The sequence below is a fragment of the Sorangium sp. So ce1504 genome, assembly GCF_051521635.1.
GTDB lineage: Bacteria > Myxococcota_A > Polyangia > Polyangiales > Polyangiaceae > Sorangium > Sorangium cellulosum_B.
The window spans coordinates 9,582,814-9,640,484 of the sequence record NZ_CP150365.1 but is presented as its reverse complement, the minus strand read 5'-3'; the positions used below and the strand labels follow the sequence as shown (position 1 = coordinate 9,640,484).

Annotated in this window: 40 protein-coding genes (2 of these 40 only partly in view); 19 read left to right on the top strand and 21 right to left on the bottom strand. The window is 70.8% G+C overall.

All coding sequences use genetic code 11. From position 1 onward, the window contains the following. The 7 genes in view from WMF39_RS36295 to WMF39_RS36265 are tightly spaced (each overlapping or abutting the next) and all read right to left on the bottom strand, a layout consistent with a single transcriptional unit that may run on beyond the window. On the bottom strand, nt 1–360 hold the start of the coding sequence (locus WMF39_RS36295) for a CgeB family protein (RefSeq protein ID WP_437741053.1). Its footprint begins 804 nt before the window's first position; the window shows 360 of its 1,164 coding nt (coding positions 1–360); it begins with the start codon at nt 358–360; the stop codon falls past the left edge of the window. After that, complete coding sequence (locus WMF39_RS36290) at nt 357–1,496, bottom strand: CgeB family protein (protein ID WP_437741052.1); 1,140 nt, start codon at nt 1,494–1,496, stop codon at nt 357–359. The genes WMF39_RS36295 and WMF39_RS36290 overlap by 4 nt, the downstream gene beginning before the upstream one ends. Continuing rightward, nucleotides 1,493–2,638, bottom strand: a complete 1,146-nt coding sequence (locus WMF39_RS36285; protein ID WP_437741051.1) for a CgeB family protein — start codon at nt 2,636–2,638, stop codon at nt 1,493–1,495. Before WMF39_RS36285 ends, WMF39_RS36290 begins: the two co-directional genes overlap by 4 nt. Then, nucleotides 2,629–3,894: a glycosyltransferase family 4 protein gene (locus WMF39_RS36280; RefSeq protein WP_437741050.1), complete on the bottom strand. Its 1,266-nt coding sequence runs from the start codon at nt 3,892–3,894 to the stop codon at nt 2,629–2,631. The genes WMF39_RS36285 and WMF39_RS36280 overlap by 10 nt, the downstream gene beginning before the upstream one ends. After that, complete coding sequence (locus WMF39_RS36275; RefSeq protein WP_437741049.1) at nt 3,887–5,188, bottom strand: TIGR04295 family B12-binding domain-containing radical SAM protein; 1,302 nt, start codon at nt 5,186–5,188, stop codon at nt 3,887–3,889. Before WMF39_RS36275 ends, WMF39_RS36280 begins: the two co-directional genes overlap by 8 nt. Next, entirely contained in the window at nt 5,185–6,318 is a 1,134-nt protein-coding gene (locus WMF39_RS36270) for an SDR family NAD(P)-dependent oxidoreductase (protein WP_437741048.1), read from the bottom strand. Before WMF39_RS36270 ends, WMF39_RS36275 begins: the two co-directional genes overlap by 4 nt. Continuing rightward, nucleotides 6,315–7,433 (bottom strand): NAD-dependent epimerase/dehydratase family protein, encoded by a 1,119-nt coding sequence (locus WMF39_RS36265; protein ID WP_437741047.1) that lies wholly within the window; start codon nt 7,431–7,433, stop codon nt 6,315–6,317. Before WMF39_RS36265 ends, WMF39_RS36270 begins: the two co-directional genes overlap by 4 nt. Nucleotides 7,434–8,045: 612 nt before the next feature. On the opposite strand from WMF39_RS36265, the gene WMF39_RS36260 reads away from it, so the two are divergent. The 4 genes from WMF39_RS36260 (at nt 8,046) to pssA (ending at nt 11,668) form a co-directional block, all read left to right on the top strand. Continuing rightward, nucleotides 8,046–8,402, top strand: coding sequence for an antibiotic biosynthesis monooxygenase family protein (locus tag WMF39_RS36260; protein ID WP_437710456.1), 357 nt, complete (start codon nt 8,046–8,048; stop codon nt 8,400–8,402). Between the two features lie 75 nt (nt 8,403–8,477). After that, complete coding sequence (locus WMF39_RS36255) at nt 8,478–9,881, top strand: selenium-binding protein SBP56-related protein (RefSeq protein WP_437741046.1); 1,404 nt, start codon at nt 8,478–8,480, stop codon at nt 9,879–9,881. A 6-nt stretch (nt 9,882–9,887) separates the two neighbouring features. Then, on the top strand, nt 9,888–10,526 hold the full coding sequence (locus WMF39_RS36250) for a hypothetical protein (RefSeq protein ID WP_437741045.1): 639 nt from the start codon (nt 9,888–9,890) through the stop codon (nt 10,524–10,526). A gap of 215 nt (nt 10,527–10,741) precedes the next feature. Then, complete coding sequence (gene pssA, locus WMF39_RS36245) at nt 10,742–11,668, top strand: CDP-diacylglycerol--serine O-phosphatidyltransferase (RefSeq protein ID WP_437741044.1); 927 nt, start codon at nt 10,742–10,744, stop codon at nt 11,666–11,668. Nucleotides 11,669–11,681: 13 nt separating this feature from the next. Here pssA and WMF39_RS36240 read toward each other — a convergent pair whose 3' ends face one another. The 3 genes from WMF39_RS36240 to WMF39_RS36230 form a co-directional block, all read right to left on the bottom strand. Further along, entirely contained in the window at nt 11,682–12,011 is a 330-nt protein-coding gene (locus WMF39_RS36240) for a hypothetical protein (protein ID WP_437741043.1), read from the bottom strand. Nucleotides 12,012–12,447: 436 nt separating this feature from the next. Next, complete coding sequence (locus WMF39_RS36235; RefSeq protein ID WP_437741042.1) at nt 12,448–13,962, bottom strand: lamin tail domain-containing protein; 1,515 nt, start codon at nt 13,960–13,962, stop codon at nt 12,448–12,450. Nucleotides 13,963–14,258: 296 nt separating this feature from the next. Further along, a complete protein-coding gene (locus WMF39_RS36230; protein ID WP_437741041.1) occupies nt 14,259–15,596 on the bottom strand; it encodes an STAS domain-containing protein in 1,338 nt (445 codons plus the stop codon). Between the two features lie 453 nt (nt 15,597–16,049). Between WMF39_RS36230 and WMF39_RS36225 the strand changes: the two genes are divergently transcribed. Then, nucleotides 16,050–16,877: a tetratricopeptide repeat protein gene (locus tag WMF39_RS36225; RefSeq protein ID WP_437741040.1), complete on the top strand. Its 828-nt coding sequence runs from the start codon at nt 16,050–16,052 to the stop codon at nt 16,875–16,877. After that, nucleotides 16,877–17,839: a glycoside hydrolase family 75 protein gene (locus tag WMF39_RS36220; RefSeq protein ID WP_437741039.1), complete on the top strand. Its 963-nt coding sequence runs from the start codon at nt 16,877–16,879 to the stop codon at nt 17,837–17,839. Before WMF39_RS36225 ends, WMF39_RS36220 begins: the two co-directional genes overlap by 1 nt. Before the next feature lie 73 nt (nt 17,840–17,912). On the opposite strand, the gene WMF39_RS36215 is transcribed toward WMF39_RS36220, so the two are convergent. Further along, the gene (locus tag WMF39_RS36215) at nt 17,913–19,163 is read right to left on the bottom strand and encodes a hypothetical protein (protein ID WP_437741038.1); all 1,251 of its coding nucleotides are present in this window, start codon (nt 19,161–19,163) and stop codon (nt 17,913–17,915) included. A gap of 1,160 nt (nt 19,164–20,323) precedes the next feature. Between WMF39_RS36215 and WMF39_RS36210 the strand changes: the two genes are divergently transcribed. Both WMF39_RS36210 and WMF39_RS36205 read left to right on the top strand, forming a co-directional pair. After that, complete coding sequence (locus tag WMF39_RS36210) at nt 20,324–21,781, top strand: formylglycine-generating enzyme family protein (protein ID WP_437741037.1); 1,458 nt, start codon at nt 20,324–20,326, stop codon at nt 21,779–21,781. 29 nt (nt 21,782–21,810) lie between these two features. Continuing rightward, complete coding sequence (locus WMF39_RS36205; RefSeq protein ID WP_437741036.1) at nt 21,811–24,786, top strand: glycosyltransferase; 2,976 nt, start codon at nt 21,811–21,813, stop codon at nt 24,784–24,786. A gap of 83 nt (nt 24,787–24,869) precedes the next feature. Here the strand turns inward: WMF39_RS36205 and WMF39_RS36200 are convergent, their stop codons facing one another. The 7 genes from WMF39_RS36200 to WMF39_RS36170 form a co-directional block, all read right to left on the bottom strand. Beyond that, on the bottom strand, nt 24,870–27,608 hold the full coding sequence (locus WMF39_RS36200) for a Kelch repeat-containing protein (protein ID WP_437741035.1): 2,739 nt from the start codon (nt 27,606–27,608) through the stop codon (nt 24,870–24,872). Between the two features lie 682 nt (nt 27,609–28,290). Continuing rightward, nucleotides 28,291–29,064, bottom strand: a complete 774-nt coding sequence (locus WMF39_RS36195; protein ID WP_437741034.1) for a DUF6748 domain-containing protein — start codon at nt 29,062–29,064, stop codon at nt 28,291–28,293. Nucleotides 29,065–29,572: 508 nt separating this feature from the next. Then, nucleotides 29,573–30,202 (bottom strand): class I SAM-dependent methyltransferase, encoded by a 630-nt coding sequence (locus WMF39_RS36190; protein ID WP_437741033.1) that lies wholly within the window; start codon nt 30,200–30,202, stop codon nt 29,573–29,575. 14 nt (nt 30,203–30,216) lie between these two features. After that, nucleotides 30,217–31,170, bottom strand: a complete 954-nt coding sequence (locus tag WMF39_RS36185) for a LysR family transcriptional regulator (RefSeq protein ID WP_437741032.1) — start codon at nt 31,168–31,170, stop codon at nt 30,217–30,219. A 109-nt stretch (nt 31,171–31,279) separates the two neighbouring features. After that, nucleotides 31,280–37,219: an AAA family ATPase gene (locus tag WMF39_RS36180; protein ID WP_437741031.1), complete on the bottom strand. Its 5,940-nt coding sequence runs from the start codon at nt 37,217–37,219 to the stop codon at nt 31,280–31,282. 639 nt (nt 37,220–37,858) lie between these two features. After that, nucleotides 37,859–39,079 carry a glycosyl hydrolase 53 family protein gene (locus WMF39_RS36175; protein ID WP_437741030.1) on the bottom strand — a complete coding sequence of 407 codons (1,221 nt, stop codon included), beginning with the start codon at nt 39,077–39,079 and terminating at the stop codon, nt 37,859–37,861. A 233-nt stretch (nt 39,080–39,312) separates the two neighbouring features. Then, nucleotides 39,313–42,597 (bottom strand): glycosyl hydrolase 115 family protein, encoded by a 3,285-nt coding sequence (locus WMF39_RS36170; RefSeq protein ID WP_437741029.1) that lies wholly within the window; start codon nt 42,595–42,597, stop codon nt 39,313–39,315. Nucleotides 42,598–43,861: 1,264 nt separating this feature from the next. Here WMF39_RS36170 and WMF39_RS36165 point away from each other — a divergent pair. Next, on the top strand, nt 43,862–44,506 hold the full coding sequence (locus WMF39_RS36165) for a hypothetical protein (RefSeq protein ID WP_437741028.1): 645 nt from the start codon (nt 43,862–43,864) through the stop codon (nt 44,504–44,506). A 41-nt stretch (nt 44,507–44,547) separates the two neighbouring features. Here WMF39_RS36165 and WMF39_RS36160 read toward each other — a convergent pair whose 3' ends face one another. Further along, nucleotides 44,548–45,531: a phosphotransferase family protein gene (locus WMF39_RS36160; RefSeq protein WP_437741027.1), complete on the bottom strand. Its 984-nt coding sequence runs from the start codon at nt 45,529–45,531 to the stop codon at nt 44,548–44,550. 47 nt (nt 45,532–45,578) lie between these two features. On the opposite strand from WMF39_RS36160, the gene WMF39_RS36155 reads away from it, so the two are divergent. The 6 genes from WMF39_RS36155 (at nt 45,579) to WMF39_RS36130 (ending at nt 50,591) form a co-directional block, all read left to right on the top strand. Further along, nucleotides 45,579–45,812, top strand: a complete 234-nt coding sequence (locus WMF39_RS36155; protein WP_437741026.1) for a hypothetical protein — start codon at nt 45,579–45,581, stop codon at nt 45,810–45,812. Nucleotides 45,813–45,962: 150 nt separating this feature from the next. Continuing rightward, nucleotides 45,963–46,961 carry an ABC transporter ATP-binding protein gene (locus WMF39_RS36150; protein ID WP_437741025.1) on the top strand — a complete coding sequence of 333 codons (999 nt, stop codon included), beginning with the start codon at nt 45,963–45,965 and terminating at the stop codon, nt 46,959–46,961. Then, on the top strand, nt 46,958–47,794 hold the full coding sequence (locus tag WMF39_RS36145) for an ABC transporter permease (RefSeq protein ID WP_437741024.1): 837 nt from the start codon (nt 46,958–46,960) through the stop codon (nt 47,792–47,794). The genes WMF39_RS36150 and WMF39_RS36145 overlap by 4 nt, the downstream gene beginning before the upstream one ends. 38 nt (nt 47,795–47,832) lie before the next feature. Further along, nucleotides 47,833–48,639, top strand: coding sequence for an ABC transporter permease (locus tag WMF39_RS36140; RefSeq protein ID WP_437741023.1), 807 nt, complete (start codon nt 47,833–47,835; stop codon nt 48,637–48,639). Between the two features lie 105 nt (nt 48,640–48,744). Beyond that, complete coding sequence (locus WMF39_RS36135; protein ID WP_437748074.1) at nt 48,745–49,704, top strand: pseudouridine-5'-phosphate glycosidase; 960 nt, start codon at nt 48,745–48,747, stop codon at nt 49,702–49,704. Continuing rightward, nucleotides 49,701–50,591 (top strand): carbohydrate kinase family protein, encoded by an 891-nt coding sequence (locus WMF39_RS36130; protein ID WP_437741022.1) that lies wholly within the window; start codon nt 49,701–49,703, stop codon nt 50,589–50,591. The genes WMF39_RS36135 and WMF39_RS36130 overlap by 4 nt, the downstream gene beginning before the upstream one ends. A 19-nt stretch (nt 50,592–50,610) precedes the next feature. On the opposite strand, the gene WMF39_RS36125 is transcribed toward WMF39_RS36130, so the two are convergent. After that, nucleotides 50,611–51,285: a glutathione S-transferase family protein gene (locus tag WMF39_RS36125; protein WP_437741021.1), complete on the bottom strand. Its 675-nt coding sequence runs from the start codon at nt 51,283–51,285 to the stop codon at nt 50,611–50,613. Nucleotides 51,286–51,356: 71 nt separating this feature from the next. Here WMF39_RS36125 and WMF39_RS36120 point away from each other — a divergent pair, with 71 nt between their 5' ends. Together WMF39_RS36120 and WMF39_RS36115 are read left to right on the top strand one after the other, a co-directional pair. Continuing rightward, nucleotides 51,357–52,202: an AraC family transcriptional regulator gene (locus WMF39_RS36120; RefSeq protein WP_437741020.1), complete on the top strand. Its 846-nt coding sequence runs from the start codon at nt 51,357–51,359 to the stop codon at nt 52,200–52,202. Between the two features lie 177 nt (nt 52,203–52,379). Further along, nucleotides 52,380–53,750, top strand: coding sequence for an extracellular catalytic domain type 1 short-chain-length polyhydroxyalkanoate depolymerase (locus WMF39_RS36115; protein WP_437741019.1), 1,371 nt, complete (start codon nt 52,380–52,382; stop codon nt 53,748–53,750). Nucleotides 53,751–53,899: 149 nt separating this feature from the next. On the opposite strand, the gene WMF39_RS36110 is transcribed toward WMF39_RS36115, so the two are convergent. Then, nucleotides 53,900–55,366: a protein kinase domain-containing protein gene (locus WMF39_RS36110; RefSeq protein ID WP_437741018.1), complete on the bottom strand. Its 1,467-nt coding sequence runs from the start codon at nt 55,364–55,366 to the stop codon at nt 53,900–53,902. Between the two features lie 503 nt (nt 55,367–55,869). Here WMF39_RS36110 and WMF39_RS36105 point away from each other — a divergent pair. Continuing rightward, nucleotides 55,870–56,871 (top strand): hypothetical protein, encoded by a 1,002-nt coding sequence (locus tag WMF39_RS36105; RefSeq protein WP_437741017.1) that lies wholly within the window; start codon nt 55,870–55,872, stop codon nt 56,869–56,871. A 228-nt stretch (nt 56,872–57,099) separates the two neighbouring features. Then, nucleotides 57,100–57,671, top strand: partial view of a hypothetical protein gene (locus WMF39_RS36100; protein WP_437741016.1) — the 5' portion only. Its footprint extends 364 nt past the window's final position; only the first 572 of its 936 coding nucleotides appear in the window; its start codon is at nt 57,100–57,102; its stop codon lies beyond the right edge, outside the window.

The window sequence follows — 57,671 nt, the reverse complement described above, 5'->3', positions numbered from 1 at the left end:
CGTCACCGGCGTGTCGATGTCGTAGAACGCGGTCTTCCCGCGCGCCGTCTCCGTCACCCAGGCGCCGACCTCGGCGCCGTCGGGCACGTAGGACCCGACGACCACCAGGTCCGCGTCGCGCACCGCGCCCCCGAAGCGCGCGCGGAGATCGTCGAGATCCCGGTAGAGCTCGGTCCGGCCGTAGGGCGGGCTCGGGAGATCGCGGTTCTCGGCGTAAAACGAGAGGTCCCGCTCCAGGAACAGCACGCTGTGCCCCCGCTGGGCCAGCCGCCTGAGCAGCCCGCGGTACGTCGTCGCGTGGCCGTTGCCCCACGACGAGGTGATCGACAGGCCCAGGAAGACGAAGGAGATGGGCTTCACGGCGGCGCGATCGCGGTGAGGGTTGCGCCGTCGGGGCGGGCCAGCAGGGCCTCGACCTGCCTCGCGCGCTCGGCGTAGGTGTGCCCCGCGAGCACGCGCTGCTTCGCCGCCCTGCCGATGGCGCGGGCCCGCTCGTGCGTGAGCGCCCGGAGGATCTCCACGACGTCGTCGCCGCTCCTGGCGACCAGCACCTCGCGCCCGGGCTCGAGGAAGAGCTCGATCCCCTCCCACGCGTCCGTGACGAGGCACGCGGCCGCGCCCGCGGCCTCGAAGACCCGGGTCGCCGGGGAGAAGCCGACCGACGCCATGCTGTCGCGGGCCACGTTCAGCACCGCGCGGGCGCTGGCGTTGAAGGCGTTGTGATCCGCCGTGTAGACGTGCCCGACGTACCGGACGTTCGGGGGCATCCCCTTGTCCTGCCAGCCGCTGCCGCCAAGGAGGAACCGGAGCCCGGGGAGCGCGGCCGCGGGCCGCAGGAAGAACTCCTCCACGCGCCGCTCCCGGTCCGGCAGGCGGTTGGCGAGCAGCGCAAAATCGCAATGAAATCGAGGGTCTGGCGCGACCTCGAAGTGGGTCTCGGGGTCGAGCGCGTTGTAGATCGGCGCGCAGCGCCGCGCGCCGAGCGCCTCGTAGCCGCGCACCACCGGGTCGCCGCCGCCGTAGGTGAAGACCAGGTTGTAGCGCGGGATCTGCGCGCGGAAGGGATCCGACGGCGCGGCGCGGACCCGCTCCAGCGTGGCCGGGGCGTCGACGTCCCAGAAGATCGTGGTGAGGCCCGGCCGATCGAGCGCGGCGACCTCGGCCTCGAGCAGCTCGTCGAAGACGCCGACGCCGCTGGCCTTGACGACCACGTCGGCGCTCCGGGCCTGCTCGACGAGCCGCCTGGGCTCCGCGGGGTCGGCGCCGGAATAGACGACGACGCGGGCCCACGGCGGGTCCTCGATGTCGCGGTGCTTCTGGCGATCGTAGGCGTCCGGCTCGTGGAAGGTGATGCGGTGCCCTCGCGCCGCGAGGGCGCGGAGGATGCCGCGGTAGTAGGTGGCGGCTCCGTTCCAGTAGGCGGAGACGAGGCTCGATCCGAAGAAGGCGATGTCGAGCGATCGGCTCGCGGTCGGGCGTGGGTTGCGTCGGTTCATGACGTGGCTCGCTGGGGTGTGGCGGCGGGCGCGGGGCGGTCGACCTCGACGCCGAGCTCGGCGGCGATGGCGAGGAGCTCGTCGACCCGGTGGGCGCACGTGTGGCGCGCGAGGATCGTCGCGCGCCCCCGCTCCGCCAGCTCGGCGGCCAGGGCGGGCTCGGCGAGGAGGGCCGCGAGGTGCTGCTTCATCTCGTCGCCGTCCCGGGCGACGAGGTAGTCGCGGCCGGGCGAGAACAGCCCCTCCGCGTCGCTCCACGGCGAGCAGACGAGCGGGATGGCGCAGGCCATGGCCTCGAACGGCCGGATGGTCGGGATCCCCGGGAGCGAGGCGACGTAGGGCCTCCTCGGGACGTGGACTGTCACCCTTGCCCGCGCGAACGCCTCGGGAGCGCGGTAGTTGGGGAGCCAGCCCCGGTGCTCGATCCCGGCCGCGTCGAGCGCGGCGCGGGCGTGGTCGGGGTAACGCACCCCGTGCACGCGGGCGGAGAGGCCGAGATCGCGCGCCGGGCCGATCAGGAACGCGTCGAGCTCGCGGGTGCGCTCCTCGTCGCCCCAGTTGCCGATCCACACGAGATCGCGCTCCGGCCGGGCCCCGCGGCGCGGGCGGAACACGCGGACGTCCGCTGCCTCGTGCCAGACGAAGGCCCGGCGGGCCCAGCGGCGCGCGAGGTAGAGGTCGCGGATCACCCGGCCGAAGGCGAGGACGCCGTCGTAGCGGGTGAGGTCGTAGCGGGCCATGGCCCCGGGATCCGTGACCGACCGGTGGTGTGTGTCGTGGAAGAGCAGCCGGTACGACGCGCGTGCCGCGCGTGTCCGATGCGCGCCGACGCGGGCGACCAGCTCGGGCTCGCTCCACTCGTGGACGATGACGAGCGAGGTGCCCTCGAGCGCCTCGTCCAGGTCGAGCGAGGCAAGGTCGTACCGGATCGGATCGACGCGCGGGTAGACCTCCCTCACCTCGCGCAGGGGCGCCTCGCCGTGATCGGCGACGAGGTTCTGGAGGCTCCAGGCGTCCCTCGGCTCGAAGGCGCGGACCTCGTGCCCGCGCTCGGCGAGCTCGGTGACCACGCCGCGGAGGAAGTGCGCGTTCCCGTGGTTCCAGTCGGAGAGCAGGGAGTGGCAGAACAGGGCTATGCGCATGGCGCGCTCGCCTTCTTCACGGGGGGCGCGGCCGCCATGCCCGAGGTCCCGCGCAGCTCGAGCCTCTCGGCCGCCCCGCGCGCCGGCGCGTGCTCCCCCCTCGACGGCGGGCGCTCTTCGCTGGGCCCGCGACCGAGGAGCTCGCCGTAGAGGCGCAGGTAGCCCCGGGCCATCCGCCGCGGCGAGAAGCCGAGGGCGCGGGCGCGGGCGCGCGTGGCCATCTCGCGCCGCGCGCCGGGCGCGTCGATGAGCGCCCGGAGCGCGCGCCGGAGGGCCTCCGTGTCGCCGGGATCCACGTAGAGGGCCGCGTCCTCCCAGACCTCGCGCAGGCTGGGGATGTCGCCCAGGACGAGGGCGCACCCGGAGAGCGCCGCCTCCAGGACCGACAGGCCGAACGGCTCGTAGCGGGCCGGGTGAGCGTAGATCGACGCGCGGCCGAGCGCGGCGGCGACGGCGGACGGCGAGAGCACGCCGAGGTGTCCGAGCGAGGGGAGGGGCGAGGGGAGGGGCGAGGGGAGGGGTGTCGCGCCCGCGCCCCCGCCGGGGCGGACGTCGCTCCCGGCCACCTGGATCGGCCAGGGCAGGTGAGGGGCCACCTCGCCGAGCGCCTCGATGTTCTTGGCCTGGTCCCAGAGCCGCCCCACGGCGAGGACGAGCTCCTCCTTGGGGCGCGGGGCGAACCGCGCGGGGTCGGCGGCGTTGGGGATCACCTCCGCCCGCGCGCCCCCGGGGAGCGGGCCGTGGTGGCGCAGGAGGGCGTCGAGCATCGCCCGGGTCGGGGCCACCACAGCCGACGCGGCGGCGAGCCCCCGGGCCACCTCGCGCCGGTAGCGATCGTACCGCGGCGGCGCCTCCCCGCCGAGGACCGCGGCCCACCAGGAGAGGACGCACGAGTGGGCCACAACGAGCTTCGGGGCGCGGAAGCCGAGGGCGCCGTGCGCATAGCCGTTGAGGTGGATGAGCGCCGGGCGGACGCGCTCCTCGAGCTCGAGGAGCCAGTCCCCGGCGCGCGCGACGTCGTCCCAGGGGTCCTCCATCCACTCGAGCCGGAAGGAGCTCTCGAAGACGGCGAGCCCGGGCACGCGGCCCGCGGCCTCGCGCTGGGGCGCGGAGAGCGGCCCCCCCAGGGTGGCGAGCGACGTCCGGATCCCGCGCGCCGCGAGCGCGCGCGCGAGCTCGATCGCGTAGGAGAAGACGCCCCCCACCGTGTCGGCGGTCATCAGGACGGAGCCGGGGGCGCGCGCGGCGTCAGCCATGGCCGGGGGGCGCGATCTCCAGCGCGGAGAGCGGGAGAGGGCGGCTGTCCTGGAGGTCGCTGAAGCGATCGAACCGATCGAGGTAGTGCGCGACCGAGCGCTCCCATGCCTCGTCGTCGGGGGTGCCCCAGCGCATCGTGTACTCGGGCGAGCCCGGGTAAGGGAACATCGGCACCGGCTCGTTCGCCCACACGCCGTGCTGCTGGAGCCGCTCCCGGAAGGCGGCGACGTCCGCGGGATCGTCGGTCGGCGACTGGATCAGGTTCGCCTGGACGAAGGGGACGCTCTTCTTGGCGTGGATCAGGAGATCGCCGAGCTGCTCGGTCGAGAGCCTGCAGCGCTTGGCCAGGAGGCTCCTTCCCTCCCGGGTGATGCTCTCCACCCCTGCCTCGATCGAGACGCACCCCGCTCTCCCGAGCAGATCGAGCATCTCCCGGCTCCAGTTGTCGACGCGCATCTGGACGCCGAACGACACCGGGCGATCGACGAGCGCCTCGAGCAGCGGGCGATCCGGCAGGAAGATCTCGTCGATGAAATAGACGTAACGAACCCCCTGGGCGACGAGCCCGTCGATCTCGTCGAGGAGCACCTCGAGGGGGCGCTTGCGGTAGCCGTCGCGGAAGTTGTCCTTCGCGCAGAAGGTGCAGTGGTAGGGGCACCCTCTCGACGCCTCGACCTCGGCGCCGGGGCCGATCGGCGTGGTGTCGAAGCGGTGGTGGTGGTGGGCGTGGCGCGCCACCGTGGCCTCGTCCCAGCGGAGGGCCGGCAGCCGGGCCATGTCCGACGCGCGCGGGCCGCCCTGCACGCGCGCCTCGTCGCCTTCCAGCCAGGCGATCGCGTCGATCTCGCCCCAGCGCGATCGCGGGCGATCGGCGAGCTCCACCAGCACGTCCTCGCACTCGCCCATCACCACGGCGTCGACCCCGAGCTTGCGCAGGGTGGCGCGGGGGGTGGTGGAGGCGTGGGGGCCCACCGCGAGCCGGAGCCCTGGCAGCCCGTGGAGCGCGTGGAGCGCCTGCTGCGGGACGCGGAGCTCGGGCGGGGCGCAGCGCCAGAAGAGGTAGCTCGGCGCGGTGGTCACCACGATCGCGTCGGCGCGGAGCGCGGCCACCTCGTCGCGGAGGGCGCCGTCGGCGAGGCCCCGGGCCTGGGCGTCGACGAGGGTCGCCTCGTGCCCCGCGGCCTCGAGCAGCGCCCTGGCGTAACCGTATTCGAGGGGCAGGTGAGGCTCGCGGCAGCCGAAATAGATGCTCCCCTCGAAGCTCCAGGCCGGGTTGACGAGCGCGAACCTCACCGGACGCCCCCCGCGCACGGCTCCTTCGCGGGCTGGCCGACGCCGGCGGCCTTCGCGGCGCCGGTCGCCTCCGTCATCTCCCGCAGCCAGCCGTGCAGCCTGCGCACCCCCTCGCGGACCCGGACGCGCGGCCACCACCCCGTGGCCGCGGAGAGCCGGCGGCAGTCGGAGACGTAGTACCGCTGATCGCCCGGCCGCCACCCCTCGAAGCCGATCAGGGGGCGCTTGCCGTCGAGCTCCTCGATGAGATCGAGCAGCTCGAGCAGGCTGAGGGTGTTCTCCGGGCCCCCGCCGACGTTGAACGCCGACGCCGAGATCTGCCGGATGTCCCTGCGGGCGAGGAGGAGCGCGTCGACGAGGTCGTCGATGAAGAGCACGTCCCGGACCTGCATCCCGTCGCCATAAAGGGTGATCGGCTCCCGCCGGAGCGCCTGGAGGAGGAAATGCGCGACCCACCCCTGGTCCTCGGTCCCGAACTGGCGAGGACCGTAGATACAGCTCATCCGGAACACCGCCGCGGGGAGCCCGAAGGTGCGGGCATAATCGATGACGTACTGGTCCGCCGCGCCCTTGGAGCAGCCGTAGGGGCTGTGGAAATCGAGCGGGCGGGCCTCGGAGACGCCGGAGGCCCGGAGCTCCGGATCCGCGGGCTCGTAGCGCCGGCCGCTGCACGAGAGCGGGACGTCGGGGAGGCCGCCGTACACCTTGTTGGTGGACGTGAGCAGGAGCGGCGGCGGGGCGCTCTCGGCGCGGATCGCCTCGAGCACATTGAGCGTCCCGCGGGCGTTGATCTCGAAGTCTTCCACCGGCTGGACGAGGCTCGTCGTCACGGCCACCTGGGCGGCGAAGTGGAAGACGCTGGAGGCGCGCCGGACGGCGGCCGCGACAGCGCGGGCGTCCCTCACGTCGCCGGTGATCAGCGTGACGCGGTCGCCGTGGGTGCGCCTCAACCACTCGACGTTGCGCGCCACCGAGGGGCGGGAGAGGTTGTCGAAGAGGATCACCGTCTCTCCCGCCTGGAGCAGGCGGTGGGCCAGGTTGGCCCCGATGAAGCCGGCGCCGCCGGTGATCAGCGCCGGGCGCCCCGGCGCTGCGGTCGCGCCGCCCGGGCCATCCGCCGCGGCGCTCATACCGTCAGCCCCCTGGATTCCAGCTCGGCGCGGGCCTGGGCGACAGCGTCCTTCGCCACCTGCCCCTCGAGCCAGTCGGCGAGATCGCGGAGCCCCTCCTCGAGCGAGACCCGGGGCGCATACCCGATCTTCTGCTGCGCCGCGCCGATGTCGGCGAAGCAGTGCCGGACGTCGCCCAGCCGGGATTTCCCGACGATCTCGGGCTCGATACCGCTCTTCCCCATCACCTCGCGGACGCGCTCGGCGACCTCGCGCACGGTGTACGACCGCCCGCTGCCGATGTTGAGCACCTGGCCCACCGCGGCGTCGGCGCCGAGGGCCCGGACGCAGGCGCGGGCGACGTCGGTGACGCTCACGAGATCGCGCCGCTGCAGCCCGTCCTCGAAGATCACGGGCGGACGGTCGTTGAGGAGCCTCGCGGCGAAGATGGCGAGGACGCCGGTGTACGGGTTGGAGAGGGCCTGGCGGCGGCCGTAGACGTTGAAGAAGCGGAGGGCGACGGTCGGGATCTGGTACGCGCGCCCGATCATCAGGCAGAGCCGCTCCTGGTCGTACTTGGAGAGCGCATAGACCGACTCGAGCGACGGGGGCTTGGACTCGGGCGTCGGGATGGGCACGAGCGCCTCGCCCGCCTCGCTCCGGACCTCCCAGTCGCCGCGCTTGAGCTGCTCGAGCGGCCGGCTCGCGCCGGGGACCACCGCGCCGGAGGCCGCCCGGTACAGCCCCTCGCCATACACGCTCATGCTGGAGGCGACGAGCAGCCTCGAGACCGGCTTCGCGGCGAGCTCCTCGAGGAGCACGGCGGTGCCGACGTTGTTGATCGAGGTGTACTCCGCGATCTTGTACATGCTCTGTCCGACACCGACCGCGGACGCGAAGTGGACAACCGCGTCCACGCCGCGGAGCGCCGATTTCACCGCGTCCCGGTCGCGGACATCGCCGACGATGAGCTCGACCTCCGGGTCGAGGTAGGCCGGGCGGCCGCGGTCGGGGCCGTGCACCTGAGGGACCAGGCTGTCGAGCGCCCGGACGCGGACCCCCTGGCGCAGGAGCTCGTCGGCCACGTGAGATCCGATGAACCCCGCTCCACCGGTGATGAGGACGTGACTCGTCATATCCCTCTGGTTCGATGATCAGCGCGCGGCGGAGGCGCCGCGAGCCCGGGCGGAACAGGCGAAGCGAGCGAAGCCAGATGAGGCCGGAGGACGAGGTTCCCTTGTGATGACATCGTGCTCCGGCGGATCGCTGCGCGTCGTGTTCGGCTCCGTTCGTTGCAAACAGGGCATGATCGTTGCCCCGGACGCCATCCGAGTACCATGCGACTCACGATCACGCAACACGGTTTGTGAGGTATTCAACAAGGGCCCGCTCCGTGCGATTCTCCGTGCTCCGCTGAGGAATGCTCGAGTCTGGCGAGCCCATAAGGGCTTTCCCGTCTGTCTTCCGGGCCAGTCTGTACCGTTCGAGTGCGAGAGATCCGCTGACGTCGGAGCGGTTAGGGTGAATCCGTAGCGATGGTTCTGATCGGTTGCGTGTCGCCAGCGGCATTGCGTTGAGCTCCGAGGGATTCTCAGGCATTCTGCCGGCGTGCGAGCGGCGCCAGCGCGGGAGCGCGCGAGCGGCGCCAGCGCCGCGCGGCCCCGGCCGGGCACAGGCGCTGCCAAGCTTGCCGCCGCCCGCAGGCCTCCCGTACGATCGAGAAGCAAGAAGCAAGAAGGAGAGGAGCGATGATCGTCGTTACCAACCGCATCCCCGTCGCCGAGGGCCACGAGGCCGATTTCGAGGATCGCTTCAAGAACAGGGTCCACCTGGTCGATCAGGCGCCCGGCTTCATCCGGAACGAGGTCCACAGGCCGAAGCCGATGAAGCTGGACCACGCGACCGGCGCGTGGAGCCCGGACCCGGACGCGCAGGGGTTCTACGAGGTGAAGACCTGGTGGCGGTCCATGGACGATTTCATCGCCTGGACGAGGAGCCCCGCGTTCGCGGAGGCGCACCGGAACCGCGCGCCGAAGGAGATGTTCGCGGGCCCGAGCAAGCTCGATATCCACGAGGTGTTCCTCAGCACCGATCTGCCGGGGTAGGCTCGGAGCGCGCCGGTCCTCGCCGGCGGCGCCTGGAACAACACGCGAACGCCCAGAACCAAGGAGACGCAGCGCATGCGGTTTCGTCCGGATCCCACCTTTTACCCGTCGCCGCGCCTGGCGATGGAGGCGCCGCCCGAGCGGCTGGCCTACGTGACCGCGCTCGACGCGGGCGCCGCGCTGAAGCGCCCGGGCGAGCTGCGCCATGACGCGCTCACGGTCGTCGATCTCGATCCGAGGTCGCCGGCGTATGGCACCCTGGTCTCGGTCAACGAGCTGCCGACCTACGGCGACGAGCTGCACCATTCCGGCTGGAACGCGTGCAGCGCCGCCCTGTGCCCCTACGCGCCGCACCCCCACGTCGAGCGCCGCTTCCTCCTGCTGCCGGCGCTCCGCTCATCGAACATCTTCGTCTTCGACGTCAAGCCGGACCCGCGCCGCCCCGAGCTCGTCCACACGGTGCGCGCCGAGGAGATCGCGAAGCGGGCCGGCTACTCTCGCCCGCACACGCTGCACTGCGGCCCCGACGGCATCTACGTGAGCGCGCTCGGCGGCCCTGACGGCGACGGGCCCGGGGGCATCTTCGTGCTCGACTGCGAGAGCTTCGATGTGCTCGGCCGATGGGAGATCGATCGCGGGCCGCAGTTCCTCCACTACGACTTCTGGTGGCACCTCGGCCACGACACCCTCCTCACGAGCGAGTGGGGGACGCCGAAGATGATCGAGGACGGCGTGAATCCGGAGCTCCTGCTCGGCAAGAAGTACGGTCACCGCGTTCATGTATGGGACCTGCGGAAACGCAAGCACCTCCAGGCGCTGGATCTGGGCGATGAGCACCAGATGGCGCTGGAGCTCCGCCCCGCCCACGACCCGACCAAGGCCTATGGCTTCGTCGGCGTCGTCGTGAGCGTCAAGGATCTCTCCGCCTCGATCTGGCTCTGGCATCGCGACGGCGACCGGTGGGCGATCCGCAAGGTGATCGAGGTGCCGGCCGAGCCCGCGGATCCCGACCTCTTGCCGCCGCTGCTCAAGGGCTTCAAGGCGGTGCCGCCGCTGATCACCGACATCAACCTCTCCCTCGACGACCGGTTCCTCTACGTGTCGTGCTGGGGCACGGGCGAGCTCCGCCAGTACGATGTATCGGATCCGTTCCACCCGAAGCTGGTTGGCTCGGTGCACCTCGGCGGCATCGTGCGACGGGCGGCGCATCCCCGCTCCGGGCCGCTGCGGGGCGCGCCGCAGATGGTCGAGGTGAGCCGCGACGGCCGGCGCGTCTACTTCACCAACTCGCTTTATGCGTCGTGGGACGAGCAGTTCTATCCCGAGGGAGTCGGCGGCTGGATGGCCAAGGTCGATGTGGCGGCGGGCGGGGGCATCTCGGTCGATCCCGAGTTCTTCGTCGATTTTGGCTCGCTGCGCCCTCACCAGGTGCGGCTCGAGGGGGGCGACGCGTCGTCCGACTCGTTCTGCTATCCCTAGCCGGCCATGATGCCCTGGCTCACGCTGGCGCTCCTCGGCGCCTATCACGGCATCAACCCTGGCATGGGCTGGCTGTTCGCGGTCGCCCTGGGCCTGCAGGAGAAGAGCAGCGGCGCGGTGCGGCGGGCGCTCGTCCCGATCGCGCTCGGCCACGCGGCGTCGATCGGCCTCACGGTCGCGCTGCTCGGGGTCGGGCTCGCGAGTGTCCCCGCCGCGGCGCTGCGGTGGCTCACGGCGGCCGCGCTTGTCGCGTTCGGCGTGCTCAAGCTGGTGAGGCCGCGCCACCCGAGGTGGGTCGGGATGCGCGTCGGCTTCCTCGACCTGACCTGGTGGTCCTTCCTGATGGCCACCGCGCACGGCGCGGGGCTCATGCTGCTCCCGGTCTTCCTGCTCGGCGCCGAAAGCCCCGCTCCGTGCCACGGCGGTGGGTGCCACAACGCGGCTGGCCTGTCGCTCGCGAGCCCGCTGGGCTACCTCGCCGCGGTCCTCGTCCACACGGCCGCCATGATGGGGGCGGCGGCCGCGGTCGCGCTCGTTGTCTATCACAAGCTCGGCGTCGCCATCCTTCGCACCGCCTGGTTCAACCTCGATCGGGCCTGGGCCGTCGCGCTCATCGGGGCCGGCGTCATCGCCGTGCTGCTCTGACGTCCAGGCCGTTGTGACGGGCGGCGGCCTGGCTGCCGAGCTCGCCCGCACCTCGACACCCCCAAGGGTCGACGGCGGCCCGCCTGCGCACCGCTGCGCCGCCGAGCGGCCTGCCGCTTGAACGCGAGCCGCCTCGTGTACTACGAGGCCGGCCGGGCGCGCTCATCGGTCAGCGGCCTTCAGCCGCGGCGCCCCTATCCCGCGGGATCGCCACCATGTCAGAACATCCTCCAGCAGCGTGGGACACCGGCGTCGGGCCGTGGTGTCCCGCGGGCCCGGGGCAGGCGACGAGCGCGCGCCCCGAGCGCCCTCGCGGCGAGGTGGCGCTGGAGCGGCCGCGGCCCGCGCCAAGGCGGGCCCTGTACCTCCTTCCCAACCTGATCACGCTGTCCTCGGTCTTCTGCGGCTTCGACGCGATACGGCTCTCGGCCTCCGCGCGGTCCGACGGCGACCTCCGGCGCGCCGCGCTCCTCATCCTCGTCGCGATGCTCGCCGACACGCTCGACGGCCGCGTCGCGCGGATGACCCGGACCGAGAGCGCGTTCGGGGTCCAGCTCGACTCGCTGGCCGATCTCGTCTCCTTCGGCGTGGCCCCGGCGCTGCTCGTGTATCAGGGGTCGCTCCACCGCCTCGGTCTCGCCGGCGTGCTCGGCGGGTCCGTGTTCGCCGCGTGCGGCGCGATCCGGCTCGCCCGCTTCAACGTCCTCTCCATGGGCGAGGCGGGCGGGCCGCCGTCGCCCGCGAGGTACATCGTGGGCCTCCCTGTCACGGGCGCCGCGGGGATCCTGATAGCCATCGTCATGACCCGCCACGGCGCGGGCGGGCAACTGGGAGGCGCCGGCGTCGCGCCGGCGGTCCTCGCGACGACGCTGCTCCTCTCGATGCTGATGGTGTCGACCCTCCGGTTCCGCTCGTTCAAGGATCTCCGGCCGGGCCCCCGCACGCTGCTGGCCATCGCGCTCGCGCTCGGATCGAGCGCGCTCCTCTCCGTCCGCTGGGGGCCCGCGCTCGTCCTCGCCGGGGGGCTCGGCGTCTATGTCCTGCTCGGCGTCGTCGAGTCGCTCTGGCGGCTCCCGGCGCTGCGGCGCGGCGCTCCGGCTGCGCTCGAGGCGCGCGCCGGGGGAGGCGAGGAGCGGCCGTAGCGCGGCCCGCCGATCACGGCCTCCCCGACTGCCAGTACCCGTTCCCCTGCTGCTTCCACCACTTCACCTCGGCGCTCGGGGACCCCGGCCACGCGCGATAGGTGTAGATCCCGTCGTCCAGGAGACAGATCGGGTCCTGGTGCTCGTGGCTCAAGCAGACCTTCCCGGGCCCTCTGTCGTACTCGAGGTAGTAATCCACCTGTTCGGGGTCCTGTAGCCCATCATTCCAGATATTTTTCGTTCGTGCCTCCCATCTGCCCATCGACACATAGGTGAACGTTCGATGGGTGGTCCCGGTGACCCCTCCGGCCCTGGTGGTCGGCCCGGAATACGCATAGATCATCATCTGCGCATAGGCGGCCGCCGACGTGAGCGACACGACGGCCAGGGTAGCGAGACCGCGGCGTAGCCTGCTCATGGATCACCCCTCCTGCCATTGAGAGAACGATGCTCGTCTCGAACGATCGGCTGTACGTCAGGCCTCTCTCCGGCCTTGACGCGGTTCACCCTCTAGAGCCCTGGCGCTGACCGTCAACCCTGTGTACCGGCCTCCGGGGTATACCCCTCGCGCGGCCGCGAGCAGGCTCGTGCTGGCGGCGCACGCGGCGCTTCAGCGCTCGACCTCGATGGGCTGTCGCGGAGATCTGGAGCGAAGGAGCTGGTTGGCCGCTCGGCGGGACCAGCCCGATCGACTCCTCTGCAAACGCTGGTTCAGGGGCGGCCGTGGGTCACGACGACCTGGGGCCAGCGGGGCAATCCACGCTCGTCCGGGCGGCGCCTCAGAACGCCGATCCGTTCGCGCGACGGCCCGGAGAGGCGCTCGCGCCAAGGGTGCTGTGCAGGGCGAAGGGCGCTCCCGGGGAGGCGTCGGGGCTGCGGTTCATCGAGACGCCGTCCTGCGCCGCGAGCCCGCTCGCGTAGGTGACGGTGTCCACGGTCGCGCCCGAGGCGTTTCGCAGCCTGACCGTGTCCCCGCTGTTGCCGAAGTTCAACGACCCCGTGGACGCCGCGACGGCCCCGCTGCCGCTCGGCACGGCGGAGGCGCCGCCATACACCACGATGGCCGTCGAGGGCGCGAGCGACGCGCCGGTCGGGAAGGTGTGGCGCGTCGACGTGCCGTCTGAGAGCGTCCACCCGGCGATGGCCGCCGCCGCCGTGCCGACATTGACGATCTCCACGAACTCGCCGGTCGTGTTGCTGCCCGGCTCGTTCGCGAGGACCTCGTTGATGATCACGGCGGCGGTGCCCGTGCCGCCGCCCCCGCCGCCGGCCCCGCCGCTGCCGCCGGCCCCGCCGCTGCCGCCGGCCCCGCCGCTGCCGCCGGCCCCGCCGCTGCCGCCGGCCCCGCCGCCGCCGTCGGGGACCAGGAAGTCGCGCACGACGCCCATGTGCTGCATGTTCGAGGCGCCGCTGTCCGACGAGAGCGCGGGGCTGATCTCGGAGAGCGGCGAGTAGACGCGCGTGTCCGCCACCAGGCCGTTCGCGAAGCTGCTCCCGCCGATCACGACGGCCGTCTCGTACGCCTCCAGGTCGCCGTCGACGAGCACCCAGTCGTAGGGCTTCGTCCTGCCGGCGTTGGTGTTCGCGTTCCCGTTCCCGTCGGCGGGATAGGGCCCGGCCGTGACGACGACGTCCGAGAGGCTCGAGACGCACGCCTCGGTCCGGCTCCCCGTGTTGAAGTCGCCGCCGATCACCAGGTAATCGCCCTGGGCCACGTTCGCCTCGATGAACGAGACGAGGTTCTGCGCCTCCGTGTCGCGCGCCGCCGCGCTGGACGTCAGGAGGTGGACGCTGATCGCGAACACGTGGCCAGGGCCGGGGATATCGATGCGCGCCCACGCGAAGTCCCGGTTGCTCACCGACGTGTCGTCCCACTCGCCGGACGCCACGATCGGCCACCGGCTCACGATCCCGTTCGGGATCTGCGCCCCGCTCTCGCGGTAGTAGCTGAACCCGGCGCCGAACGTCACGTCGATGAAGGCGCGGAGCTCGGAGGTGGTGTTGCCGCCGTAATTGAACTCTTGCAGCAGGGCGATATCTGGCTTGATTCCCTGCAGGATGCGCTTGCCGTGCCCGGGATCGTAGCTCTGGTTGTTGCCGCTCGTGATGTTGGCTGCCATGAGCCGGACGCGCGTCGACAGCGCATCGCTGTGCTCGCCGAGGAGCTCCGCCTCCGCGCCCTCGTCCACGTCGAGCGGCGGATAGGCCGCGCACGCGGCCATGGCGAGCGCCGAGGCGAGCAGAGGCAGCCGAACCCATAAGCATCGCTTCAAGAGGGAAGACGTCGATCGCATGGCGCTGCACCGGACCTTTCTGGGGATCGTCTCCTGAAGCATCCCCTCGAATTTCCCGCGAAGATTCACAGGGAGTCGGGGAGACGGGGAGTGAAATACCACCGATCTCCCCGTCTCCCCGTTGAATTCTTCTCTGAAAACGCCAGCAAAACGAGGGGTTTGTCAGGAGCGCCTCATTACAGCACGGAACGAGGGCGCGGCGGTGTCGCGTTCGTCCCTGTTCCATGCAGTGATGATGCCGTTCCGGTCACGGACGGACGACACCCGACGTCGGGCGCGCTGGTCGGCTCAGCGGCTCAGCGGCTCGCCATCGCGAACGCGATCCCGCTCTGGAGGGAGCTCTTCACCGCGCAGCGGCCCATGTCCGCGCCGCGCTCGGCGAGGCGCTGGGCGACCTCGGGGCGGATCCCCGTGAGGACCACCCGCGCGCCGAGGAGGCCCGCGACCCGCACCGCCTCGAGCAGCGCCTCCATCGCCGGCGGATCGATCTCGTCCACGCCGGTCAGGTCGATGATGGCGATCCGCGTGCGGCGGTTCGCGATGCCGCGCGACAGCGTCTCGATCATGCGGCGCACCCGCCCGGCCTCGAGCGGGCCGATGAGCGGCACGACCACCACGTCGTCGCGGATGGGGATGAGCGGCACGGACAGCTTCGCCAGCGCGGCGTCCTGGGCCTTGATCACCTCCTCCTGCAGCCGCGCGCGCTCCTCCTCGGCGCGCTTGCGCTCCGTCAGATCGATGCCGGTCATGATGACGAACCGGACCCTCTCGTCCCTGCCGCGCAGGACGGCGCCCGACCACGCCGTCACCCGGCGGGCGCCGTCTGCAGCCGTCCACGGCACCTCCACCTGCTTCTTCGACCCGCCCGCGCCGAGCTGCTCGAAGAGGCCTTTGAGCTGCGCCGACGCGTGCGGATCGGGCGTGAGATCCCAGAGGAACCGGGCCTCCCGGAGCCCCCGCGCGCTCCCCAGCGCCTGCTCGGCGGCGCTGTTCATGCGGACGATGCGGCCCCGCGCGTCGAGCACCACGATGAGGCCGTCGACGAGATCCATGACGGCCGCCATGAAGTCCCGCTCCCTGCTCAGCATCTCCTGCCCGTGCTTGCGCTCGAAGATGCGGCCGAGCTGCCGCGCGATGCGGCCGATGGTCGCCGTGAACTTCCCGTCGTCCGCGTGCTCGGCGTCGGAGAAGAACTCCAGCACGGCCACGACGTCCGCGCCGACCACCACGGGGAACGCGAACCCCGTCTTCACGCCCAGGTTCCTCGCGAGCCTGGCGCGCGGGAAATTGGCGTCCATCGTGACGTTGCGCACCCACGCCGGCTGCTTCGAGGCGAGCACCCTCCCGGGGAGACCGAGCCCCGCGGTGAACTGTGTCGCTTCCGTGACAGCCTTGAACGTCGCGAACTTTGCTTCATCGTTCAGGTGCCAGAGCGCCGTGGGAAGGAGCAGAGACGGATCGTCCGCGGCCGGCACGTACGCATGCCCGACCGGCCAGCCGAGGTGATTGCAAATGTGCGTGATGGTGCGATGCAGCGCCTCTTCGACGCTCGCTGCCTCGTGGACGTCGACGGTGACCACCCGGAGCAGGTCCACGAGCGACGGCTCATCCGTCAGGACATTGTCGAGCCTCAATCGAGCTCGCGCCGCCAGTTCATCCGAGCGTTTGAGGGGGCAAGTCATGCATGAAGCCGTACCATGCGCCATGTATCGAATCCGTTTCGACGCGGCGTCGTCGGCGGTCCGCTCGTTTCGCTCGTTCGCCATGGACCGGCGCGGCGCGCGCGGCCCCTGGCCAGCGCCGCGGCGCCGCGGTGACCTCGCCGGGCGGGCGGCGGGCGCGCCGGGGATGCTGGGAGATCACGGCGCTCGCCATCCGAGTCGTCCGAGTCGTCGCTGGACGGTGGTGCGCTCTTCCCCTTAAGGTGTCGGCCGCCGCGGCGAGGCGGCGCGCGCGGGCGCGCGGGGCCGTGAAGCAGGCGACGGCCATGGCGCCCTCTCCGGCTTCTACTCCGGTTTCTGACCGCTTCTGACCGCTTCTGACCGCTTCTGACCGCTTCTGACCGCTTCTGACGGACAAGGATGATGATGCTCTCGAACTGTCTTCGCCGGTGTGCGTTCGTTGTGACGTTGCTGGCTGGCGTGCCGGCGCTCGGGGCGCCTCCGCCGGACGGCGCCGCGGCCGAGGCGCAGCAGGCCGCCCGGACCAAGGCGCACGAGGGGCTCAAGCTGTACGGCGCGGACCGCTGGCAGGAGGCGTTCGACGTCTTCCAGGAGGCGGATCGCCTCTTTCATGCGCCGACGCTGGTGCTCTACATGGCGCGGTGCCAGCGCAAGCTCGGCCGCCTGGAGGCCGCGCGCGATCTGTACGAGCAGGTCCTCGGCGAGCCGCTCCCGGAGGATCCGCCGACGGCGTTCCTCGAGGCGCGGAAGGACGCCGAGACCGAGCTCGCGGGCGTGCGCGCCGCGCTGGACGCGGCCGCGGTGAAGGCGCCCCCTCGCGCCGAGCCCGCGGCGCCGGCCGGGGCGGAGGGCGGCGGCTCGCTGGTCCCCGCCGGCGTCGCGTTCGGGCTCGGGGCGGTGGGCATCGGCGTCGGCGCCGTGACCGGCCTCATGTCGCTGTCGCAGGTCTCGGACATCAGGTCGCGCTGCGAGGGCCGGCGCTGCCCGGCCGAGCTGCAAGGCGACGCGGATGCAGCGGCCACGCTGGGCCATGTGTCCACCGTGGGCTTCGCCGTGGGCGCGGCGGCGGCCGCGGCGGGGGTCGTGCTGCTCGTGGTCCGGCCCGGCGGCGGCAGCGCGTCCGAGGCCGCGGGCGCGCCTGCGGCTGCGGGCGCGCCGCCGCGAGCGCCGCGCGGCGTGGTCTGGAGCGCCGGGGTGGGCCTCGGGCGGATCGAGCTCCAGGGGACGTTCTGATGCGAGCGCTGGCGCCAGGCGCGAGGAGGGCGTGGATCGGGGGAGCGCTCGCGGCCTTGGCGCTCTCCGGCGGCGGCGCGTGTACGAGCCTCTCCGGGGTCGGCGATCTCGTGTTCGGCGCCGGCCAGGGCGGGGGAGGCGCAGGTCAGGGAGGCGTCGGCCAGGGAGGCGTCGGCCAGGGAGGCGCAGTCGGGAGCGGCGCCGGCAGCACAGGCGGGGGCGGCGCAAGCGAGGGAGGCGCTGGCGCCGGCGAGGGAGGCGCTGGCGAGGGCGGCACAGGCGGGGGAGGCGACGGGGGCAGCGGCGGCGGCGCCGGCGAGGGTGGCGCCGGCGAGGGCGGAGCCGGCGGGGGTCAGGCGCCGGGCCCTCCGACGGCGGCGGAGCTGCTCGCGCTCACGGCGTCGTGCCGCCCGGCCTCGTTGGGGGTCTTCAGGAACGCGTTCGACGGTAACGCGGAGCCTGGCATCCCTGTCTGCGGGCTGAACGGGGCGTACTTCTGGCAAGCCGGGATGGGGATCGACTGCGACGGTCTATCCCATGAGTCCTCCGAGTGTCCCTCATCGACTGCTCACACGGCGCTGGCCGACTCGCAGGGAAACGCGCTCGACTCGGTCCATCTCCCGTTCGTCGTCGCCCCCAACAGCTGGCCCGACGAATGCGACGCGGTGGCGTGGAATCACAAAGACGCCGGTGTCGAGCTGGGGGCCGTGGTGGCGGTCATCCGCGGCGACACGGTCGCCTATGGCATCCTCGGCGATACCGGGGAGTGCGATACGATCGGGATGGGATCGTACGCGATGGCGCAGGCCGTAGGCATCGAGCGGCCGGGCGCCGGGGTGGAGAGCGGCGTCACCTACATCGCGTTCGCGGGGCCGCGGGCGGTCGTGGATCCTGTCGAGGACCACGCGAAGGCCGAGGAGCTCGGGATCCAGCTCGCGGCCGAGCTCCTCGCGGCTCCCTGAGCGAGCGGCACGGGAGCGGGAGGATCGCCGCGGGGTGGCGCAGGGCCGCCCCGCGGCGCCTGTCATCGCGACGTCAGTTGCACGTCGCGGTCTGGCAGGCCTCCATCTCTGCGGCGCACGCCTCGCCCACGCACGTGCTGCAGGCCTCCGCGTCCTCGCCGCTGCACGCCTCGTTGCAGGCGCCGTTCCCCCCCGTCATCTGGCAGGCGAGCGCCGCCGAGAGCTGGGGCCCGACGCTCTCGCAGCTGTTCACCACGCAGCCGTAGACCGCGGCGTCATCCTGGGCGTTGCCGAGGCACTCGAACGCCTCGGCGCACGTGGTCTTCCCGTCGCCGAACCACGTCGCGGCGACCATGCCCTCCTCGGTGTCGCAGTTCTCGTAGGCCGGGGAGCGCGGGAAGTACGGCCCGATCAGCATGCACATCTCGTCGCGGCTGGTCAGGCCCTGCGCGATGTTGCGATCCTCGACGTTGTTGAACTCGCAGCGGTAGTCCAGGGACTCTCCCGCCTTGACCTCGAGGAACGGCGTGAACTCCTCGGACGGGACCCCCTCCCACCTGTCGTGGGCATAGAGCTCCGTCATCGTGCCGTCGAGATCGACCTTGTGCGCGACGTAGCCGACGCCGCGGCGGTGCATGTGCGACTGGATCCTCACCACCGAGATGTCGTTCTCGGTGACGCAACGCATGCGCGCCGTGGACTTTCCGTGCGCTGGCACGCTGATGAAGGGGTTGTAATGGAAGAGCATGCCCGCCTCGACCTTCACCTCGTCGTCCGCGATCGTGTAGAGGTTGATGCGCGCGTCGGTCTCGATGGCCTCGGGCGACGCGTTCACGTAATGGGTGTTCATGAGGAGCACCGTGCCCGGCGCGACCTTGAGCGCCACGCCCTCCGGGAGCTCGCCCAGGAACGAGTTGCCGTCGGGCGACTGGGAGCCGGCGACCACGCCGGTGGCTTCCCAGTCGGCCTGGGGGCCGTCGTTGCAGTCGTGGACCTGGCTCGCGTCCAGGGCGACGCCCCGGCGCGTCTCGGTCGGGATCGACGTGTAGGGCGTCGCGTACAGGAGCACATGGTGGCTCCCGCCGGAGTACCGCACCATCTCCCGGTTGACGTTGAGCCCCTCCGGCGGCGCGACGAAGAGCTGGCAGCGCTCGATCTCCTGCCCCGGCTCGAGCGTGGAGACCATCCGATACTGCACGCCGGTGCCCTCGGCCGGCGGCGCCAGCAGCTCGTCCTCGGAGGGTTGAGGGCCGGAGTCCGAGGAAGAACAGCCGAAGAGCGCGGCTGCGCCGAGGAGAGCAATGAGTGAGGTCGTTGTTCGCATGCGTTGATCCCTGCCGTGTGTTGGTATCGCATCTCGCGCGCGCCGGTCGTGTCGCGCGCACATGGCTCCCGGGGGCTCGCGGAGGGGCGCGCACCCGGGGAAATCGATCGACGCCGGCTGGTCCGCGCCGGCACGTCCGCGGCCGGCCTCATCCCATCGAGGGCGGAGGCGGACGGATAATGAAGTCATCTCCAGGATCGAGGGCGGCCGCGCCCGCTCGGCCGGTCCCGCGAGCCCCATCTCGGAGAGCGGCCGAGCAGCGTGTCGATGGCGAACCGCACCTCGAGGCGAGCCAGCGTCGCCCCGATGCAATAGTGATTGCCGCCGCCGAAAGCAATGTCCTTGTCGGCGCCCCGCCGCAGATCAAACGTGGACGCGCGGGGGTAGATGATCGTACCGCTCACCATGTCGACACGTACGCTCGGCGCCGTGCCGAACTCCCCACTGTCCTCGCTGCCATCCGCCGCGGCGAGGGGCGCATGTGGCGACTTGGCGGTTCCCTCATGCCGGCAGGATGGGGGAATCCCCCCACCACCCACACGTGAGTCTGTCGCGAGAGCGAGGACAGGCTGTGCTCGTCCAGCCGCTCGCAGCTCGCGGTTCAAGGCGCGCTGCGGGTCATTCGCTGTGAGCTCCCACGCTGAACGATCGGTCGTCAGGCGGCCATCGCGCAGCAAGGATGCGACGTCCTCAGCGCCGGAGGACGAGCCACGCGCCCCGCGCTCGTCCTCGTGACATGGCACATCGAACGCCTCGGCCGACAGTGCGTACATCCTTTCGCTTCGCTGTGAGCTGTGGCCAGGGCGCGCTCGACCGCGGTTGAGTCCGGCGTCGAGCATCGCTGGATGCCATACGGACGAGCGCCTGTCGAGCCTCGATCCCGGCCCCGATGGGTCCGCCGGAGCGGCGTTGGAGGGCCGTTTTGTAGCTGTTTTCGCGGCGGTGCCGGTCAGATCATGTGTTGAGTGAAGAACTGTAAAGACGTTTTGATAAGCGTGATGTCGCGAGCGCGGCGCAAGGTAGCGAGGTAGGGGCGCGCGCCGGCGCGCCGCTCTTCCGGCGGGGCGAGGGCGATCCGGGCGCTCACCGCCGCTCGGGCGCCTGCGCCGCTCGGGTCGCTGTGAGCGCACCTTGGCCGCGCTCTCTGGTAGCGTGGGCCCGTGCAGCCTCGCGTCACTGCCTGCCGCGTCCTTCCTGCGCTCGTCCTCGGAGCGGCCGTCGCCCTCCTCGCCCCGGCCTCGGCGCGGGCCGCGGATCCGGCGCCCGCCCTCGCGATCGACCTCGGGGGGGTGCAGCTGGAGCTCGTGCTGGTGAAGGCGGGGCGCTTCCGCCAGGGCTCGCCGCCCGCGGAGGCCGGGCGCGGCGACGACGAGGCGGTCCGGGACGTGACCCTCGGCCGCGACTTCTACCTGGGGAAGTTTCCGGTCACGGTCGGGCAGTTCGCGCGCTTCGCCGCGGAGACCGGCTACCGCACGGAAGCCGAGGTCGGCGTCTCCGGCGGGTTCGGGTTCGACGGCAAGGGCCTCTCGCAGCGCAAGGAGTTCACCTGGAGGACTCCCGGCTTCCCGCAGACCGACGTGCACCCGGTGACGCTCGTGACCTTCAAGGACGCGGGCGAGTTCACCCGCTGGCTGACGCAGAAGACCGGCCGCGCCTTCGACCTGCCGACCGAGGCGCAATGGGAGTACGCCGACCGCGCGGGGACCCAGACGCGGTTCTATGCGGGGGACAACGACAGCGCCGCGGCCGCCATCGGGTGGTTCAAGGGCAACGCGGGGAGCGGGACGAGGCCTGTCGGGCAGAAGCAGCCGAACGCCTTCGGCCTGCACGACATGAGCGGCAATGTCTACGAGTGGTGTCGCGACTGGTACGGCCCCTATGCGCCCGGCCCGGCGGTCGACCCCGAGCAGACGGCGCCCCCGGCCGGCGACAAGCCCCGGCGCGTGCTGCGCGGCGGATCGTGGCTCAAGGACGCGAAGCACCTGCGCGCCGCGGCGCGGTACCGCAACGACCCTGGCAGCCGCAACGCGGACAACGGCTTCCGCGTGGTCGCCGCGCTCTCGGCGAGCGCCCCTGCCACGGCGCCTGGGCCGACCCCGCCGCCGGCGGCGACCGCGCAGGCGCCGCGCTCGAGCTCCTGGTCGACCGCGGCGACGGTGGGGTTCATCGGCGGCGGCGTCGTCCTGGCCAGCGCCGTCATCGGCCTCATCGGCCTGCTCGTGCGCCGCGCGGTCGGCCGCAGGCCCATGGCCGGGGCGCCACCCGGCGTGACGTTCCGGCCGCAGGGCGACGGCTTCTGGCTGCACGCGCCCCCGCACCTGCACGGGTCGATGCTCCACTACCGCTGCCTCGTGAAGGGCGCGATGCGGCGCGCGTCGGTCCCGATCGAGCCGGGCCCGCGCGGGCAGTTCGTCTACACGGGCGGCGTCCCATCCGCCGTGGAGGTGGAGCAGATCGGCGCGGCCGCGTGGGCCGCTCCGCGCGCGGCCGGGTGGGCCGCGGCGCCGTCCGCCGCGCCGCGCGCGGCCGCCGCGGGGCACAGGGCGCGGGACCGGATCTCGAGCGCGCCGGACGTGGCCGCTGCCGCGCCGTTCCGCGGCTATCCGTCGGCCTACTGAGCCGCGCCGCTCGATCTCACATGGTTCGCATGTTCCGCAGCTCCCGCATGCGCCGCCCGCTCTGCGCCGTCTTCGCCGAAGCGCCCGCGCACCGCGCCCGCGCCGGCCGCACGCTGCGCGCGCTCCGGCTCGCCGGGCTCGCGCCGGTCGATCTCACGGCGGCGCCGCTCGCGGCCGCGGCGGAGGCGCTCGCGGCGGGGCCGGTGTGGCTCGTGCGCGGGGGCGCCTGGCCTGCGCCCTCCGCGGCGATCGAGCCGGACCCGTTCCCGCCGCCGAGCGACACCGGGCTGCCGCTCTGCGCGCTCGGCGCCGTCCTTGCGCCGATCGACCTCGCCGCGCCCTCCGTGCCCGAGCCGGACGCCACGGCGTGGACCGAGCTGCTGCGCGCCACGGGCGGCGAGCTGAGCCGCGCCGCGCGCGCCCGCCGCGCTCCGGGGCTGCCCCGCGCGGCGAGCGTGTACCTCGACGGGGCGCTCGCCGCGGGCGTCGCGGCGCGGCTCGGCGCGGGCGAGCCGCTCGACGCCGCGCTCCAGGGCGAGCTCGGGGCGCGGCGGGCGCGCGTGGTGCGGCACGCGCCGCTCGACGTGTGCGACGGCGCGGCGCTGCGGGTCGCGCAGGTGGTGACCAGCCTGCAGCAGGGGGGCGCCGAGCGGATCGCGATCGACCTCGCGAGGGAGCTGCCGCGGCGCGGCGTGCGCTCGCTCGTCTGCGCGGTGTACCGGCCGACCCGCGCCACGTTCGCCGCGCCGCCGGAGGCGCTCGATCTGTCCGATGCGCGCGGAGACCGGGAGGCGCGCTTCGACGCGCTCGCCCGTGGGCTCGCCGCGTGGGGCGCGGATCTCGCGCACGCGCACCTGTTCGACGCCGAGGACCTCGCGCGGCTGTCCGCGCGCGGGTACCGCCCGCTCGTCACGGTGCACAACGTGGCCGCAGGCTGGCCGGCGGGGCTCGATCGCCTCGCTCCGGACGACGCGGCGCTGCTCGTTGCGTGCGCGCGCGCGGTCGAGGCGGAGCTCGCGGAGCGCGCGCTGCCGATCCCGGCGCGCACGGTCTGGAACGGCATCGACCTCGCGCCTGCCGAGGCGGCTCGCCGGGCCGAGGCGGCGGACGCGCCCGGGTCGGGGGAGGCGGTGCGCCGATCCCGGTCGGCGGAGGCCGCGGCGTGGCGGAGGCGCCTCGAGATCGCGCCGGACGACCTCGTGCTGCTCGCCGTGGCGAACCCGCGGCCGCAGAAGCGGCTGCACCTGCTGCCTGGAATCCTCGCGGCCACGCGGGCCGCGCTGGCGGCGGCCGGCGACCCGCGGGCGGCTCGGCTCGTCGTCGCCGGGAGCGCATCGCCGGGCAGCGAGCAGGCGCTGGCCGCGGAAGCGGAGATCCGGCGCGAGGTCGACCGGCTCGGCCTGCGCGCCGAGGTGCGCTTCGCCGGGGCGGTCGGCGACGTCGCCGGGCTGCTCGCGGCGGCCGACGTCCTCGTGTCGCCGAGCGCCCACGAGGGGCTGAGCCTCGCGCACCTGGAGGCGCTCGCGGCGGGCCTCCCGGTCGTCGCGACCGGCGCCGGCGGCACCGCGGAGATCGCGGCCGAGACGCCGGCGATGGTCCACCTGCCGCTCGACGCCGCGCCCGAGCGGTTCGCCGGGGCGATCGTGGCGGCGGCGCGCACCGGCGCCGCGGGCGACGCGCGCGGCGGGTCGACGAGCGGCCGGGAGGCCGTGGCGGAGGCGCGCGCCGGCGTAGGGCCGTCGAGCGGCCGGGAGGTCGTGGCGCGGCACTTCAGCCTCGCGCGGATGGCCGAGGGGTATGCGCGGCTCTACCCGCGGGCGATCGCGCGGAACCGCGGTGTGCACCGGGGCGACGGGCTGCTCCTCGTCACGAACAACTTCTCGATGGGCGGGGCCCAGTCCAGCGCGCGCCGGCTGCTGCTCGGCCTCGCGGCGGCCGGCGTGCGCGGCCGGGCCGCCGTGATCGAGGAGCAGCCGGAGTACCCGACGCCGGGGCGCCGCGCGCTCGCGGCCGCGGGCATTCCGGTGCTGGCGGTGCCGCCGCCGGCCGACATCGAGCCGGCCGAGGCGGTGGAGCGCCTGCTGCGCGCGATGGAGGAGGACCCGCCGGAGGCCGTGCTGATGTGGAACGTGATCGCCGAGCACAAGGTGCTCCTGGCCGACGGGCTGCTCGACGTCCCGCTCTTCGACGTCAGCCCGGGCGAGATGTACTTCGCCTCGCTGCGCCGGTATTTCGCGTCGCCGCGCCGCGGGCTGCCGTACCGCGCGCCGCGCGACTATGGAGCTCGTCTTGCGGGGGTGATCGTCAAGTACGGAGCCGAGGCGGCGCTCGCCGCCGAGGTGCTCGGGGCGCCGGCGCACGTGGTGCCGAACGGCGTGGCGCTCGGCCCGCGCCCGTCTGCGGCGCTGCGCGCGCCGGCGCCCGAGCAGCGCGCGTCCGGCGGCGGGCACGGGCGGCTCGCGATCGGGACGGCGGCGCGCATCCACCCGCACAAGAAGCTCGACGAGCTCCTCGCCGCGCTGCGCCTCGCGGCGCCGCGCTTGCCGCCGCACGTGCTGCGCATCGCAGGCGGCGTGGAGCGCGGCGCCGAGGCGCACGCCGAGGAGCTGCGGCGGATGGCGGTGGGGCTGTCGGTCGAGTGGGTCGGCGAGCTCGCCGACACGCGCGCGTTCCTGCGCGAGCTCGACGTGTTCGCGCTGATCGCCGAGCCCGCCGGGTGCCCGAACGCGTCGCTGGAGGCGATGGCCGAGGGGCTGCCGGTGGTGGCCACGGCGGTCGGCGGCATGGCCGAGCAGGTGGACGACGGCGTGACGGGCCGGCTGGTGCCGCCGGGCGACGCCGAGGCGCTCGCCGCGGCGCTCGTGGAGCTGGGCGCCGATCCGGCGCGGCGGGCGCGCATGGGGGCGGCGGGGTGGGAGCGCGCGCGGGAGCGGTTCTCGCTGGAGAGGATGGTCGCCGATTACGTGGGCGTGTGCCTGGGCGGGCGGGACGTGCGTAGAGACTAGCCACTACAGCGTTGCCCAAGGACGAATTTGCCGTGGCGAACCGTCGCGATCCGGGCGAAGCGGACGCGATGGCCCCGCGGGCGTCAGGGGGTGTAGATCTCGACGCTCCCGTCGTAATTGCCCACGTTGATCACCCTGCCGTCCGCGAGCAGGAGCATCATGCCGCGCAACGTATAGGGCTGGTCCATCGGCCCCGTCGTGGTCCACGTGTTCGATACCGGGCTGTAGACCTGGGTGCTCCGGAGCATGCCGGCGCCGTTTCGCCCCCCCGCGATGATCACCCTGCCGTCGTTGAGCCGCGTCGCGTCGTGCATGGAGCGGGCGATGATCGCAGGACCGGCTGACCAGGCGTTCGACGCCGGATGATATATCTCGGTGGTCGACAGATAACTCGAGGCATCGCGCCCTCCGACGACCAGCACGTCACCGCTGGCGAGCAGCGTGGCGCTATGTTCTCCGCGAGCGGCAATCATGTCGCTCGCAGCCGCCCACGTGTCGGTCGTCGGATCGTAGATTTCGGTGGTCTTGGTATAGCTATCGTTGCTATTGCGCCGGCCTCCGGTGACCAGCACCTTGCCGTTCTGGAGCAGCGTCGCGGTGTGAGACGAGCGGGGAACGACCATGGGCCCGGCCGTCGACCAGATGTTGGTCGACGGGTTGAAGAGCGCGGTGGGCGCCTGACCGTTGACACTATTGGGATCTCCCCCGGCGACCAGCACCTTGCCGGTCTGAAGCAACGTCGCGGTATGGGAGGTCCGGGCGAAATCGAAGCCCGTGGGTCCCATCGACGACCACGTGTTGGTGGCGGGCGTGTAGAGCGCGGCGCTCTCCAGCGCAGAGACGCTCTCAAAGCCCCCCACGACCAGCACCTTGCCGTTCCCGAGCAGCGTCATCGTGTGCCATGTTCGGTCCACTGGCATGTCGGGCGCGGACGTCCAGGTGTTGGTCGTCGGGTTGTACAGCTCGGCAGTATTCTCGGGGTCCTCGTCGCCATCGTCGTCGTATCCGCCCGTCACGAGCACCCTGCCGTCCTGGAGCCGCACCGCGGCACCGGCGGGGTGGGCCATGGCCATCGGCGCGACGAACTTCCATGTCTCGGCGTCGAGGTCGTAGAGCTCGGCGCTCGCCAGGTACCCGGTCGTGAGGCCGTCGTGCCTGAAGCCGCCCGTGATGAGCACCTTGCTGAAGCCCAGCAGCGTCGCGGTGTGCTGGGTGCGCTTGCTGCCCATTGGCTTGATGGCGATCCAGGTGTTGGTCGCCGGGTCGTACATCTGCGCGCTGTCGGTCTCCGTGCTACTCGCGGTGGTTCCGCCCGTGACGAGCACCTTGCCGCTCAGGAATCGAGTCGCCGTGTGGGACATGCGGGGGGTGGCCATCGACGCGGCCGGGGTCCAGGTGGGCGGCGTCCCCGGGGTGTAGATCTCGGCGCTCGAGAGCTCGTGAGAGTTCGAGTCGGCGCCGCCCACCATCAGCACCCTGCCGTCCGGAAGCAGCGTCGCCGTGTGCTTGTTGCGGGCAACGCCCATCCATCCCGCCGACGACCATGTGTCGTTGCTCGGGTCGTAGAGCGCCGCGCTCGTCAGGTAGGCGCCATTGCGCCCGCCCGCGACGAGCACCTTGCCGTCGAGGAGCCGCGTCGCCGTGTGCCCGCTGCGGCTCGTGGTCATGGGCTCGGCGGGCGACCAGCTGTTGGACCCGGGAGTGTAGAGCTCGGTGCTCGCCAAGTAGGTGGAGCTGTCGCTCTGGCCGCCGGTCACGAGCACCTTGCCGCCCTCGACCGACGTCGCGGTGTGCCCGGAGCGCGCCACGGTCAGGCTCCCGGCCGATGACCAGCTGTTCGTGTTCGGGTCATAGAGCTCCGCGCTCGCGAGGGACACGTTGGAGGCGTTGCTGCCGCCCGCGATGAGCACCCAGCCGTTGCTCAGCCGCGTCGCCGTGTGGTAGCGGCGGGCGGTGGTCAGCGACCCGGCCGGCGACCAGCTATTCGTGTCCCGGTCATAGAGCTCCGCGCTCGCAACCACAGCGCCGTTGTAGCCGCCCACGATGAGCACGTCGCCGCTCGAGAGCACCGTCGCGGTATGCCCGCTGCGCGCCGTGCTCATCGCGGGCGCCCACGTCCAGACCGGGTCGACCAGCGCCGGCTCTCCACCCGCGTCGGCCCACAGCTCGATCGTCGCCCCGCGCACCGCGAGGCGCACGGCGATCGGCCGCCCGCCGCGCGCGTACGCCGCCGGCGCCGTCACGCGCAGCCGCGCCGCGCCGGCCTCGTCGACCACCTCGACCGCGTCCCGCTGCTGCCGGAGCGTCGCGCCCTCGACCTGCCACACCGCCGCGGGCGCATCCGCGCGCGCCACGCCCGCGTCGAGCAGCAGCCACTCCTCGTAGCCCGCGTCGATCGCCGACCAGAACGACGTGCCGCCCTTGCGCGGATACGCCACCGCGCGCTCGGTGAGCTCGCCCTCGCCCTCGGCGTCGAGCTCGCGCACGCGCGCCTCGAACCCGCCGGGCAGATGAAACCGGATCTCGCCCTCGCCGCGGGCCGGCAGAGCGGCGTGCAGCCCGCCGCGGCGCAGCAACGCTGCCTCGATGTCGAGCTCGCGGCTCGGATCGCCGAGCGAAGCGAGCGAGAAACCGCCGTTGACCGCGACGAACGCCTCGCTGGCCTCGAGGACCTGCGCTGCCTGGTCGGGGAACTGCTGCCGCAGCTTGACGCCTGCGGGCGCTTCGGGGCCGCAGCCGGCGCCGCCGGCCAGCAGCGCCCCACCGAGCAACCATGTCGATAAGATGAATAGCCATCGTTGAAATGGTGATTGAAAATGCATCGCTGATCTCCTCTTGAACCACCGGCGCCTAGAGACGGCAGGCCCCCATGTGCGCGTGCGCGTGCGCGTGCGCGTGCGCGTGCGTGAATGCAGAAGGCGTACCAGCCGATTCACGTGGAGAGGCGCGCCGATCTCTCGCCATCCCGCGCTACAATGCTCGTCGGCGCGGTCGCGTGGCCCGTCGCAGGCTGCTGCCCGCTGCCGTCACGTGGCTGGAGCGCGCCCGCGCGCAGCGCCGCCCCCTCGGGCCGGCGCTGCCGCCTCCAGGGCCTCCACGTGACATGTCACGCCGCGATCGTGACATGTCACGTGACATGTCACGCTGCCCTGGCGGTCGGTGAAGCACCTCGCTCGCAGGCTGCCGAGCGAACACGGCCCCTTCGAGCCATGGATAAGTCGTTGCGCTCGTTCAGCTCCCGGCCGTGCGGGCGAGCCCGTTCTGGGTCGCGTAAGCGATCCCGGACTTAGCGTGTGCTGCGCATGACGAGGTTGCCCCAGGTGATGTCGAGCCCGACGAGCGGAGGCTCTCGTTCAACATGGAACGAACCGGTCGGACTCGGCTCCGCAAGCTCATCACCGGAGCAAAAGCGCTTGCCACGGGCGTCATCGCCTTCGCGGCGTTGGCCATGATCTGGTTTGTCGTGAACGCGGCGCGCAAGAAGCACGAGCCGCCCAGCCGGCGTCACTTCAGGCGCAGGTAGAACTCCGCCGCGTCGAGGCGGTTCATCGAGCCGGCCGGGCCGGTGATGACCGTGTGTTGACCGGCGACCAGCAGACCGGGCGTGGAGAGCGCCGTCATGCCGCCTTCGACCTGCTTTACCGTGGCCCCGGACGCGGACAGATCGATGCCGTCGAGTGGACCGCTCAGGTTGGTGTTCAGGCTATGCTCGGAGAAGGAGGGGCAGGGATACGTCACGCACACGATCCCGGCGCTGTCGACCCGAGAAAAGTGGCCCTTCGGCGCATTGCCCGTCGCCCCGAGCCAGATTTCGCTGGCGACGAGGACGTCAGCCGGCCGCGACCGCAGGTCGCCGAGCTGGACCTGCTTCAGGCCGCCGCGGACCAGCGCCTGCCCGGCACCGAACGCCTCTCTGGCTTTGGCCTCGGTCGAGCGATCGAGCCCGAGCCCGGACAGATCCAGCTCGAACATGTGGCATTCTTCTTGCCAAGTTCCATCGGCGCAGCGGGTCACGCTCGTGTTGACGCGGGCGACGAAATGGCCGCCGCACATCGGCGCGGCGCATCTGCGGTAGTCAGGACGGGTCGCGATGAAATAGTCCGCCACGGCGACCTCGGCCGAGGCCAGCGCGCCGACATCGTCCTCGACGTCGAGCTCGGCCTGGGCGAGGTCCCCTGCGACACCGCCCTCGCGCGGGGCTTCGCAGGCGAGCGCTGGCGCGGTCAGCACGCCGAGCAGGGCGAGCAGCGAGAGGCGATGATGGGTGAGGTTGAACATCGATGTTCTCCAGGAGCGGACACGGGTCAACGTGGATGCGAGCGCCTCGGCCGGTCCGCAGGCTCGAGGCGCCTTCATGGGCTTCCACGCGTCGAGGGGGCGAGCTGTCGCGAGCACGTACGCCCCTGCCGCCCTGCCACCTGCTCGCCGTGCTTCGCCCGGAGGCGATCGCCACCAACGAATGAATGTAGTGTGCTACCAGACCTGCCGAGTGAAAAGCTGGCCGGAGCAAGAATTCGACGAGCAACGAGGCGTCGCGAAATCGTCCTGAAGTGACGTGGATTGTGCGAGACTGTCCCCCAAGCTCATCGGTGCTTTACGGAGAGCTTGACGAACTATGCTGGCACGGGATCGCGCCGACTCCGGCCGCGGTTCTGACTCGGATTTTGCCGCTATTGTTGCTCGCGCATCCCCGTCCCCCGGGGCCGAGTGCCGCGGGGAGCATCCGATCTCGGATCGGAGCCAGGGTTGGCTGGTCGCATGAGGGTCGGTCGCAGCGAGCTGCGCGTCATCCCGGCTTTTTCGCCACGAGGAACGCAACCATCTTCCCGCCACCGACCTCCCGCTCCTCGATCTCGACGAACCCTGCCTCGCGCATCTCGCGGAGGATCGCCTCGCGATCGTAGGTGTGGGCGACCGGCGCCTTCCCGAACCAGCGCAGCACCGTGATGATCGCGCCGTAAGGTACCCAGGTGTCGCCGAGGCAGACGTTGGACGAGATGAACGAGCCGCCGGGCTTGAGGAGGTCGAAGATCGTCTTGAGGGTGCGCCGCCGATCGGGGACGAGGTGGAGGATGGAGTAAGCCCAGGCGCTGTCGAAGTGCTCGGGCTCGTACGGGGTAGGTCCGTCCAGCGTGCCCTGGCGAAAGGTGACGTTGGTCGCGCCTTGGGCCTGCTTCTTCTGGTTGGCGATGCGGATCATCTCGCCCGAGACGTCCATCGCGTGGATGTGGCCGGCGAACGGCGACATCTCCAGGGCGAGCGAGCCGGTGCCGCAGCCGATCTCGAGGACCGTCGCGCCCGGGCGCAGGCGCTCGCGGGTGATGGCCTTCTTGCGCTCGAAGGCGGTGACGTTCTCCACCGGCTTGGCGGCGTACTTCTCGGCGATGTCGTCCCAGAACTTGGCGTCGGTGGTCATCGTGGTCGAAGAATCTACGCACGCGGCGCGTCCGCGCCCGGTGCAAGTTCGTGACGCAGGGGCGCAGTTTCGCGCCACCCCTCGGCCTCGCCGCGAAACAGCGCCGCGCGCTCCGTCATCGCCGCGGTGATGCCCTCGCGCGCGGCCCGCAGGCGCGCGTTGTCCCGGAGATCGCGGTGGCTGAGGAGCCAGAAATCGGCGACGTGGCGCAGGTCCGGCTTGGCGAGGCGCTGCAGCCCGGGCTCCGGATCGCCGGCGTACGTGGGTAACATCACGAAGCCGAGGCCCGCGTGTGCGGCCTCCATCATGATCGCCAGCGACTCGAACGTGCCCCAGATGGGAACCTCGGGATAGCTCGACGACGCGACGAGCTCCTTGACGATCCTGAGCACGCTGGATCCGAGCCAGCGCGCGGGGCGCGCGCCGCGCTCGGGGTCGAGCTGGGCAGCGTGCGCGGTCGCGACGTAGTTGCAGAGGGTGATGGGGGCGAGCCGCCGCCCGATCAGGTGCTCCGGCGGGGACGCGCCGGGCAAGAGCGCGCGCACCGCGACGTCGGCCTCGCGCTTCGACAGATCCAGGTTCTTGGCGTCGGCATCCAGCTCGAGCTCGATGCCGGGATGCTGCTCGCAGAGGCCGGCCAGGGCGCGGAGGAGGATCTTCGCGATGAACGGGTCGGTGCAGGTCACCCGCACGGGCCCCTCGAGCCGCGCGTCTTGCCCGGCGAGGCCGCGCTCCAGCGCGGCCATCTCCCGCTCGACGCGCTCCGCCCCCGAGACCATCTCGTTGCCCGCGTCCGTCAGCTGGTACCCGTCGCGGTGCCGGTCGAACAGCTTCACGCAGAGCCGCGCCTCGAGGGCCTCGACCCGCCGCGCCACGGTCGAGTGGCTCACGCCGAGCATCGAGCCCGCCGCGCGGACGGAGCCCGTTCGAGCGAGCGCGAGAAAATGGCGCACGTCATCCCAGTCCACGACGCCCGCCAGCATACCCCTCGCGGGCGCGCCCGACAGATGCAGATGCGAGCCGCCGTGACCGAGGGCGCCGAGGCGCCGCGGGTCGACGTGACGGCCGAGGCGCGCGTCAGGAGGTCTGCGAGGAAGAGGGCCGAACGACCGGGGGCTCGCAGGAGCGGGAGGCGAGCGCGCTCTTCGGCATGAGGAGGACCAGCATGAACGGCCGGTGGCCATCGCGCTCCTCCCCGGTGAAGCGCACCAGGGCGTCACCGCCGCGAGCCCGGAGGCTCGCGCGCACGATGTCGAGCCCGACACCTCGACCGGCTACTTGACCGATCGTCTCTGCGGTCGAGACGCCGGACAGGAAGATCTGGTCGGCCAGGGCTTCGTCGGGCAGCGCATGAACGCCCTCCCGCCGACGCAGCTTCTCGAGTGAAAGTCCGCTGCCATCGTCGAAGATCTGCAGCTCGAGCCCGCCCGGTCCGCTCCGCACGCGAACCTCGATGCGGCCCTGCGCCGGCTTGCCCGCGAGCTCTCGCACGTCGGGCCTCTCGATGCCGTGATAGAGGGAGTTGCGAAAGCACTGAACCAGGATGTCTTTCACGAGTCCCGTCCAGTCGCTGGCCAGCTGCGCCTCGGCCTGCTCCGTGAGCACCGCCGGCGCGGGCCTCCCGAGCTCCGCGGCCAAGCTCGGCAACATCTCGCGCGTCTCGTCGACCACGCGCGCCACCGACGTCGGGTCGAGGCGCGCGAGGACTCCACGCAGCTTGCGCACCAGCTCCTCGGCCGCGTCGGTGGAAGCGGCCGTCGCGACCAGGCCCCGGATGTCGTGAAGGACACCCTCGCTCCGTTCATCCAGCCCCTTGATCACGGCCGTCAGCCTCTCCTGGCAAACCGACTCGTATTCCGCGATCGTTCGCTCGACGGCGTCCAATTGTTCCAGCAGTTCGCGCCTGTCGACGGGCTGCTCTGGCTCCCGGCGCAACGCCTGGCAGGCGTGCTCCGCAGAGTGCAGGCAGTCCACCAGGTGCGTGAAGCCGTGCAGGCGAGCGTTGCCTTTCAGGGTGTGCAGGTCGCGCAAGGCGGCATCACAGAGCTGCTCGGAGCTCTCGACGTCCGGCCCGAGCGCCGCGCGATTTGCGGCTAGCAGCTCGCGACAGTTGACGCAGAACGCTCGTGTGGCCTCGACGCCGCAATCGAGCGCCTGCACGATGATGTCGACCTCGCGCTCCTTGTTGCGCGCCGCTTGCCGCAAGATACGCAGCAAGGTCACGTCGCGAACCGTGACCAGCAGGCGCTCCACCTGGCCCGCTTCCGACTCGATGAAGTTCCAAGTGATCTCCAAGAACTGGGGTTTGCCGCCGGGACCCGTACGCTCCACTTCACGGATCAGGTGGTGGGTATTCAGCGCCGCCAGCCACGGCTCTTGATCGAAGGCGCAGCTGAGCGCTGCCTCTGCCGCGCTCCGCGCGTCCGGTCGCACGCTGGAGCCATCGAACAGCAGCGCGAGGCAGTCGCGACCGACCAGCTCTGCACCGCCGAGGATCTCCGCCAATCGTCGAGAGTATCCCGGTTCGACGCGGCGGTTCCGGTCGATGGTGAAGACGCCCTCGTCCAGATTGTCGAGCATCGAAGCGATTTGACGGTTCTTGAGCGCCAGCTCCTCGGTGCGCTGGGCCACTCGTCGCTCCAGGCTCTCGTAGAGCTGTGCGTTGTAGATCGAGATCGCCGCCTGGCTGGCAATCACCTGCAACGCAGCCAATCGATCGAGCGTGAAAGCATACGCGCTGACGTTGTTCTCCACGTACAGCGCGCCCAGGACGTCGCCCTTGCGCATGATGGGAGCGCACAGCACCGAACGTACGCTCCGCCTTCGAATCTGCGGGTCCGCCTGGAAGGCGCCGGCCTTCGATGCGTCGTCCAGCGTGACGGCCTCTCCCGTGCGCAGCACGTAGCTGACGACGGTGGGGCACAAAAACTCGGCTTCCGAGTACTCCACGCGCTGCGAAAGGCTCGTGATCGGGCGCTCCACGTGGGCGCGCGCCTCCACGTAGTACGTGCGATCGGTGTCGTCTTGCAAGACGAGGCAGCCGTGCTCCGCCCCGGCGTTCTCGATCAACGTGGCCATCAGCGCGGCGAACAGCCGCTCGGTCTCGACCTCGACGAAGATGCTCTGCGTTGCCTTGAGCAGGGACGCGCTGTCGAAACCCTGGCCGGCCGCCATCGCGCCGCGCGGCGTCGCGATGTCTCCTCTGGCGGCATCCGCGAGCAAAGCGGGGTGCTCACGCGCCAGCAATTCGAGCTTCGCCGTGGCGCCCCAGTCAGCGTAGAGCCGGTAAGCCGTCTCCAGGCATGTCCTGGCGTGAAGGGGCTCGTCCAGCGATAGCCACATCTCAGCCTGGTGCTCGTGGACGAGCGCCCGCAAATGGATGAACCCGTCTCCGGCCGTTCTGATCGCGTCGCGGTAGCGGGCGAGCACGGCTTGCAGCGGCTGCCCCGTCAGGCGCGCGTGCTCGGCGGCCAGGAAGTGGGCCTTGTGAGCGAAGTTCTCCGAGCACAGACGGGACCAAGCCTCGAGCTGCTTCAGGTTCTCCTCGATGACAGCGAGCAGGGCCTCCCGCGCCTCCGGGCCTCCTTCGCGGCACGCCCTCGCCGCCAGCAGCCCCTCGAAGAGCTTGTAATCGGGAAGCGAGAACTGCCCCGACGCGATGATCAAGAACTCCCGGGTGAACTCCGTCCACTGACGCGCCGAAGCGAAGTCGCCCAGGATGAAGCTCGTCATCATCTGGGCTTGCCCGTAGGCGTAGCAGTACTGGGTGCTCTTCTCGGCAACCACCACGGCGGTCGCCTCGTGGTCGGCCGCGGCGACGGCCTGCCTCTCCGATTCGCGCGCCGTCAATCGAGCGACGGCTCGCTCGACGACCAGCGCATTGACCAGCTGACCTGCCGCCGAAATGTGCGTCAAATACCGCCGCAGCTCCGCTACCTGCTCGCGACAGGCCCGCAGCCGCGCGCCGACCAAGAACGAGCGCTGGGCGCGATCGCTCTTGGCGTAGGCGACGTGCTGTAGGTCGCCGAGCATGAGCCCGCTCTTCTCCCCTCGGTCGTAAACCGCGAACAGATCTCGGTAAGTCCCCTTCCAGTGCGCAAGAAAGCCCACGAACACGAAGCACACGCCCGATTCGACCGGGGTCGGCGAGAAGCGCTTCAAGAGCTCGAAGGCAGCCAGGCCGATGCGATAGGCGGCATCGTAGTCGCCCAGCATCGCGAGGAGGATGATGCCGCAGTCAGCGAAGTTCTTGCACGAGACCGCGTCGACGCCGCGGTTTAGCGCCAGGTCGAACATGATGAGCTCCGCCAGGAAGAACAAGGGCGGATAGGTTTGAAACGCCGGAGGAATCACCTGCGCCAGCAACTCGAGGACCAGGCGCGCCTCTGCGTCCTCTGCCGTCGGAAGCGCCGGCAGGCCCTCGATCGTCACGCGCGCCAGGTGCGCCTGCAGCTTGCCGATACCCTCACCGATGCCCTGGTTGATCTCGTCGGGCGCCTCCGGCAAGCGCACGCCGAACTCGGCCAGGGCCGCGCGCACCTGGACCACGGCGTCCAGCATTCGCCCGCCGTGCTCGAGGATCCGGGTCTTCAAGACATGAACTCGGCCGCGCGCCAGGCGGTCGGGGGCGAGCCTGAACGCCTCCTCGCAGAACGCTTCGACATGCGGGTCAGCCAGCACGAACGCTGTCTCGGCGCGCGCGAAGATCGCTCGAAAGGCCAGATCCGACGAACGTTCGCCCTCGCAGCTGGCCAGCAGCTCGACGGCGATCTCGGCGTGGGTCCCCGCGATGCTCCACGCGCCGCTCTGAAGCGCCTGGTGACTCGCGGTCAGGTTGAGCTCCACGAGGTCGAGGCGCTCTTCTCGGTCATGGATCGCGCGGCGAGCGGCGTTCAGATGATGAAGCACCTCGAAGATCCGACTCGGCGCGCGATCGCCCCGCAGGCGCTCGCGCAGGATCCGTCCGATGCGACCATGAGCTGCGACGCGCTCCGCGTCGCTGGCGCGTGAGAGCGCCGCCTGCTGCACACGCGAGTGTTCGAAGGCGTACGATGCAGGCTCGTGGCTCCGGCCAGGCGCTGACGGCTCCGCTCGAGCCTCGACGGAGACCTCGGACAGGAGACGATGGGCCAGCCCCTCGCGAACGAGCTCGAGACAGGCCGCGAGCGGTCTGTCCACGGCCTCCGACAGGGTCTGCAGATCGAAGCGCATGCCGAAGCACGCTGCGGCAGACAGCAGCCTCGCCGCCTCGGGAGAGAGGTTCTCGAGGCGCTCCGCCATCAACGCGCCGACATTGTCGCAAGCGGGGTGCGCCTCCGCGCGCTGCAGGTCAGCGGACCATCGGCCGCGCTCGACCTCCAGGCGCAGGATGCCCTGTCGATGCAAGGAAACGAGCAGCTGACCGATGAAGAACGGGTTACCGTCGGTCTTGCGCCTCACGATCTCCGCGAGCCCGCGGGCTTCAGCGACAGGCGCGCGCAGCGAGCGAGCCACGATCGCCGCGACCGCCTCGGAGGACAGCGGCCCGAGCGGCAACGTCAGCACGACCTCCTTCGCCCGGTGCAACGTTCTCTGCAGGCTCAGGAGCGTCGGCGCGTCACTGACATCACCGCCGCGGAGCGCGGCCAGCACCATCACGTGACTCGAGTCGGGGTTCGTCAGGATGGCAGACAGCACCTCGGCAGAGGCGGCGTCGAGCCACTGAGAATCGTCGAGCACGAAGGCGAGGGGACGCTCCGGCGTGGCGAAGATACGGATGAAGGAGAGGAAGACATGCTGCAACCGGCGCCGCGCCTCGATGGGGTTCAACGCGACGATGGACGTGGAGGGACCGGTGACGCAGTGGAGCGCCGGCACCAGCTCGGTCATGATGCCTGCGTTGTGCCCCAGAGCTGCGGTCACGCGCTGCCGCAGCTCCGTCAGCTCGGCTTCGGAGAGCGACAGCAGGTCCCCTGCCAGGCGTCGTAGCACCTGCGCCAAGCCAGACAGCGGCACTGCCTGAGCTCGCTCTTCGAACGCCGTCGACAAGAGGCGCGCCGGCGCTCCGCTGTGCTGTTGCAGGAACTCCGCGAGTACGGCGGACTTTCCGGCGCCCGCGGCTCCTGGCATGAGGACGAGCAGCCTCTTGCCGGAGCTCACGTCGTGGAGGGCGCCTGCCAGCGCGGACAGCTCGGCGTCGCGTCCTTGGACGTCTCGACTGACGATGAATTGACTGGAAACGTCATTCTCCCCCAGGACCACGGCAGGGAGGGTCTGCGTTCGCCGGAAGCTCTCACAGAGCGTGGTCAGGTCGCTCAGCAGCCCGTGATCACTCTGGTAGCGCTCGTCAGGATTCTTCGCGAGCAGCTTGGACACGAGCTGTGCGAGGAGCGGCGGTATGTCGGGCGACAGCTCGGTGACGAGCGGAGCGCGCTTGGACACGTGCGCGTGAGCCCAGCCGATGGCGTCGGTCGCCGCGAACGGCAGCTGGCCCGTCAGCATTTGGAAGAGCGTGACGCCCAGAGAATAGTAGTCTGCTCGATGATCGGGGCGACGGTTGAGGCGGCCCGTCCGCTCTGGCGCGATGTGGGCGAGTGAGGGCGCGGATTCGCAAGCGGCGCCGCCTGCCGCGTCCTCGGAGACTGCCAGGAGATCGGCAAATTCGACACGTCGAGTCTCGAGATTGACCAGAAAGCTGCCATGGCTCATGTCCTCATGAAGCAGCCCCTGCTCGTGCGAGCGATGCAGCAAGCGAGACATGCCGAGCGCGAGCTCCAGGCACGTTCCGACCTCCAGACCCTTCGCGGGAATCTCGAGCGGTGCGCCTCCGAAGTCCTCCATGATGAGCGAAAGCTCGCCGTCTACCTCGCGCACGTCGCCGTCGATCGCGAGCGTGCCGATTCGACGCCACATCTGCAGCTCGAGCTCCAGGACCCGGCGCGGCTGAGCGACCTCGTTCCGGAGCGAGTGCAGCAGCACGCTCGCGCCGGAGGTCGCGCGGCGCGCGCGCCGCCAGATGCTGCGCGGCAACACGGCCACGGTCTCCGTGACCTGATAAGCGTCGTCACCGAGGTGCGCTTGACTGTTTCGGTTCATTGATCTGCGTCCCGCTCGCTTTCGTCAGCCGACGCTGGTTCTGCCGTGTGCTCGAGAACGGCGCTCCCCCTGATGGCTGAAGGAGACACAGCGCCTCGCGACCCCCCTGCCGGGAGCCGCTCACCCGCTGCGCCCCCGTCGCCTCCCGCTCTCCTCCTGGGCGCCCGGTGCCGGCCCTGGCGCCTCCCGTGGGAGCAGGGTCGGCGGCGCGCTCTGGCCTAACGACGAGAAATCGACGAACCAACGCAGAGAGAAGGAAATCCAAAGCCTTCCGAAACGTCAAGCCCCAACTGCGGGACCTTGCCCCGGTCGGCAGCGCATTCGTCGCTGCGAGCTGGCACACTCCCATGAAAAAAGCGACGCTATATCAACGACTTGACCCATGCGTCGAAGGACGCCGCCGTCACTCCACAGCCTGCGGGAGCTCGTGCCTGCCGTGCGCTCGGGCTCAGCGCACGCACGGTGGCCCGCTGGTGCGACGGGCGGGCGCCCTGGGATCGCGACGGGCTCAGCGCCAGGGGATACGTGCCACGGTGATCGTGAAACGGGGCCCTCGGGAGCGCCACGAACCTGCTCCCCGCTTCAGAAGTCCCGGTAGTCGACCTTCATCTGATCATAAGGCGCGATCATGCTCTCGATGACATCTCCGTTCGGCGAGAAGATGCGCTCGTGCCACTCGGTCGGCTCCCAGATGAAGGTGCCGAGCCCGCGCTTGTCCGGGATGTTGAACATCAGGTCGTTGGCCGCGCGCTTCTCCCACGAGTACTCAGCCACCACGAACTTCAGGTCGGGATAGCGCTTCACGAGATCATCGAAGTTCGCCTTCCACCCCGAGGGCGGCCCCTGGTACTCGGTGTAACAGGACTGGCCGAGCACATCGAACTCGACGCCCTGCCCGAGCACCCCGTCGACCCACCAGCGCGTCGTCGCGTTGTCGTCGCAGCGGTCGAGGTGCAGCATGACGGTGATCGTGTCGTCGGCGTCCTTGACGCCCTGGATCCCGGCCTTCAGGAGCGAGCCCAGCCCCTGGAACGCCTGCCCGGTGACGAAGCCGTCAGGCCACAGTAGCCCCTGCGGGATCTCGTTGCCGATCTGGACCATGTCCGGTCGCGCGCCGGCGGCGCTCAGCTGCTCGATCGCGTCCCGCGTGAACTCGCGCATGGCGCTCGCCAGCGCGCCGCCCTCGAGATCGGTCCAGGCGACGGGCTTGTGTTGATCGTCGGGGTCGGCCCATACGTCGCTGTAGTGAAAGTCGAGCAGGAACCCCATGTTCGCTCGCTTCACGCGCCGCGCCATCTCGATCGTGTGCTCGAGATCGCAGAAGCCCTCGCGCGAGTAGGGATCGTCGTCGACGGCCGCGTCGGCGTACACCGCGGTCGGGTCGTTGAACAGGCGCAAGCGGATCCAGTTGAACCCGTGCGCGTTCAAGATCTCGAGGATGTCCTTCTCGACGAGCTCACCCGTCCGCGGATCGATGTCGCGGAACACCTTGCCTCCGGCCTCACGCTCCTGCACCCAGGAGATGTCCGCGCCGAGGATGAAGCCCTGGGGCGCGCCCGGCGTCCCGTCGCCTCCGCTCCCGCCCGTGCCCGCGCCGCCCGCGCTCGCGGACGTTCCACCCGCGCCGCCGGTGCTCGCGGACGTTCCACCCGCGCCGGCTCCGCTGCCGCTCGTGCTGCCGCTCGCGCCGCCCGCGCCGCTCCCCGTGGACGCCTCGGCGCCCGTCGACGCGGCCTGACCGGCGCCGCCCCCGCCGGCCCCCGAGCTCTCACCGCACGCGGCGAGCGCCGGAAGCAGCGTCACCACACCCATCCATACCAGCGTCTGTCGCAGCATCCCTGATCCCGGCGAGGATCCTACCATTGGCCATTCGCGCGATCACGGCGCACGAAGAGGGCGCGTCCACGATCGCGGCGCCGCCGGTAGAAAGATCCGCTGTCGATAGGCGCCGGGGCGCATACGGGGGCGCATAAATGACGAGAGCCCGCCGCACAGCGTGTGCGCGGCGGGCCCTCGGACTGCTCACAGACGATGGTTTACTGCTGCTCCGGCCCCTTGCCCATCCAGTAGCTCTCGGGCGGGCCCAGGAGGCTCTCCTTCACGCCACCGGCGTCCACCACGATCTTCTGGACGATCACGCCAGGATGGACCATCCACACCTTCAGCGTGTGGTCACCCGCCGCGGCGATCGTGTGCTTGGTGCGCATGATGTTGGCGTTGTCCGAGGTGTGCCGCTCCCAGATCTTGTTGCCGTTGCCGTTGAGCTCGACGGCGTGGCTCGTGTTGACCTTCTGGATCGGACCGTCGTCGAGCGACACGGCGTACTGCAGGCCCTCGGTCCAGTTCTGGAAGTTGTTCCTCGGCGACACGTAGACATACACGTTCACCGGGCCGCTGCTCGTGAGGTGCATGTCGTACTCGAGGCGAGGCGACGCGCCGCCGGGCTCCTGGGCCTCGGCCGTCACAGGGAACGGCGTCACGCCCGACCCGGTGCGCCCGATGTCCGGGAGCAGCTTCCACTCGACGTCATCCGTGCTGACCGCGCGGCTGTAGTGATCGGCTTCCATCGAGACATAGCCGTTCGCCTCGATGAAGCGGTTCGGCTTCCACGCGACCTGCCGCGGGTCCTCGACGCGGGCCGTGACCACCACCGAGCTCCCGTCCGAGCCCGTGACCGTGATCGGGACATCGACCGGGAACGTCTGGTTCGTGGGGATCATGACCCAGTCGACCCTCACCGTCGCGCGCACCTCCTTGTCGACGACACCGTGGCTCGGATAGACGTTCAGCCACGGCGGGCAGGGCGTGTTCGCGGCCCAGCCGGCGGGGCACTCGACCGGGAGAGCGGCGTCGATCGTGTACTCGAGCGGCTCGCTGCCGCGGTTGAACACCTCGATGTACTGCTCGGGCTGCGTCTGATACCGGCTGAACGCGGGCAGCACGGGGGTCGCGGTGCTCCCGTCGCCTGCCCCGGCGCCCGTCCAGAAGTTGCTCGATCCGTCGATCGCCACACCGAGCTCCGCCGCTTCGGGGACCTCGATCGAGACGAGCTCAGGCCAGATGAACTCCTGGATGTTGTTGTACTGGTGCTCCGGCTGCTGCCAGGACGGGTTCCCCGGCGCGCCGTAGCCGATGTGAGGCTGCGTCTGGAAGCCTTCCCACTTCCCGTCGGCGAGATCGTGATTGTAGTAGTAGGAGAGCGCCAGATCGTCCTGGAGCCGCGCCTCCGCGATGGCCGCCAGGTCGTTCGTGGCCGCGCGCCCCTGCGCCGCGTAGAGCTTGTTCTTGAACCCAGCCAGGCGCAGCGCGTACAGGTTGGCGGTCGCCTTCACCTGGTAGAGCACGAGCTGGAAGTAGGCATCCTGCACCTCCTCCGGCAGGAGCCTGGCCGCGAACTCCGCCTGCGAGGCCAGCGCCTCCCACTCCTCCGTGACGCTCTCGAGCTCGCGGTAGTTCGTGAGGCTGAACGGGCTCGCGCCGTCGTCGTACGTGATCGCGGCCGTGTCGGGATCCGGGACGTCGGTCGTGGGCGCGCTGACCATGAGATCGTAATCGACGGTGATCTTCCGGTTGGTCAGCTCCGGCTTGCGATCCGACTGCAGCAGCGCGTAGCTGTGCAGGATGTCGGCGATGATGTCCGCGTGCTCGGAGCCGAACTGCTGCTCGGTCCACCGCCGCTCCCAGTCGCCGATGCGCTCGACCGGCCAGCGGTCCGGGTTCCACGCGTAGTCGAGGAAGAACTGGAGCGGGAGCTCCTCGTTCTTGAAGTCTCCGACGTTGACGACCCAGAGCCGATCCACGCCGTAGTTGTAGGCGAGGTGGAGCTGCTCCCAGACGTTGGGCAGGAGGATCGTGTCGACCCACTTGTAGTTACGGCCGCCGCCGACGTAATCGAAGTGGTAGTAGAGGCCGAAGCCGCCGGCCCGCTCCGTGCCGAGCTCCGGCAGGCGCTTCATGTTGGACCAGTTGTCGTCGCAATAGACCACCGTGACGTCGTCCGGCACGCGGATGCCGGCGTCCCAGTAACCCTGGATCTCCTTGTACAGCGTCCAGATCTGGGGGATGGTCGTCAGGTCCTGCCCCGTCACGTCCTCGAGGATCTTCCGCTGGGAGTCGACGATGCTCTCCATGAGCGGGATGCCGTCCGCCGGGGGCAGGCTGACGTCGCCGGGGCCGCGCATGCCGAGCGTGACGACGCCCTCGATCTTCTCGTCGACCATGCGCTGGATGCCCTTGGTCCAGTGCTTCTTCAGCGCGTCGGAGTTCACCGAGAAGCGCCAGTCGCCCGTGCCGCCGTACGGATCGGTCTTCGGCTTGGTGACGGTGCCGGCCGCGTCCTTCACCTCCGGGATCACGTGGCGATTCCACTCCTCGATACCCTGCATCATCGGGGCCTCGTGCGAGGTCCCCATCACGACGCCGTACCGCGTGGCCGTCGCGTGGTTCTCCGGGTCATCCTCGCCGAACGCCCGGCCCCAGACGGCCGGCCAGATGTAGTTCGCCTTCATGCGGAGCGCGACCTCGAAGATCTTCTCCCAGTAAAGGTGGTTGAGCCCTCCGGGGAAGCCCTCCGCCTTGCCCGGCCCGAACATCTTGGCCGCCCAGTTGCCCGTCGCGGGGTTCTCGTCGTTGATGAAGAACCCGCGGTACTTCACCTTCGGCTCGCCCTGGGTGTGCTGCCCGGGGAGCACGAACAGCGCCTGCTTCTTCTGGGCCGGGACGTCGTCCCACCAGTACAGGGGCGATACGCCGATCTGCGAGGAGAGGTCGTACGCGCCGAAGATGGTGCCGCGCTGGTCGCTGCCGGCGATGACGAGCGCACGGTCCACGCCCTCCACCGGCTGCTCGACGATCTGCGTGACGAACGTCTCCCACTTCCCCGTCAAGCCGGAGACGTCGAGCCGCTCGTCCGCCACCAGCTGATCGATGATCGGGCTATTGCCCACCGTCCCGACGAGGACCACTTCCTTCGCCGACGCCGGGATCTCGTGGTTGACGGCCGCGGCAGTGCCGGTCACCCGCTGGATGTCCGCCGCGAGGTCGTCCACGACGCGGTTCACGCCCGCATAATCGCTCTCGCTGACGACCAGCGGAGCGACCTTGCCGCTCACGGCGAGGGGGAAGCGATCCGCTCCACCTTCGGTTGAAACGTACTTCTCCAGGGAGCCCGTCACCGGGTCGACCGGCGACACCGGCGTCTCGCCGGGCGGGCCCTCGGGCCCCGGCTCGCCGGGCGCGCCCGGCGCGCCCGGCGCGCCCGGCTCTCCCGGATCGCCCTTCGCTCCATCCGACCCGCAGGCGGTCAACGAAGCGAGCGACATGGGGAGCAGCAAGCAGAGTAGCGAGGATCCGATTCGACCCTTCCTGATGACCATGCGTGCGTAACTCATAACGGTGTTTCCCTCGTTGATGCGGCTGACCGGCGTCGTCGACGCGCCCGCGCTGGACACGGGCCGTGACCTCCGGCGCTGAGGCCGGGCGCTCCTATGCAATCGTCCAAATCCCTGCGGCGATCTGCGCGATCGTGATCGTGATCACGAGGCGCTGTTCCGAGCGAACACGCCGTGGCGATCCCGGTGATCACCACGGCGTGACATGCACACCGACGGTCCCGAGGCCCGCAGGCTCGACCCGCACCGGCCGCGCCGGACAGGACGCGCCCGCTTCGGGCCGCCGGAGGCGCGTGGAAGCGAGGCGCCCTTGACGCGCGGACACGGTCCGGCGCGGAAGGCCCCTCGCTGCACGCCGCGTTGCCTGCGGTCGGGCTGGGTTCCGTGGTCGATAGTTGTTGACAGATGAAGCTCGGAGGCAGAGTACGCCTTCTCTGCACAAGCTGGCTGGGTGTGACCCAGGTTGCACCTCGCTGGTGTGGCCCGGGAGAATTCCCGCAGCAAGCCGATCTGATCACGAATCGCCTCGATTTTTCGGGTCGGCATCCGTTTTGGTGATCGTGGCGCACGGGGGGATGCCGCCATGCGTCGAGGTGGCTGTGGCCTGGTGCGCGCGTTTCTTGGCTTACCGCAGCGGTGATGAGTGACAGTGCTTATGAAGTTCCGCTCGTCGATGGGGAAGAAGGCGTTGTTCTGATAAACGATGTTTCCCTGAGCATCTGCAACCGTCGAGAGCGACGCCGCCACGACATTCAAAACGCCAAGATGCCGCGTCAGTCACGTGCCTCGAAGCGAACGAGGATAAGTAAGACTCATTACAAATGAACCAAGAGAGGGGTACAGGCAGGCTGGCCCGTTCCGCCGCGATACTGCTTCGAGAACAGCGCCATTGCAAGAGGAGGCTTTGGGGCGCTCCAACAGAGCTTCGAGGCATGGGGTTGCGTCATTATGTGCCGGGTGGTGAGTTCGATGGCCGGTTTGTGCCGTCGTGGGTCAGCGGCAAGCGTTGAAGGCGGCGCGTCAATTTCGTGGCGCTTCGGGTTGCGACGTCGCCCCCGCGCTGTCCGCCTGCGGATGGAGGCTGGAGCCGCGGAGCGCAACGGCGCCGCCGCGATGCGAGGACGGTGTGGCGCGCCGCTTGCTATGCGCCATGCCTGGCACAACCTCCACAGGCTCGTTAAGAAAGGGCAACACCATGAGAGCACATCGCATCATCCAGGGAGCGCTCCTGCTGGCAGCGGCGCAGCTTCCTTTCGTCATCGCTTGCGCGCGCGTCGTCGAGGGCTCGGACGGCGCCGAGTCCGAGGCGGAGCCGGACAGGGGCGACGACGCGGATCCCGGGCCGGAGTCGTCGGACACCACGTCGGGCGGCGGCGCGGACGCGCCCGATCCGGCGGCTCTCGATCTGTTCGCTTGCGACTTCGAGCCGAGCTGTCAGCCGGTCACCATGCACGCCTATCCGAGCCCGCCAGAGGCGCTCTCGTGCGCGGCCAAGCTGGTGACCGGAGGCGGCACGGGCGTCCTCAGCTCGCTGCTCACGCCTGGCCCGTACATCGACGAGACCGAATCGCTGATCTTCGTGCTGGGCGACGGCACCGCGCTGGTGCAGACCCGCGAGAGGCACTGCGGGCGCGAAGGGATGGAGTGCGGGCCGACGCTCGTGTGGGAGGCGCCGTCGCCGCATCAGATCTGCGACCTCGTCGTCTCCCCGGACCTCGAAGCGGCGTGCGAGGAGGACGCCGAGGGGTGCGGCTGGTGGCCGTGGGCTGACGTGGCGAACTGCCGGGCCGTCGAGGAGCACTCCTGCGAGGACGTCACCGCCCTGCTCGCGGCCATGTGATCGCGGCGGGGCGCGCCGGCCGCGAGCGGCCAGATCTCCCCTCAGAACGGCCAGATCGTCTGTTCCAGCTCGGGCAGCGAGGAGACCTGGGACTCCCATCCTTCGAGCCTGAGCTGGAACCTGAGATTGCTGTACCTGTGCAGCAGCGCGAGGGCCATCAGCTTGCGGCTCAGCGCTGGGCCCAGGTCGGCAGGCGGGTATCCGTAGGCGCCGAGAAAGGCGCGCTGGAGGTCCGCGCTGCCGGCCGACAGGAAGAGGCACGGGCCCAGGAGATCGTACTCGGGTGCTCCGAGGCACGCGTCCGCGAAGTCGATCATGCCGGTGACGCTCCACCTCCCGCCCGCTCGGGTCACGAGGAGGTTCTCCGGCGTGTACTCGCCGGTCAGCAGGACCGGGACGACGGACGTCGGCAGGAGAGCGCGGGCAGACTCGAGGAAAGCCGGGATCTGCGAGACGAGGCGCTCGGGCAGGCCCATCCGCCGGTGCCGGCCCTCGCATCCGGCGATCTGGCGCTCCAGGAACGCAGCCCAGCCGAGATCGATGCTCTCCAGTCCAGAGGTGGGCAGCGCGTGGGCGGCCCTCATGATCTCGCCGATGCGGGCGAGCGCCTCGGCGCGCTCCGCGCCGCTCATCGCGGGCCAGGCCTCTTCGAGCGTGCGCCCCGGGAGGCGCGATATCACGAGATAGGGCCAGCCTTCGAGCTCCGCTTGCCAGAGGAGCTCCGGCGTGGCCACGGGGACGTTCCCGTGGAAGCGCCCCAGCGAGAGGCGCTCGGCCTCGAACTGGTGCCGGAGGAAGGGCGGGAACAGCTTGATGATCTGGCCTGCGTCGTTCGAGACGACCACGTTGGTCCCGTGCGCGAAGGCGGAGAGCCCGCCCGACGAGAGCCCGTGGCGCTCGCACACCGCGCGGATGGCCGGGAGAAAGGCGGGGAGGTCGGCGCGGATCCGGTCGAGGCCGCCGGGGCCGTCGAACGACGGGAACAGGGATCGATCGCCGGGGGGCGCGCTGGGATCGGGCGGCATCGAGGCGGCGGGTACCGTAACCCGCGCGCGCCGGCGCGGCCATCGACATGCAGCGCTATTGCCTCATCGAGCCGCAGACCGGCGCGGCCGTCGCGTGCTGGGTGCAACGGGGCGGCGCGCCGGCCGCGCCGTCGTTCGTTTACGACACGCTCCAGGCTTGCTACCCCTGGTACCGGGCCTGCATCGCCGCGGGGGACTCGCGCGATCCTCCGGGCGTGCTCTACGCGACCTCGAACGACTACCGCTACAGCCGCTGTTCGCCGCTCGCGAAGCCGGAGTGACGGCGCGGCAGGGATCGCAAGCGGGCAGGCTCAGCACGTAGGCCGCGTTCGCGGCGCTGGCGGCTTGACCGAGGTCGGGGCCCGCGGCGCTGGCCGCTCGACCCAGGTCAAGTATGCTCCCGGGCCGCCCGTGAGACCCTGGCCGCCGTCATGCCGCTGATCGTCGTCGAGGACCTGCGCAAGGCGTACCGGGTGGCCGAGCGCCGGCCGGGCGCCCTGGGCGCGCTCGCCGGGCTCGTGCGCCCGCGCTACCGCGCCGTGGACGCGCTCGCGGGCGTCTCGTTCTCGCTCGATCGGGGCGAGCTCGTCGGGTACATCGGGCCGAACGGCGCCGGCAAGTCGACGACGGTCAAGATCCTGGCGGGCATCCTCGTGCCGGACTCGGGGCGATGCGAGGTGGCCGGCCGCGTCCCGTGGCGCGAGCGCGTCGCGCACGTGGGGCGCCTCGGCGTCGTGTTCGGCCAGCGCACCCAGCTCCTGTGGGATCTGCCGGTGATCGACTCGTTCGAACTCCTCCGGGACATCTACCGCGTCGCCGCGGCCGATCACGCCCGCGCGCGCGACGAGCTCGTCGCGATGCTCGATCTCGGGCCGCTGCTCGACACGCCGGTGCGGCAGCTCAGCCTCGGCCAGCGCATGCGGTGCGATCTCGCGGCCGCGCTGCTCCACGCGCCCGACCTGCTCTTCCTCGACGAGCCCACGATAGGCCTCGACGCCGTCTCGAAGCTCGCGGTGCGGCGCTTCGTGCAGCGGCTCAACCGCGAGCGCGGCGTCACGGTGATCCTGACGACGCACGACATGGACGACATCGAGGCCCTCTGCTCGCGGGTCATCCTCATCGCCGGGGGGCGGGTGCTCTCGGACGGCTCGCTCGAGGCGCTGCGCGCGCAGGTCACCGCGGAGCGCTGGCTCATCGTGGACCTGGCGGACCCGGCGGCGGAGATCGCCGAGCCACGCGCCGAGGTGATCCGCCGCGAGGGCGCCCGCGTGACGCTGCGCTTCGACCCCGCCGCGATCTCGACGGCGGAGCTGGTCGGGCGCGTGACGGCCCGCACCCCGGTGCGCGACCTCCTGGTGCAGAACCCGCCCATCGACGAGATCGTGGCGCGGCTCTACGGCGAGGGCGGCGAGGCGGGGGCGCCGCCGTGAGCGCGCCGTTCGAACGCTTTGCGGCCAATTTCGCCGCCTGTGCCGCCGTGTTCCGGGCGCGCTGCCGCGCGCTCCTGCAGTACCGCGCCGCGGCCGCGGCCGGGTTCGGCACGCAGCTGTTCTGGGGGTTCATCAAGGTCATGGTGCTCGAGGCGTTCTACGGGAACGCCCTGTCGGGCGCGCCGCCGCCGATGGCGCTCGGGCAGGCGATCACGTACACGTGGCTCGGACAGGCGTTCTTCCAGCTGCTGCCGTTCTCGACGAACCCCGACCCCGAGGTGCGCGAGCTGATCCGCACCGGCGCGGTGGGCTACGAGCTGGCGCGCCCGCTCGATCTGCACGCGCTCTGGCTCGCCCGCGCGCTCGCCGCGCGCGTCGCGCCGACGCTGCTGCGCGCGGTCCCGATGTTCGCGGTCGCGGTGCCGCTCCTCGGGATGGGGCTGCCGCCGTCGCTGGCCGCCGCGGGCGCGTGGGCGGCGGCGATGGTCGGCGCGGCGGCGCTCGTGGGCGCGTTCGCGACGGCGGTGACGTCGACGATGCTGTGGACGACGTCCGGCGACGGCATCGCGCGGATCGTGCCGTCGCTCGTCCTCGTCGCCTCCGGCATGATCGTGCCGCTGCCGCTGTTTCCGGCGTGGATGCTCCCGTGGCTCGACGCGCTGCCGTTCCGCGGCATGGTCGACGCGCCGTTCCGGCTCTACCTCGGGCACCTGCCCGCGGGGGCGCTCCCGGGCGTGCTGCTGCACCAGGCGCTGTGGACCGCCGCGTTCGTGGCGCTCGGCAGGGCGATGGTCGCGCGCGGCCTGCGCCGGCTCGTGGTGCAGGGCGGCTGAGGGACGAGGAACGGGCGAGGAGACGAGGAACAGGCGAGATGTCGCTCGATGCAACGAGGCTTTACCTCCGGCTCGCCGCCGCGTCGCTGCGGGCGCAGATGCAGTATCGCGCGTCGTTCGTGATGTGGTCTGTGGGGCAGTTCATCACGGTGGGCATCGAGCTGCTCGGGGCGTGGGCGCTGTTCGACCGGTTCGGCGCGGTCCGGGGGTGGCGCTTCGCGGAGGTGGCGCTGCTGTTCGGCCTCGTCAACGTCTCGTTCGCGCTCGCCGAGTCGTTCGGCCGCGGGTTCGACACCTTCTCCGCGATGGTGAAATCGGGCGATTTCGACCGGCTCCTCCTGCGCCCGCGCTCCACGGCGTTCCAGGTCGCCACCGGGGACTTCCAGTTCCTGCGCGCAGGGCGGCTCGCGGTCGGCCTCGTCATGCTCCTGTGGGCCGGGAGCGCGCTCGGCGTCGGGTGGACGGCGGCCAAGCTTGCGTTGCTCGTCGGCGCGATCGTCGGCGGCGCCTGCGTGTTCTACGGGCTCCTCGTGCTCCAGGCGACGCTGTGCTTCTGGACGATCGAGTCGCTGGAGATCATGAACGCGTTGACGTACGGCGGCACGGAGGCCGCGCAGTACCCGCTGACCCTGTACCGCGACTGGTTCCGGCGCTTCTTCACGTTCGTCGTGCCGCTCGCGTTCGTGAGCTACATCCCCGCGGGCGCGCTGCTCGATCGCCCCACGGTCCCCGCGCTGCCCGAGGCCGCGCGCTGGGCGTCGCCGCTCGTGGGGGTGGCGTTCTTGCTCGTGTCGCTGCGCATCTGGCGCTTCGGGGAGCGGCGGTACCAGTCCACCGGATCCTAGAGCGATAAACGGATTGAAACCTCCTGAACAGGGCAGAATGTGGCGCTCGTGCCCGGTGCCTCTTCAACCGCCAAACCCTCGCCGCCCAAGGATCTCAGCGTGTCGATCAAGGACTATCTCTCCATCTCGCCCGAGGTCAGGAAAGCGCTCGCTGGCGGCCGGCCGGTGGTGGCGCTCGAGTCGACCATCATCACGCACGGCATGCCGTATCCGCAGAACCTCGAGATGGTGCAGCGCGTGGAGGCGGTGATCCGCCGGAACGGCGCCGTGCCGGCGACGATCGCCATCATGGACGGCAAGCTCAAGGTGGGCGTGACGGGGGAAGATCTCGAGCGGCTGGCCAGGGGGGGCGGCAAGGCGGCCAAGGCCTCGCGGCGCGACGTGGCGGCGCTCCTGGTCCTGGGCGGGCTGGCCGGGACGACCGTGGCGACAACGATGATGGCGGCGGCCTGGGCCGGTATCCAGGTGTTCGCCACCGGGGGCATCGGCGGCGTGCATCGCGGGGCGGAGACGACCTTCGACATCTCCGCCGACCTCGAGGAGCTGAGTCAGACGCAGGTGGCGGTGGTCTGCGCGGGGGCCAAGTCGATCCTCGATATCCCCAAGACGCTGGAGACGCTGGAGACCCATGGCGTGCCGGTCCTGGGCTACAAGACCGAGGATTTCCCGGCCTTCTGGGCGCGGCAGAGCGGGCAGAAGGTGGACCACAGGATCGAGAGCGCCGAGGAAGCGGCCAGGGTCATCGCGCTGCAGTTCGAGCTCGGCATGGGCGGGGTCCTGGTGGCCAACCCGATCCCCGAGAGCCATGCGATGGAAGCCAGGGCGATCGAGGCGCGGATCGAGGAGGCGATCCGGTGCGCCGAGGCAGAGGGGGTGAGCCGCAAGGACCTGACGCCGTTCCTCTTGAAGCGCATCTTCGAGCTCACCGAGGGCAAGAGCCTCATCGCGAACATCGCGCTGGTCGAGAACAACGCGGCGGTGGCCGCGGAGATCGCGGCGGCGATGAGCGAGCTCGGGGCCAGGCCCAAGTCGAAGTCGAAGTCGAAGCCGAAGGCCAAGGCATGAGCGAGGCCGACCGCGTGCTCGTGGTGGGCGACGTGATGACGGACGTGATCGTCCGCCCCGAGGGGCCGCTGGTGCGCGGCTCGGACCGGCGCGCCAAGATCGAGAGCCGCCCCGGAGGCTCGGGGGCCAACCAGGCGGTGTGGCTCGGCTCGATGGGAGCGAAGGTGTCGTTCGTCGCCCGGGTAGGAGCCAGGGACAAGCCGCATCTCGAAGCCCATTTCAAGGGCTTCCATGTCGACCCGATCCTCGTGGCCGACCCGCAGAATCCATCGGGCGTGCTGGTCATCCTCGTCGACGCCGACGGGGAGCGGAGCTTCCTTACCGACCGTGGGGCGAACCTCGCGCTCGAGCCTTCGGACATGCCGGTGGGGCTCCTGGACGAGACGCGGCTGGTGCTCCTCTCGGGGTATTCGCTCTTCGCCGAAGGGCCTCGGCGGGCCGTGCTGCGGCTCGCCGAAGAGGCGCGGCGCCGCGGCGTCCCGATCGCCCTCGACGCCGCGTCCGTGGGCTTTCTGCGGGAGGTGGGGGTCGGGGACTTCCTTGAGTGGACACGAGGGATGTCGACGCTGCTCGTCAACGCCGACGAGGCAGAGGCGCTCTCGGGCACGGGTGACCTCACCGCGCAGATGATCGCGCTGGGCGCCTATTTCGAGCGGGTGATCATCAAGCGTGGCGCGCGGGGCGCGGCGGTGGGCGGACGGCAGGGCGTGCGCCTCGACGAGCCGGCGCCTCAGGTCGAGGTGGTGGACACGACCGGGGCCGGCGATGCGTTCGCGGCCGGGTTCATCACCGCGGAGCTCCAGGGCGCGCGCGAGGCGGAGTGCCTGCGGCGCGGGATCGAGGCGGGATCGAGGGCGGTGAAGCAGCTGGGTGGGCAGCCGGAGTAGACGGCAGCCTGGGCGGCGATCAGCTCGCCTGCGCCTCCGCTGCGGCCGCGGCCTCGTGCGCCGCGGCGAGCTCTGCGTCCTTCGCCGCGATCCGCGCGAACGCCGGCCGGCTGCACACCCGCGCGACGTAGTCCTTCACCTCCGGCAGCTCGGGCACGAGCTTGAACTTCACCATCCACTCCAGCGCCTTGCCCCAGAGGACGTCGGCCGCCGAGAACCGATCGCCGAGCAGATACGGCCCCTTCCGGAGCGCCTCCGCCACCACGCCGAACATCGTATCGAAATCTCCGTACGGAGACGTCGCGGCCGGGGCCGGATCGCGCTTCATCGCCCGATCGACGACGGCCGGCTCGAAGCACGACCCGTAGTACGCGATCCACCGGAGGTACGGCCCGCGCAGCGGATCCCCGATGGCCGGGGTCAGGCCGGCCTCCGGGAACAGATCGGCGAGGTAAATGACGATCGCGACCTGCTCGGTGACGAGCGCGCCGTCGTGCAGGATCGCGGGCACCTTCCCGAGCGGGTTCACGGCGAGGTAAGGGGCCTTCCGCTGCTCCCCGGCCTTCATGTTCAGCACGCGGAGCTCGTGGGGCGCGCCCAGCTCCTCGAGCAGGATGCGCGTGCCCATCGAGCGCGAGTTCGGAGAATGGAACAAGACGAGGTTGCCCCTCGGGATCGTGGTCGAATCAGCCATGTTGCTGCCTCCGGGGCGGACGTTACTGCCCGGGCGAGGCGCGGTATTGTAAAAGAGCGCCACGCGCGATCATGAGCCGGAGCATCACCCCCGAGGACCCCACCCGCGGCATCCTGAACCCCGCCGCGGGTCTCCAGCGCTTTTTCGCGCTGCACCGCCACGCGCCCGCGCCGGACCTGGCCAGGCTCGTCGACTGGCACTGGGTCGTCCGCTGGTCGCTCACCGCGCCGTTCGAGCAGGAGCTCTTGCCGCACCCCTGCGTCAACCTGGCCATCGAGGCGCCGGGCTCGGCGGTGCACGGCATCGGGACCCGGCGCGAGGTCGTCCGGATCGAGGGCACGGGGCGCGTCGTCGCGACGAAGTTCAAGCCGGGCGGCTTCTTCCCGTTCGCGCCCCTCCCCATGCGCCGGCTGGTCGACAGCGTCGTCCCCCTCGTCGAGATCTTCGGCGGCGCGGCCGGGCCGCTCGAGCGCGCCGTGCTCGACCAGCCGGACGACGCCACCGCGATCCGCGCCGTGGAGGAGCTCCTGCGCGCGCGCAGGGGCCCGGAGGACGCCGGGCTCGACGAGGCGATGGCGCTCGCCGTCCGCGCGCAGGACGATCGCGACATCCACCGCGCCGAGGATCTGGCCCGGATCGCGGGCGTCTCGGTCCGCACGCTGCACCGCGCGTTCGAGCGGTACATCGGCGTCGGGCCCAAGTGGATCATCCGGCGGTCACGCGTGCAGGAGGCCGCGGAGCGCGTGGCCACGGGCGCGCCCGTCGCGTGGGCGGCGCTCGCGCAGGAGCTCGGGTATCATGATCAAGCGCACCTGATCCGGGAATTCAAGACCCAGGTCGGCTTCACACCGGCCGTCTATGCAGAGCGGTGCGCGGCAGCGAGGTCGAAAGGCGGCCCGCCCGGCGTGAAGGGGTGAGCTGCGGGTTTACGGCCATTCACAGCGCGAGAAGGCTCCATGATGCGCAAGGTCTTGGTTCAATTTTCGCGGGCTGGAAGAACCCGAAGCGGCTTGCGCCCAAGTTCCTGTGTCGATAGCATCCGCGCGCCAATCGCGCGCCATCGTCGGCGACGCCAGCTTTAGAGGTAATCGAACATGCGTCGATTTCAGAATCGCGTTTTCGTGGTCGCGTCGTTCTCTTTGGGTCTGTTCGCGGCCATGCCCGTGTACGCGGCGTCCGTGCAGGCGGTGAGCCGGGCGACGTGGGGAGCGAGCGGCGTCCCGAGCTACGTCAACATGAACATCTACGTCCCGGACAAGCTGGCCGAGAATCCGCCCATCGTGGTGGGCTGCCACTCGTGCAGCACGCCGGTGAGCTCGTTCTTCAACAGCATCTCGGGTGTCAAGGCGGGCGCCGACAAGAACGGCTTCATCATCATCCTTCCGGAGGCCACCGGCCGGAACTGCTGGGACGTGGGCACGACGAAATCGCTGACCCACGACGGCGGCGGCGACACGCAGGCCGTCGCTCAGATGGTGAAGTACACGCTCGAGAAGTACAAAGGCGACCCGAAGCGCGTCTACGTGATGGGCGGCTCGTCCGGAGCGATGATGACGCAAGCCATGCTGGCGGTGTACCCGGACATCTTCCGGGCCGGCGCGGCGAGGGCGGGGGTGGCGGCCGGGTGCTGGGCGGACGGCTTCGACGGGGGCCAGCAATGGAGCAACAACTGCGCGGGCGGCAGGACGAGCAAGTCAGCGCAGCAATGGGGAGATCAGGTTCGGGGGATGTTCCCTGGGTATACGGGGCATCGCCCCCGCCTTCAGATCTTCCACGGCACGGCGGACGCGACGATCAACTACAAGAACCAGGCCGAGGCGATCAAGGAATGGACGAACGTCCTCGAGCTGAGCGAGACCCCGACCTCGACCGACATGATCACATCGGGCGGGACCACCTATGATCGCCAGTTCTGGAAGAACGAGTGTGGCTACACGGTGTTCGAGGCCTGGTCAGGAAGAAACGGCGCGCACTCCATGCCGTACGAGGCCGATGCGATCCTCGCGTTCTTCGGTCTGGACAAGGCCGGTGGGGCCGATCCGGAGACCGACTGTTCCGAGGCTGCCGGCAGCGGCGGCACGGGTGGCTCGGGCGACGGCTCCGGGGGTGATCAGAACGTCGGCGGCGCCGGGCCTGCTGCGGGGAGCGGCGGCGCCTCGGGGGACGGCGGAAGCGCGGGCGAGGGCGTGACCGTCGGCTCTGGCGGGCAGCCCGCTGGCGGCGGCGAGGTCACCACGACGGGCGGCAGCGACCCGAGCGGCACGAGCGGTACGAGCGGTACGAGCGGCGCTGCGGACAGCGCCACCACCGGCGCGGGCTCGGAGTCTGCAGGTGAATCGGGTGAAACGGGTGGGTGCGCCGTCGTCGGTGGCGATGCCAAGCCGAAGAGGTCGTACGCAGCGGTCGTCGCCATGGGCCTTGCGCTGTTGACGCTCCGTCGCCGGCAGCGAAACGCCCGGAGCTGACACGTGTCTTGCCGGTGAGCTGAAGCAACCCCTCGGCCTTTTCGAGAAAATTCACAGGGGGGCGGGGAGACGGGGAGTGAAATCCCACCAATCTCCCCGTCTCCCCGTCTCCCTGTTCAATCTTCTGCTAAAAATAAGGGGTCTCCGCGCTAGAAGGGCACCTCCGGAATCGGTGCTCGGTCGAGCCCCGGCGCGGTCGTTGGCGGGATCGGCGGCCTCCTGGAAGGAGAGGGGACACCCGTGTGTGGTGTCCTGGGCGTGGCGCTCGACGGCGGGCGTGCTGCCGTGGTGGACGTCGAGGGCGCCGGTGGCGCTGCCGTCTCGCCGGCGGCGTCCGCTGCCGAGCCCGTCGCTTCTGCAACGGGCGTCGCGGGCGTCACGCTCTCCAGCGGCTCCGGGGAGGGCTCGACCTCTGCCGACGCGCTGGCGGCGACCTCCTCCGACGCCGGCGCGCCGGCCGAGGCGGCCTTCGCATCGCCCCCGCCGCTCGCTCCGCCCCGACCGAGCGCGATGGTGACGCCGGCGCCGAGCAGGAACGTCATCGCGATGCCGATCGCCAGCCTCGCGCGCTGAGGCCTCTGGAGTCGGGCCTCCTGCGCTGTCGATCCGGCGCCGGTCAGGGTGCCTGGCCTCGCCGAGCGGGGCGTGGCCGCCGGCTCGTCGAGCTTGGCGACGTCGAGCGCTATCGTCCCGCTGAGCCTCGGCCGAGCGGTGCTCGGCACGCCGGAGCACGGGGATTGCAGATCCGGAATCGATGGAGACGCCATGCCTGCGACACGGCGGAGCTCGCCCATCATCTCTCCGACCGACTGGAAGCGCTCCGCCCGCTCGCGGGCCAGCGCCCGCGCGAAGAAGGCATCGATCTCCGGCGGCAGGTCGCGCGCGATCAGGGACGCGCTGGGCACCGGACCGACCAGGATGTTGGCGATCACCGCGCCGAGCTGGGCCCCCTGAAAGGGCAGCTCGCCTGTGACGCCATAGAAGAGGATGACCCCGAGCGACCAGAGATCGCTGCGCTGATCGATGTCCTTTTCGCCCCGGACCTGCTCCGGGCTCATGTAGTGGGGCGAGCCGAGCAGCTCGCCGGTGCGGGTCACCTCTTCCGTCAGCGCCGCGCCGGTGTCCTTGACGATGCCGAAGTCGAGGATCTTGACGACCTCGTCCTGCTCTCCCTCCACGCGCACGAGGAACAGGTTGGCAGGCTTGAGATCGCGATGGACGAGGCCGGCGTCGTGCGCGCGACGGATGGCCTTGCCGGCCTGCACCAGGATCAGGGTGGCGTCCACGAGAGAGAGCCGGCCGACGCGCAAGAGGCGCGTGCCCAGGTCCTCGCCCTGAAGCAGCTCCATCACGAGGTACGGAGTTTCGTCGTCGACGCCAAAGTCCTGGACGTAGACGACGTGTGGGCTCTGGAGGCTCGCCGCGATCCTGGCTTCACGCTCGAAGCGGGCGAGGAACGTCGACGACGCAGCATAGGTCGGGTCCATGAACTTGACCGCGACGAGAGAGCCCAAGTTGACGTGTCGCGCCACCCACACCGAGCCCATCCCGCCGTGCGAGAGAGGTCGTTCGAGACGATACTTCCCACCTACGACGGAATCCGGAGCGAACTGCATGGTGATGGCTTCCTCCTGATAGCCGAGGGAGGCGAGGGGAGCGTACAGGATAGGAAAGGCGCCGGCCACGACGAGGCGGGAGATGTCAGATGGATTATCCTTCTGTGCGCCACGTTCCGGGCGTCTCGGGCTCGACACGGCCACGAGATGGCTCCCCGGATCGCCGTGGCAGGCCCGGGTCCGACGCGGGCGTCGAGAGCGCTATCGGTGCGTGACGTTCCTGACAGCGGCGGTGTTCGGCGAGGGGGACGCGCTCGGGACGACGGCGAGCGCGGACGCTGCGCGCGCCGACGCTGCGCGTCCGCGCGCGGCGCACCAGGGGCCTTGCTTGCGCAGCGCAGCACGCCGGGCCTCCGCGGCGGTCCGCCGGAGCCCGCGCCGGCGCCGGCGCCGGCGCCGCAAGAAACCACGACGCCCCCGCCTCCGAACCCCTGCGCGGCAGCACGAGACCGCTCGCGAGAGCTATTGCGATCCCCTTGCCTCCGTCTAGAATCCACACTGCAATGAACAAATTATTTTGCAATTCAATTATCATCGCTGCTGGTCTCTCCCTCGCTCTCGGCGCGCTGGCCTGCGGAGAAGACGACAGCCCGGCAGACCCGAGTGGAACGGGCGGCGGGGCGACCGCCGGGTCGGGCGGCGGGGCGACCAGCGGGTCGACCGCGGGGTCGGGCGGCGCGTCGACGTCGGCGTCGGCGTCGAGCGGCGGGGTGACGACGGCGTCCGGCGGCGATCCCAATCCCGATCCCGCGAACGCGCGGACCTTCGACCACCGGCACGCGAGCCTGGACGGTATCCCGGCGAGCTGCGCCGAGGCGCTCAGGTCGGGGGACTTCGTCTTCCACTACGCCCACCGCTCGCACGGCTTCCAGATCATCGTCGGCGCCGAGAGCATCGAGGCGAAGACCCCTACCTACGCCTTCGAGACGGAGTATTGCGACGTCCCGCAGCAGGAAGGCGCCTTCCTGATGTGGGACGGGATGATCGACACCGACCTCATCCCGGGCGAGGAGTACTGGGCGACCGAGGCCGGGATCAACGACGTGCGCACCATCCTCGGAGGGCACCCGGAAATCCGGTACTCGATGTGGGCGTGGTCCTCGGAGATCTCCGAGCAGACCGAGGAGGACGTGCAGCGGTACCTCGACGTGCTCGACGCGCTCGGGCAGGAGTTCCCGGAGGTGACCTTCATCTACATGACGGGGCCCGGTGACGAGGAGTACAACGGCGTGAACCGCACGGAGCGCAACCAGCAGATCCGCGATTTCTGCCGGGAGCATGGGAAGATCCTCTATGACTTCGAGGACCTCGACGTCCACGCGGACGGCGAGCGGCACACAACGACGGTGGACGGCGTCGAGATCCCGATGCAGCACCCGCGTTACGACGTGGAGACGTCCGGCAACGCGGAATACGAGCATACCCACACGACCCAGGGCGCCTGCGAGAACAAGGCCATGGCGTTCTGGCGCATGATGGCCGAGCTCGAGGGGTGCGCGCAGTAGCCCCCGAGGTCGGCGGGCGCGCGGGCTGGCGCTCGGCCGCGGCGACGCCGCGAGCCGCTGTCTTTCCTGTCGGTTAAGTCCCGGTTTCCGGCGGAAAACTCCGCCGGATCGCGTCGCTCACGTCTTGCGGGCCGCCTTGCGCCCATGCTACTCGGCTGTCGCACGGGCATGCTCCCCCGCGCGCCTCCCGCGCAGGGGCGCCGCCTGGCAGCCGATCGGAGGCGGGCCATGGAAAGCGCGATACCGCTCGGGAAGAAGCAGATCATCGACGGCCAGCTGCGGGTCTACTACTACGGTTACTGGATCAAGGCCTACGAGGCGCCGGCCGACACGCTGCTCGCGAAGAAGCGCCTCATCGAGGCGCTGACGCGGCGCCTGTTCAACCACGTCGAGCACGGCATCAACGTCCCAGGGAAACGGCTGGACGAGGCGCGGCTCGCCTTCGAGTCGGAGACCGATCCGCAGCGGAAGCGCGTCAAGGCCGCCATGCTCGCGGGAGCGATCTTCAATCGAGCGACGGACATCTTCACCAAGCTCGTCGAGATCCAGGAGCTCGGCGTCACCATCGAGCCCGACAACGCCCTGATGCGCGAGTGCGGAGAGCACCTCCTCGAGGCGCTGACGCTCGGGAAGATGGTGCTCCACCGCAGCGGCGAGGAGGGGCTCGACGAGCTCTGGGGCGAGCCCTTCAAGGCGTTCTCGTTCCCGATCGAGGCGTTCTACAACAGCCGGTATGTCAAGATCGCCCAGAGCATGAGGGCGATCGACGGCATTCGCGACGCGATGATCGCCACCTTCGC

Bases quoted from the DNA above. Each gene is read 5' to 3' on its own strand.
- WMF39_RS36290 (WP_437741052.1), bottom strand. From the start codon at position 1,496: ATGAACCGACGCAACCCACGCCCGACCGCGAGCCGATCGCTCGACATC.
- WMF39_RS36285 (WP_437741051.1), bottom strand. From the start codon at position 2,638: ATGCGCATAGCCCTGTTCTGCCACTCCCTGCTCTCCGACTGGAACCAC.
- WMF39_RS36280 (WP_437741050.1), bottom strand. From the start codon at position 3,894: ATGGCTGACGCCGCGCGCGCCCCCGGCTCCGTCCTGATGACCGCCGAC.
- WMF39_RS36270 (WP_437741048.1), bottom strand. From the start codon at position 6,318: ATGAGCGCCGCGGCGGATGGCCCGGGCGGCGCGACCGCAGCGCCGGGG.
- WMF39_RS36265 (WP_437741047.1), bottom strand. From the start codon at position 7,433: ATGACGAGTCACGTCCTCATCACCGGTGGAGCGGGGTTCATCGGATCT.
- WMF39_RS36260 (WP_437710456.1), top strand. From the start codon at position 8,046: ATGATCGTCGTTACCAACCGCATCCCCGTCGCCGAGGGCCACGAGGCC.
- WMF39_RS36255 (WP_437741046.1), top strand. From the start codon at position 8,478: ATGCGGTTTCGTCCGGATCCCACCTTTTACCCGTCGCCGCGCCTGGCG.
- WMF39_RS36250 (WP_437741045.1), top strand. From the start codon at position 9,888: ATGATGCCCTGGCTCACGCTGGCGCTCCTCGGCGCCTATCACGGCATC.
- pssA (WP_437741044.1), top strand. From the start codon at position 10,742: ATGTCAGAACATCCTCCAGCAGCGTGGGACACCGGCGTCGGGCCGTGG.
- WMF39_RS36240 (WP_437741043.1), bottom strand. From the start codon at position 12,011: ATGATCTATGCGTATTCCGGGCCGACCACCAGGGCCGGAGGGGTCACC.
- WMF39_RS36235 (WP_437741042.1), bottom strand. From the start codon at position 13,962: ATGCGATCGACGTCTTCCCTCTTGAAGCGATGCTTATGGGTTCGGCTG.
- WMF39_RS36225 (WP_437741040.1), top strand. From the start codon at position 16,050: ATGCTCTCGAACTGTCTTCGCCGGTGTGCGTTCGTTGTGACGTTGCTG.
- WMF39_RS36220 (WP_437741039.1), top strand. From the start codon at position 16,877: ATGCGAGCGCTGGCGCCAGGCGCGAGGAGGGCGTGGATCGGGGGAGCG.
- WMF39_RS36215 (WP_437741038.1), bottom strand. From the start codon at position 19,163: ATGCGAACAACGACCTCACTCATTGCTCTCCTCGGCGCAGCCGCGCTC.
- WMF39_RS36205 (WP_437741036.1), top strand. From the start codon at position 21,811: ATGTTCCGCAGCTCCCGCATGCGCCGCCCGCTCTGCGCCGTCTTCGCC.
- WMF39_RS36200 (WP_437741035.1), bottom strand. From the start codon at position 27,608: ATGCATTTTCAATCACCATTTCAACGATGGCTATTCATCTTATCGACA.
- WMF39_RS36195 (WP_437741034.1), bottom strand. From the start codon at position 29,064: ATGTTCAACCTCACCCATCATCGCCTCTCGCTGCTCGCCCTGCTCGGC.
- WMF39_RS36190 (WP_437741033.1), bottom strand. From the start codon at position 30,202: ATGACCACCGACGCCAAGTTCTGGGACGACATCGCCGAGAAGTACGCC.
- WMF39_RS36170 (WP_437741029.1), bottom strand. From the start codon at position 42,597: ATGTCGCTCGCTTCGTTGACCGCCTGCGGGTCGGATGGAGCGAAGGGC.
- WMF39_RS36165 (WP_437741028.1), top strand. From the start codon at position 43,862: ATGAGAGCACATCGCATCATCCAGGGAGCGCTCCTGCTGGCAGCGGCG.
- WMF39_RS36160 (WP_437741027.1), bottom strand. From the start codon at position 45,531: ATGCCGCCCGATCCCAGCGCGCCCCCCGGCGATCGATCCCTGTTCCCG.
- WMF39_RS36155 (WP_437741026.1), top strand. From the start codon at position 45,579: ATGCAGCGCTATTGCCTCATCGAGCCGCAGACCGGCGCGGCCGTCGCG.
- WMF39_RS36150 (WP_437741025.1), top strand. From the start codon at position 45,963: ATGCCGCTGATCGTCGTCGAGGACCTGCGCAAGGCGTACCGGGTGGCC.
- WMF39_RS36140 (WP_437741023.1), top strand. From the start codon at position 47,833: ATGTCGCTCGATGCAACGAGGCTTTACCTCCGGCTCGCCGCCGCGTCG.
- WMF39_RS36130 (WP_437741022.1), top strand. From the start codon at position 49,701: ATGAGCGAGGCCGACCGCGTGCTCGTGGTGGGCGACGTGATGACGGAC.
- WMF39_RS36125 (WP_437741021.1), bottom strand. From the start codon at position 51,285: ATGGCTGATTCGACCACGATCCCGAGGGGCAACCTCGTCTTGTTCCAT.
- WMF39_RS36120 (WP_437741020.1), top strand. From the start codon at position 51,357: ATGAGCCGGAGCATCACCCCCGAGGACCCCACCCGCGGCATCCTGAAC.
- WMF39_RS36115 (WP_437741019.1), top strand. From the start codon at position 52,380: ATGCGTCGATTTCAGAATCGCGTTTTCGTGGTCGCGTCGTTCTCTTTG.
- WMF39_RS36110 (WP_437741018.1), bottom strand. From the start codon at position 55,366: ATGCAGTTCGCTCCGGATTCCGTCGTAGGTGGGAAGTATCGTCTCGAA.
- WMF39_RS36105 (WP_437741017.1), top strand. From the start codon at position 55,870: ATGAACAAATTATTTTGCAATTCAATTATCATCGCTGCTGGTCTCTCC.